The organism is Kitasatospora sp. NPDC052896 (genome assembly GCF_044547075.1).
GTDB lineage: Bacteria > Actinomycetota > Actinomycetes > Streptomycetales > Streptomycetaceae > Kitasatospora.
In genome coordinates this window covers 44,770-92,798 of sequence record NZ_JBITZU010000012.1, presented here as the reverse complement: position 1 = coordinate 92,798, position 48,029 = coordinate 44,770, and the positions used below count along the sequence as shown (strand labels likewise).

General features: G+C 73.9%; 47 protein-coding genes and 1 tRNA gene. 16 read left to right on the top strand and 32 right to left on the bottom strand.

Going from position 1 to position 48,029, the window contains the following annotated elements:
- Positions 1–205 precede the first annotated feature (205 nt).
- The gene (locus ACIGXM_RS23415; RefSeq protein WP_396563893.1) at positions 206–439 is read right to left on the bottom strand and encodes a glucose PTS transporter subunit EIIB; all 234 of its coding nucleotides are present in this window, start codon (positions 437–439) and stop codon (positions 206–208) included.
- A gap of 389 nt (positions 440–828) precedes the next feature.
- On the opposite strand from ACIGXM_RS23415, the gene ACIGXM_RS23410 reads away from it, so the two are divergent.
- Entirely contained in the window at positions 829–2,091 is a 1,263-nt protein-coding gene (locus ACIGXM_RS23410) for a PTS transporter subunit EIIC (protein WP_396563891.1), read from the top strand.
- A gap of 230 nt (positions 2,092–2,321) precedes the next feature.
- Positions 2,322–3,605: a PTS transporter subunit EIIC gene (locus ACIGXM_RS23405; RefSeq protein ID WP_396563889.1), complete on the top strand. Its 1,284-nt coding sequence runs from the start codon at positions 2,322–2,324 to the stop codon at positions 3,603–3,605.
- A gap of 87 nt (positions 3,606–3,692) precedes the next feature.
- On the opposite strand, the gene ACIGXM_RS23400 is transcribed toward ACIGXM_RS23405, so the two are convergent.
- Complete coding sequence (locus tag ACIGXM_RS23400; RefSeq protein WP_396563887.1) at positions 3,693–4,439, bottom strand: MBL fold metallo-hydrolase; 747 nt, start codon at positions 4,437–4,439, stop codon at positions 3,693–3,695.
- Between the two features lie 266 nt (positions 4,440–4,705).
- Positions 4,706–4,900, bottom strand: coding sequence for a MerR family transcriptional regulator (locus tag ACIGXM_RS23395; RefSeq protein ID WP_396563885.1), 195 nt, complete (start codon positions 4,898–4,900; stop codon positions 4,706–4,708).
- Positions 4,901–5,125: 225 nt separating this feature from the next.
- Between ACIGXM_RS23395 and ACIGXM_RS23390 the strand changes: the two genes are divergently transcribed.
- Complete coding sequence (locus ACIGXM_RS23390) at positions 5,126–5,572, top strand: type II toxin-antitoxin system PemK/MazF family toxin (protein WP_396564040.1); 447 nt, start codon at positions 5,126–5,128, stop codon at positions 5,570–5,572.
- Between the two features lie 30 nt (positions 5,573–5,602).
- Here the strand turns inward: ACIGXM_RS23390 and ACIGXM_RS23385 are convergent, their stop codons facing one another.
- From ACIGXM_RS23385 to clpS, 7 genes are all read right to left on the bottom strand, one after another.
- On the bottom strand, positions 5,603–6,571 hold the full coding sequence (locus ACIGXM_RS23385; RefSeq protein ID WP_396563883.1) for a PLP-dependent cysteine synthase family protein: 969 nt from the start codon (positions 6,569–6,571) through the stop codon (positions 5,603–5,605).
- A complete protein-coding gene (locus tag ACIGXM_RS23380) occupies positions 6,571–6,849 on the bottom strand; it encodes a MoaD/ThiS family protein (RefSeq protein ID WP_396563881.1) in 279 nt (92 codons plus the stop codon). Before ACIGXM_RS23380 ends, ACIGXM_RS23385 begins: the two co-directional genes overlap by 1 nt.
- 106 nt (positions 6,850–6,955) lie before the next feature.
- Positions 6,956–7,060, bottom strand: coding sequence for a putative leader peptide (locus tag ACIGXM_RS23375; RefSeq protein WP_396563879.1), 105 nt, complete (start codon positions 7,058–7,060; stop codon positions 6,956–6,958).
- A gap of 119 nt (positions 7,061–7,179) precedes the next feature.
- Positions 7,180–7,611: a Mov34/MPN/PAD-1 family protein gene (locus ACIGXM_RS23370; RefSeq protein ID WP_396563878.1), complete on the bottom strand. Its 432-nt coding sequence runs from the start codon at positions 7,609–7,611 to the stop codon at positions 7,180–7,182.
- Positions 7,612–7,624: 13 nt separating this feature from the next.
- Complete coding sequence (locus ACIGXM_RS23365) at positions 7,625–9,076, bottom strand: amino acid permease (protein ID WP_396563876.1); 1,452 nt, start codon at positions 9,074–9,076, stop codon at positions 7,625–7,627.
- A gap of 125 nt (positions 9,077–9,201) precedes the next feature.
- Positions 9,202–9,777: a DUF2017 domain-containing protein gene (locus ACIGXM_RS23360; RefSeq protein ID WP_396563874.1), complete on the bottom strand. Its 576-nt coding sequence runs from the start codon at positions 9,775–9,777 to the stop codon at positions 9,202–9,204.
- Between the two features lie 58 nt (positions 9,778–9,835).
- Positions 9,836–10,129 carry an ATP-dependent Clp protease adapter ClpS gene (gene clpS, locus ACIGXM_RS23355; RefSeq protein WP_396563872.1) on the bottom strand — a complete coding sequence of 98 codons (294 nt, stop codon included), beginning with the start codon at positions 10,127–10,129 and terminating at the stop codon, positions 9,836–9,838.
- A gap of 149 nt (positions 10,130–10,278) precedes the next feature.
- On the opposite strand from clpS, the gene ACIGXM_RS23350 reads away from it, so the two are divergent.
- Positions 10,279–11,631, top strand: a complete 1,353-nt coding sequence (locus ACIGXM_RS23350; protein WP_396563870.1) for a nicotinate phosphoribosyltransferase — start codon at positions 10,279–10,281, stop codon at positions 11,629–11,631.
- Positions 11,632–11,771: 140 nt separating this feature from the next.
- Complete coding sequence (locus ACIGXM_RS23345) at positions 11,772–12,362, top strand: isochorismatase family protein (RefSeq protein ID WP_396563868.1); 591 nt, start codon at positions 11,772–11,774, stop codon at positions 12,360–12,362.
- Positions 12,363–12,366: 4 nt separating this feature from the next.
- Here the strand turns inward: ACIGXM_RS23345 and ACIGXM_RS23340 are convergent, their stop codons facing one another.
- The gene (locus ACIGXM_RS23340) at positions 12,367–13,407 is read right to left on the bottom strand and encodes a hypothetical protein (RefSeq protein ID WP_396563866.1); all 1,041 of its coding nucleotides are present in this window, start codon (positions 13,405–13,407) and stop codon (positions 12,367–12,369) included.
- Positions 13,408–13,704: 297 nt separating this feature from the next.
- On the opposite strand from ACIGXM_RS23340, the gene ACIGXM_RS23335 reads away from it, so the two are divergent.
- Together ACIGXM_RS23335 and ACIGXM_RS23330 are read left to right on the top strand one after the other, a co-directional pair.
- Positions 13,705–14,169 (top strand): hypothetical protein, encoded by a 465-nt coding sequence (locus ACIGXM_RS23335; RefSeq protein ID WP_396563864.1) that lies wholly within the window; start codon positions 13,705–13,707, stop codon positions 14,167–14,169.
- A 68-nt stretch (positions 14,170–14,237) separates the two neighbouring features.
- Positions 14,238–14,555, top strand: coding sequence for a hypothetical protein (locus ACIGXM_RS23330; RefSeq protein WP_396563862.1), 318 nt, complete (start codon positions 14,238–14,240; stop codon positions 14,553–14,555).
- On the opposite strand, the gene ACIGXM_RS23325 is transcribed toward ACIGXM_RS23330, so the two are convergent.
- Together ACIGXM_RS23325 and ACIGXM_RS23320 are read right to left on the bottom strand one after the other, a co-directional pair.
- On the bottom strand, positions 14,556–14,942 hold the full coding sequence (locus ACIGXM_RS23325) for a glyoxalase (protein ID WP_396563860.1): 387 nt from the start codon (positions 14,940–14,942) through the stop codon (positions 14,556–14,558).
- Positions 14,943–14,952: 10 nt separating this feature from the next.
- Positions 14,953–15,759 carry an endonuclease V gene (locus tag ACIGXM_RS23320; protein WP_396563858.1) on the bottom strand — a complete coding sequence of 269 codons (807 nt, stop codon included), beginning with the start codon at positions 15,757–15,759 and terminating at the stop codon, positions 14,953–14,955.
- A gap of 231 nt (positions 15,760–15,990) precedes the next feature.
- Between ACIGXM_RS23320 and ACIGXM_RS23315 the strand changes: the two genes are divergently transcribed.
- On the top strand, positions 15,991–16,224 hold the full coding sequence (locus tag ACIGXM_RS23315) for a hypothetical protein (protein ID WP_396563856.1): 234 nt from the start codon (positions 15,991–15,993) through the stop codon (positions 16,222–16,224).
- Here the strand turns inward: ACIGXM_RS23315 and ACIGXM_RS23310 are convergent.
- Both ACIGXM_RS23310 and ACIGXM_RS23305 read right to left on the bottom strand, forming a co-directional pair.
- Entirely contained in the window at positions 16,213–16,878 is a 666-nt protein-coding gene (locus ACIGXM_RS23310) for an RDD family protein (protein ID WP_396563854.1), read from the bottom strand. The two genes, ACIGXM_RS23315 and ACIGXM_RS23310, sit on opposite strands and share 12 nt — an antisense overlap.
- A gap of 70 nt (positions 16,879–16,948) precedes the next feature.
- A complete protein-coding gene (locus tag ACIGXM_RS23305) occupies positions 16,949–18,061 on the bottom strand; it encodes an RDD family protein (RefSeq protein ID WP_396563852.1) in 1,113 nt (370 codons plus the stop codon).
- Between the two features lie 362 nt (positions 18,062–18,423).
- On the opposite strand from ACIGXM_RS23305, the gene ACIGXM_RS23300 reads away from it, so the two are divergent.
- The gene (locus tag ACIGXM_RS23300; RefSeq protein WP_396563850.1) at positions 18,424–18,840 is read left to right on the top strand and encodes an SsgA family sporulation/cell division regulator; all 417 of its coding nucleotides are present in this window, start codon (positions 18,424–18,426) and stop codon (positions 18,838–18,840) included.
- 16 nt (positions 18,841–18,856) lie between these two features.
- Here the strand turns inward: ACIGXM_RS23300 and ACIGXM_RS23295 are convergent, their stop codons facing one another.
- From ACIGXM_RS23295 to ACIGXM_RS23285, 3 genes are all read right to left on the bottom strand, one after another.
- Positions 18,857–20,239, bottom strand: coding sequence for a glycosyltransferase 87 family protein (locus tag ACIGXM_RS23295; RefSeq protein WP_396563848.1), 1,383 nt, complete (start codon positions 20,237–20,239; stop codon positions 18,857–18,859).
- Positions 20,240–20,322: 83 nt separating this feature from the next.
- Positions 20,323–21,792 (bottom strand): sensor histidine kinase, encoded by a 1,470-nt coding sequence (locus ACIGXM_RS23290; RefSeq protein ID WP_396564038.1) that lies wholly within the window; start codon positions 21,790–21,792, stop codon positions 20,323–20,325.
- Between the two features lie 35 nt (positions 21,793–21,827).
- A complete protein-coding gene (locus ACIGXM_RS23285; protein ID WP_396563846.1) occupies positions 21,828–22,538 on the bottom strand; it encodes a response regulator transcription factor in 711 nt (236 codons plus the stop codon).
- Between the two features lie 103 nt (positions 22,539–22,641).
- On the opposite strand from ACIGXM_RS23285, the gene ACIGXM_RS23280 reads away from it, so the two are divergent.
- The gene (locus ACIGXM_RS23280; protein ID WP_396563844.1) at positions 22,642–23,352 is read left to right on the top strand and encodes a hypothetical protein; all 711 of its coding nucleotides are present in this window, start codon (positions 22,642–22,644) and stop codon (positions 23,350–23,352) included.
- Positions 23,353–23,410: 58 nt separating this feature from the next.
- Here the strand turns inward: ACIGXM_RS23280 and hppD are convergent, their stop codons facing one another.
- Positions 23,411–24,559: a 4-hydroxyphenylpyruvate dioxygenase gene (gene hppD, locus ACIGXM_RS23275; RefSeq protein ID WP_396563842.1), complete on the bottom strand. Its 1,149-nt coding sequence runs from the start codon at positions 24,557–24,559 to the stop codon at positions 23,411–23,413.
- Between the two features lie 272 nt (positions 24,560–24,831).
- Here hppD and ACIGXM_RS23270 point away from each other — a divergent pair, with 272 nt between their 5' ends.
- Positions 24,832–25,338 (top strand): Lrp/AsnC family transcriptional regulator, encoded by a 507-nt coding sequence (locus ACIGXM_RS23270; RefSeq protein ID WP_396563840.1) that lies wholly within the window; start codon positions 24,832–24,834, stop codon positions 25,336–25,338.
- Positions 25,339–25,344: 6 nt separating this feature from the next.
- Here the strand turns inward: ACIGXM_RS23270 and ACIGXM_RS23265 are convergent, their stop codons facing one another.
- The 3 genes from ACIGXM_RS23265 to ACIGXM_RS23255 all read right to left on the bottom strand — a co-directional run bounded on the left by ACIGXM_RS23265 (position 25,345) and on the right by ACIGXM_RS23255 (position 29,069).
- Positions 25,345–26,184 (bottom strand): S16 family serine protease, encoded by an 840-nt coding sequence (locus tag ACIGXM_RS23265; RefSeq protein ID WP_396563839.1) that lies wholly within the window; start codon positions 26,182–26,184, stop codon positions 25,345–25,347.
- A 59-nt stretch (positions 26,185–26,243) separates the two neighbouring features.
- Entirely contained in the window at positions 26,244–26,894 is a 651-nt protein-coding gene (locus tag ACIGXM_RS23260; RefSeq protein WP_396563837.1) for an IclR family transcriptional regulator, read from the bottom strand.
- A gap of 339 nt (positions 26,895–27,233) precedes the next feature.
- Positions 27,234–29,069, bottom strand: coding sequence for a DEAD/DEAH box helicase (locus ACIGXM_RS23255; protein WP_396564036.1), 1,836 nt, complete (start codon positions 29,067–29,069; stop codon positions 27,234–27,236).
- A 274-nt stretch (positions 29,070–29,343) separates the two neighbouring features.
- On the opposite strand from ACIGXM_RS23255, the gene ACIGXM_RS23250 reads away from it, so the two are divergent.
- A complete protein-coding gene (locus ACIGXM_RS23250; protein WP_396563836.1) occupies positions 29,344–29,784 on the top strand; it encodes an SsgA family sporulation/cell division regulator in 441 nt (146 codons plus the stop codon).
- 39 nt (positions 29,785–29,823) lie between these two features.
- On the opposite strand, the gene ACIGXM_RS23245 is transcribed toward ACIGXM_RS23250, so the two are convergent.
- A complete protein-coding gene (locus tag ACIGXM_RS23245) occupies positions 29,824–30,468 on the bottom strand; it encodes a class F sortase (RefSeq protein ID WP_396563834.1) in 645 nt (214 codons plus the stop codon).
- Positions 30,469–30,487: 19 nt separating this feature from the next.
- On the bottom strand, positions 30,488–33,103 hold the full coding sequence (locus ACIGXM_RS23240) for a phosphatidylglycerol lysyltransferase domain-containing protein (RefSeq protein WP_396563832.1): 2,616 nt from the start codon (positions 33,101–33,103) through the stop codon (positions 30,488–30,490).
- Between the two features lie 228 nt (positions 33,104–33,331).
- Between ACIGXM_RS23240 and ACIGXM_RS23235 the strand changes: the two genes are divergently transcribed.
- Both ACIGXM_RS23235 and ACIGXM_RS23230 read left to right on the top strand, forming a co-directional pair.
- A complete protein-coding gene (locus tag ACIGXM_RS23235) occupies positions 33,332–34,597 on the top strand; it encodes a hypothetical protein (protein WP_396563830.1) in 1,266 nt (421 codons plus the stop codon).
- A gap of 209 nt (positions 34,598–34,806) precedes the next feature.
- Entirely contained in the window at positions 34,807–35,508 is a 702-nt protein-coding gene (locus tag ACIGXM_RS23230; protein ID WP_396563828.1) for a hypothetical protein, read from the top strand.
- A 19-nt stretch (positions 35,509–35,527) separates the two neighbouring features.
- On the opposite strand, the gene ACIGXM_RS23225 is transcribed toward ACIGXM_RS23230, so the two are convergent.
- Positions 35,528–36,697, bottom strand: coding sequence for a hypothetical protein (locus ACIGXM_RS23225; protein ID WP_396563826.1), 1,170 nt, complete (start codon positions 36,695–36,697; stop codon positions 35,528–35,530).
- A gap of 127 nt (positions 36,698–36,824) precedes the next feature.
- The gene (locus tag ACIGXM_RS23220; RefSeq protein ID WP_396563824.1) at positions 36,825–38,270 is read right to left on the bottom strand and encodes an MFS transporter; all 1,446 of its coding nucleotides are present in this window, start codon (positions 38,268–38,270) and stop codon (positions 36,825–36,827) included.
- A 293-nt stretch (positions 38,271–38,563) separates the two neighbouring features.
- Between ACIGXM_RS23220 and ACIGXM_RS23215 the strand changes: the two genes are divergently transcribed.
- Positions 38,564–38,635 (top strand) — tRNA-Cys (locus ACIGXM_RS23215).
- A gap of 150 nt (positions 38,636–38,785) precedes the next feature.
- Here ACIGXM_RS23215 and ACIGXM_RS23210 read toward each other — a convergent pair.
- The 6 genes from ACIGXM_RS23210 to ACIGXM_RS23185 form a co-directional block, all read right to left on the bottom strand.
- Positions 38,786–41,101: a xanthine dehydrogenase family protein molybdopterin-binding subunit gene (locus ACIGXM_RS23210; protein ID WP_396563822.1), complete on the bottom strand. Its 2,316-nt coding sequence runs from the start codon at positions 41,099–41,101 to the stop codon at positions 38,786–38,788.
- The gene (locus ACIGXM_RS23205) at positions 41,098–42,387 is read right to left on the bottom strand and encodes a 2Fe-2S iron-sulfur cluster-binding protein (protein ID WP_396563820.1); all 1,290 of its coding nucleotides are present in this window, start codon (positions 42,385–42,387) and stop codon (positions 41,098–41,100) included. Before ACIGXM_RS23205 ends, ACIGXM_RS23210 begins: the two co-directional genes overlap by 4 nt.
- Positions 42,384–43,265, bottom strand: a complete 882-nt coding sequence (locus ACIGXM_RS23200) for an FAD binding domain-containing protein (protein ID WP_396564035.1) — start codon at positions 43,263–43,265, stop codon at positions 42,384–42,386. The genes ACIGXM_RS23205 and ACIGXM_RS23200 overlap by 4 nt, the downstream gene beginning before the upstream one ends.
- A gap of 324 nt (positions 43,266–43,589) precedes the next feature.
- Complete coding sequence (locus ACIGXM_RS23195; RefSeq protein WP_396563818.1) at positions 43,590–45,224, bottom strand: beta-N-acetylhexosaminidase; 1,635 nt, start codon at positions 45,222–45,224, stop codon at positions 43,590–43,592.
- Between the two features lie 62 nt (positions 45,225–45,286).
- A complete protein-coding gene (locus tag ACIGXM_RS23190; RefSeq protein WP_396563816.1) occupies positions 45,287–45,562 on the bottom strand; it encodes a DUF3039 domain-containing protein in 276 nt (91 codons plus the stop codon).
- A gap of 41 nt (positions 45,563–45,603) precedes the next feature.
- On the bottom strand, positions 45,604–46,173 hold the full coding sequence (locus tag ACIGXM_RS23185) for a YqgE/AlgH family protein (protein WP_396563814.1): 570 nt from the start codon (positions 46,171–46,173) through the stop codon (positions 45,604–45,606).
- Positions 46,174–46,463: 290 nt separating this feature from the next.
- Here ACIGXM_RS23185 and murA point away from each other — a divergent pair, with 290 nt between their 5' ends.
- On the top strand, positions 46,464–47,804 hold the full coding sequence (murA, locus tag ACIGXM_RS23180) for a UDP-N-acetylglucosamine 1-carboxyvinyltransferase (RefSeq protein ID WP_396563812.1): 1,341 nt from the start codon (positions 46,464–46,466) through the stop codon (positions 47,802–47,804).
- Positions 47,805–48,029: the final 225 nt, after the last annotated feature.

Genomic DNA, 48,029 nt, shown 5'->3' with positions numbered 1-48,029 from the left:
GCCGCCCCCCGCCCCGGGCGTGGGGGGGGGGGGTGGGGGCCGTCGATGGGTGAAATCGCGCCGGCGCGGAGCCGGCCCGGCCGGCCCGGACGTCCCGCCCCCGGGGCCCGCGGGCGCCGGCGCCGGCGACGGCCCGCCACCGCCGCTGCGGTGACGGGCCGTCGCCGGTGTGGATCAGCCGGTGTGGGTCAGTTCACACCCACGGTCACATCATGTCCTCGATCTCGCCCGCGATCGGGTCGGCGTCGGTGCCGATGACGACCTGGATCGCGGTGCCCATCTTGACGACGCCGTGGGCGCCCGCGGCCTTCAGCGCGGCTTCGTCGATGAGGGAGGCGTCCCTGACCTCGGTCCGCAGGCGGGTGATGCAGCCCTCGACCTCTTCGATGTTGTCGATGCCGCCGAGGCCGGCGACGATCTTCTCAGCCTTGCTGGCCATGTCCTTCTCCCTCTGTCCCGGCGCACCGGCTGCTCTGCCGGAGGCCGTCCTGCCTCTGTGCCGTGTGGCGCGGTGCCGTGTGACGCGGTGCCGCGTGGCGGCGCGTGGGGGGGTGACACGGGCTCAGCCGCCCGGTCGTGCACCGGCGCGACCAGCATCGCCCGGTTCGCTCCGATCCGCCACGCTAGACCACGATTGGCGCAGTTCCACGCGCGGGCACCGGCTCCTCCTCCCAGGATGACGGTGAGTGGGATTCGGGTCCTCGTGCGCACGCGCGGCTGTCCACAGCCGGTCTACACCACTGGTCTACACCACCGCGACTGCACTCCCCAAACGCGCGGCCGGCCGCCGGTAGTTCCCCGACCGCCCCGAGAGGCAGCGGAGGCACGATGACGGGTTCGGCGGATGCCGCGCCTACGGCGCGGGGCCGTCCGGAGAAGCAGTGGTGGCAGGGCTTCTACGGCGGGCTGCAGAAGATGGGCCGCAGCCTCCAGCTGCCGGTCGCCGTGCTGCCCGCGGCCGGCATCCTCAACCGGCTCGGCCAGCCGGACGTCTTCGGGCCGGGCGGCCGGATCGCCGACTGGCCCGACGTCGCCAAGGTGCTGGCCGGGGCCGGCGGCGCGCTGCTGGACTCCTCGCTCGGGCTGCCGCTGCTGTTCTGCGTCGGGGTGGCGATCGGGATGGCCAGGAAGGCGGACGGCTCGACCGCGCTCGCCGCCGTGGCCGGCTTCCTGGTCTACTACAACGTCCTGCACCAGTTCCCGGTGCGGCCGGCCGGCACGTCCCCGAGCTACCAGAACCCCGGGGTGTTCGGCGGCATCGTGATCGGCCTGCTGGCCGCCCGCTGCTGGGTGCGGTTCCACCGGACCAAGCTGGTCGACTGGCTCGGCTTCTTCAACGGCCGCCGGCTGGTCCCGATGATCATGGCCTTCGTGGGCACCGTCTTCGCCGTGCTCTGCCTCTTCGTCTGGCCGCCGGTCGGGCGCGGGCTGACCGACTTCAGCCGGTGGCTGACCGACCTGGGCCCGACCGGCTCGGGAATCTTCGGCGTGACCAACCGGGGCCTGCTGGTGGTCGGCATGCACCAGTTCCTCAACACCTTCCTCTTCTTCCAGTACGGCAGCTACACCAAGCCGGACGGCACGGTGGTCAACGGTGACGTCAACCGGTTCCTGGCCGGCGACCCGACGGCCGGGCAGTTCACCTCCGGGTTCTTCCCGATCATGATGTTCGCGCTGCCGGCCGCCGCACTGGCCATGGCGCACTGCGCCGAGCCGGGCCGGCGCAAGGAGATCACGGGCCTGATGACCTCGGTCGCGCTGACCTCCTTCGTGACCGGGGTCACCGAGCCGGTCGAGTACTCCTTCCTCTACGTCGCGCCGGTGCTGTACGTGATCCACGCGCTGCTCACCGGCCTGTCCATGGCGGTCACCTGGGCGCTCGGCGTGCACGACGGCTTCAGCTTCTCGGCCGGCCTGATCGACTACCTGATCAACTGGAGCCTGGCCACCAAGCCCTGGCTGATCATTCCGATCGGGGCCGGTTTCGCGGCCGTCTACTACGCGCTCTTCCGGTTCCTGATCACCCGACTGGACCTGCTCACCCCGGGCCGCGAGCCGGAGGAGGTGCGGGAGGACGTCACCAAGGACTGACGGAGGAGGGGACTTAATACCCTGGTGTAGACCAATGGGCCGCGAAGATCATTAATCCACAGCAAGATTTCGATTTCATAGCACTTCCCACCCATGGGACCGCCAGGGGTTCCAACCCCCTCCCGGGCCGTGTTAGAAAACTGGTCTACACCACTAGTGGTGTAGACCAGTTCGCGCGTCGGCCCCGGAGCGCACCCCGCCCGACCCGCCCTGCCGTAAGGAACCACCCCATGAGTACGACTGCGCAGGCATCGGCGCCCGCCACGTCGCCGGGCCCGTCCCCGTTGAAGCAGCTCGGCCAGAACACCCTGCAGGGCCTGCAGAAGATGGGCCGCAGCCTCCAGCTGCCGATCGCCGTGCTGCCGGCCGCGGGCATCCTGCTCCGGCTCGGCCAGGACGACGTCTTCGGCAAGGACGGCCTCGGCTGGGACAAGGTTGCCTCGGTCTTCAGCATGGCCGGCGGATCGCTGCTGGACACCAGCTTCGGCCTGCCGCTGCTGTTCGCCATCGGCATCGCGATCGGCTTCGCGAAGAAGGCGGACGGCTCCACCGCGCTCGCCACCGTGGTCGGCTTCCTGGTCTACAGCAAGGTGCTGCAGGCCTTCCCGATCTCCCCGGCGCACGTGGCCGACGGCAAGGTGGTCGAGGCGACCTACCAGAACCCGGGCGTCCTCGGCGGCATCGTGATCGGCCTGCTCGGCGCGGTGCTCTGGCAGCGCTTCCACCGCACCAAGCTGGTCGACTGGCTCGGCTTCTTCAACGGCCGCCGGCTGGTCCCGATCATCATGGCCTTCGTCGGCACCGCGGTCGGCGTGCTCTTCGCCGAGTTCTGGGGCCCGGTCGGCAACGCCATCGGCCACCTCAACAACACCCTGATCGGCGCGGGTGCGCTCGGCGCCGGGGCGTTCGGGCTGGTCAACCGTGGCCTGCTGCCGATCGGCATGCACCAGTTCGTGAACTCCTACGCCTGGTTCCAGGCCGGTGACTACACCAAGCCGGACGGCACGGTCGTGCACGGCGACCTCACCCGCTACCTGGCCGGTGACCCGCACGCCGGCCAATTCATGTCGGGCTTCTTCCCGATCATGATGTTCGCGCTGCCCGCCGCCGCACTGGCCATCGCGCACTGCGCCAAGCCGGAGCGCCGCAAGGCCGTCACCGGCATGATGCTCTCGCTGGCGCTGACCTCCTTCGTGACCGGTGTCACCGAGCCGATCGAGTTCTCCTTCGTCTTCATCGCGCCGATCCTCTACGTCATCCACGTCGTGCTGACCGCGGTCTCGATGGCCGTGACCTGGGCGCTCGGCGTGCACCTCGGCTTCACCTTCTCGGCCGGCCTGATCGACCTGGTGCTCGGCTGGAGCCACGGCCACAACCAGTGGATGATCCTGCCGATCGGCGTGGTCTTCGCGGCGATCTACTACGTGCTCTTCCGCTTCGCGATCACCAAGTTCGACCTCAAGACCCCGGGTCGCGAGGACGACGACGAGATCGAGGACACCACCAAGGCCTGATCCAGGTCCGCACGGACGACGGGAGGCGCCGGCCCACGGGGGGTCGGCGCCTCCCGTCCGTTCGTCCGTGCCGCTGTTCGGCGCCGCTCAGACCTCGTAGACCGCGCCGGCCTTGGCCACCTCGACGGGACCGGCGTAGGCGGCCTCGGCGTCCCGCAGGTTGCGCTCCGGGTCGGTCCACGGCGGGATGTGGGTGAGCACCAGCCGCCGGACGCCCGCCGCCGCCGCGTGCTCGCCGGCCTCCCGGCCGTTCAGGTGGATGCCGCGGAAGGTCTCCTTGCCGTCCGTGAAGGCCGCCTCGCAGAGGAACAGGTCGGCGTCCCGAGCCAGCTCCACCAGCGCCGCGGACTCCCCGGTGTCGCCGGAGTAGACCAGTGAACGCCCCTCGTGCTCGATCCGGAAGGCGTACGCCTCGACCGGGTGGTTGACCAGCACGGTGGTGACCGAGAGCGGGCCGAGCCGGTAGCTGCCGGCGGTCAGCGTGCGGAAGTCGAAGACCTCGCCCATCCCCGGGTCCTCCGGCATGTCGTAGGCCCGGGCCAGCCGGCCGGGCGTGTCCGCCGGGCCGTACACCGGCAGCTGCTCGGGACGGCCGCCCTCGCGGTAGTTCCGGGCCACCCAGTAGGCACAGAGGTCGATGCAGTGGTCGGCGTGCAGGTGGCTGAGTGCGACCGCGTCCACCTCGTAGAGGCTGGTGTGGGCCTGCAGGGCGCCGAGCGCGCCGTTGCCGAGGTCCAGCACCAGGCGGTAGCCGTCGGCCTCGACCAGGTAGCTGGAGCAGGGCGATTCGGGGGACGGGAAGCTGCCCGAGCACCCCACCACAGTCAGTTTCATCCCGAGCCCCTCCGCCGGATCCCTGGGCGCGTGCGAGCCTCTCTCACCCGAGGGTCACACCCGCAAGTAGGCGCTGCGTTCGCGTGTCGAGAGTAAGGGCGGCGGGGCACTTTGCCCCCGTCCCCGTGCCGCGCTGTGGCTGGAATCACCAGAACGGGGCGGGAGGGCGGGGAAGAGCGCCGTGGGCGGGCGGAGAAGAGCGCCGTGGGAGGGCGGAGAAGAGCGCCGCGGGCGGGAGCAGGGCGGGAGAGCGCGCCCCGGCCCGCTCAACGGTGCCCCGGCCGCCGGCGGGCCCAGGCCTGGACGGTCTCCGCGTACCAGCGCGGGTGGCCCGCCTTGTCGACGAAGTCGGGCTCGGGCAGCAGGCCGTGCCGGCGGTAGTTGCGAACGGTGTCCACCTGGACGCCGATGTGGCGGGCGATCTCGGGGTAGGACCACACCTCGGCGTTGCGCGGGCTCATCTCGTGCCACCTCCGGGTCTCGGGCTCGCGAGGCACGCGGGCGGGGGCCGGACCAGGGCGGGGTTGACGGTCCGTCGGCCGGGTCCCGGTGCGCGATCAGCCTTTCCGGCGCGGCGCAGGCCGGCGGGCGCCCGACCGGGCCCGTCATGGTTCCGTGACAGACCGGCAACAGCAGACGGATTAAGTCTCAACTGTCACAGCCGGTACGGTCATCGCATGAAACACCTGGACCTCGTGTGGATCCTGGCGGCGGCCGTGGTGGCGGCGCTGGCCTGGCTGGCCGACCGGCTGCGGCGGCGGCCCGGGCGGCGGCCGGCCCCCGAGCGGCCCCGGCCGTCCGCGCCCCGACCGCGGGCGGCCGGCGGGGTCGCCGCGCGGGAGATCTGGTGGGCCGACGTCCCGTTCGAGGACGGCCCGGGCTCCAAGGACCGCCCGTGCCTGGTGCTGCGGGTGCACGGGCGGACGGCGACCGTCGTCAAGATCACCAGCAAGCACCACGCCGAGCGCCCGGGCGTGCTGGCGCTGCCACCGGGCGCGGTCGGCGACCGGCAGCAGCGGGCCAGCTGGCTGGAGACCGACGAGCTGCGCGAGGTCCCGCTCGGTGCCTTCCGGCGCCGGGTCGGGCCGCTGGACGAACGGACCTGGGCCCGCGCCCAACGCGCCCTGCGCTGACCGGCCCCAGGGCGCTGGCCCCCCGGGGACTCAGGCCCAGAGCTGGCCCTGCAGCGCCTCGACCGCGGCCTCGGTCGTCTCGGCGGTGTAGATCCCGGTGGACAGGTACTTCCAGCCGCCGTCGGCGACCACGAAGACGATGTCCGCCCGCTCCCCGGCCTGCGCCGCCCGGCGACCGACGCCGAGCGCGGCGTGCAGGATCGCGCCGGACGAGACGCCGGCGAAGATGCCCTCCTCGGCGAGGAGTTCGCGGGTGCGGCGGACCGCGTCGGCCGAGCCGACGCTGTACCGGGTGGTGAGCACCTCGGCGTCGTACAGCTCCGGCACGAAGCCCTCGTCGAGGTTGCGCAACCCGTAGACCAGGTCGTCGTAGCGCGGCTCGGCGGCGACGATCTGCACGCCCGGGACCTTCTCGCGCAGGAAACGGCCGACGCCCATCAGGGTGCCGGTGGTGCCCAGCCCGGCCACGAAGTGGGTGACCGTGGGCAGGTCGGCGAGGATCTCCGGGCCGGTGGTGGCGTAGTGCGCGCCCGCGTTGTCCGGGTTGCCGTACTGGTAGAGCATCACCCAGTCGGGGTGCTCGGCGGCCAGCTCCTTGGCCACCCGCACCGCGGTGTTGGAACCGCCCGCGGCCGGCGAGGCGATCACCTCGGCGCCCCACATCCGCAGCAGCTCGCGCCGCTCCTCGCTGGTGTTCTCCGGCATCACGCAGACCATCCGGTAGCCCTTGAGCTTGGCCGCCATGGCGAGCGAGATGCCGGTGTTGCCGCTGGTCGGCTCCAGGATGGTGCAGCCGGGGGTGAGCCGGCCGGCGGCCTCGGCCCGCTCGATCATGTGCAGCGCCGGCCGGTCCTTGATCGAGCCGGTCGGGTTGCGGTCCTCCAGCTTGGCCCAGAGGGTGACCAGCCCGTCCCCGTTGCCGGGAACGGCCGCGGAGAGCCTCGGCAACCGCACCAGGGGCGTGTTGCCGACGGCGGCGAGCGGGCTGTCGTAACGCATTACCGGGCGCCGCCGGCCACGGCCGGGAGGATGGTGACGCTGTCGCCGTCGGCCACCTCGGTGGCGACGCCGTCCAGGAAGCGGACGTCCTCGTCGTTCAGGTAGACGTTGACGAAGCGGCGCAGCTCGCCGGAGTCCAGCAGGCGCTCGGCGATGCCCGGGTGGCGGGCGTCGAGGTCGGCGAAGAGCTCCCGAAGGGTGGCGCCGTTGCCCTCGACGGCCTTGGCGCCGTCGGTGTACGTGCGGAGGATGGTCGGGATGCGGACCTCGATGGCCATGGCTGCGCTCCTGTGCAGATGTGGGTGGGGCCGCGGGGCGCGGCCGGGGCGGAGACTTCTGGGGCGTCGGTGCTGCCGCGCGCCGGCCGGGGCCGGCCTGGGCGGCTCAGGCTTCGGGACAGATCGCCGCGGCGTGCCGGCACAGGTCGATGTGCAGGCGCGCCACGAGGCGGATGCCCGGGGCCTGGGTGCTCACATCGACGGAACGCATGGGCTCATCGTATCGATTCCCGGCCCTGTTCCGTCATGTCCGTCTCGCTGACTGGATGGTTCCGTGTCGGGAAATGAGACGGCACCGGCTCGCCGCCAGCCGGCGGCGAGCCGCGCGGCTCAGGCGAGGGGGGCGCCGACGACCTCGACGTCTTCCTCTGTGATCACACCGTCCACGATGCGGAACGAACGGAACTCGAACGGGTCGCCCGGCCCGTTCCCCTCGGCCGTGGAGACCAGCACGTAGTGCGCGTTCGGTTCGGAGGCGTAGCTGACGTCGGTGCGCGAGGGGTAGGCCTCGGTCGCGGTGTGCGAGTGGTAGACGATCACCGGCTCCTCGTCCCGGTCGTCCATCTCGCGGTAGAGCTTCAGCAGGTCGGCCGAGTCGAACTCGTAGAAGGTGGGCGAGCGGGCCGCGTTGAGCATCGGAACGAACCGCTCGGGCCGCCCGCTGCCGGCCGGACCGGCGACCACGCCGCAGGCCTCGTCCGGGTGGTCGGCGCGGGCGTGGGCCACGATCGCGTCGTGCAGCTCTCGGGTGATGGTCAGCATGCGGCCAGGATAGTCAGGCCGGTGGACCGACCTTGACGTGCAGGTGGTCGTGCGGCCGGCCCTGCACCGCCTCCGGACGGATCCGCCGGAGCACCTGATAGCCGATCACCAGCAGCACCCCCCAGACCGGGAAGACGTAGAGCGAGATCCGGCTCTCCCGGTCGAAGCCGATCAGCACCAGCACCAGCACCAGGAACGCGAGCGCCGCCCAGCTGCTCCACCGCCCGGCCGGCGCCCGGAAGGTCGGCGGCGGCAGGTGGCCGCCCTGCCAGGAGGCCCGGTAGCGCAGCTGGCAGAGCAGGATGATCCCCCAGGTCCACAGGCCGCAGACGGTGGCGACCGCGGTGATGTAGTCGAAGGCCCGACCCGGGGCGATCGCGTTGAGCACCACGCCCAGGCCCATCAGCAGCGCGGAGACGGTGATCGCCGGGGCCGGGGTGCGACGCCGGTTCAGGTCCGCCACACGGCTCGGTGCCTGGCCGCGCAGCGAGAGGTCGCGCAGCATCCGACCGGTGGAGTACATCCCGGAGTTGCAGGAGGAGAGCGCGGCGGTGAGCACCACGAAGTTGATGATCCCGGCCGCCGCCGGGATGCCGACCTTGCCGAAGGCGGCCACGAACGGGCTGATCCCGGGGTGGAAGTCGGTCCACGGCACCAGCGAGAGGATCACCGCGAGCGACAGCACGTAGAAGAGCACGATCCGCAGCGGCAGGGTGTTGATCGCCCGGGGCAGGGTCCGCGCCGGGTCCTGGCTCTCGCCGGCGGTGACGCCGACCAGCTCGACGCCGAGGTAGGCGAACATGACGATCTGCAGGGTGAGCAGGGTCCTCCCGACCCCGCGCGGGAAGAAACCGCCCTGCCGCCACAGCAGGGTGACCGACGCGGTGTCACCGGCCCTGCTGAAGCCGAAGATCAGCACCCCGAGGCCGATCAGGATCATCGCGACGATCGCGGTCACCTTGACCATCGAGAACCAGAACTCGATCTCGCCGAAGAGCTTCACCGAGATCAGGTTGGCGGCGTAGAGCAGCACCAGGAAGCAGAGCGCGCTGCTCCACTGCGGGACGTCGGGGTCCCAGAACCTGACGTACACCGCGGCGGCGGTGGTCTCGGCCATCCCGGTGACCACCCAGAACAGCCAGTACGTCCAGCCGGTGACGAAGCCGGCGAACGGGCCGAGGAACTCCCGGGCGTACTCGGAGAAGCTGCCGGAGACCGGGCGGTAGGTGAGCAGTTCGCCCAGCGCCCGCATGATCACGAAGATCACCACGCCGGCCACCGCGTACGCCAGGACGAGGCTCGGGCCGGCCTGGGCGATCGCGCTGCCCGCGCCCAGGAAGAGCCCGGTGCCGATGGCGCCGCCGATCGCGATCATCTGGATCTGCCGGCTGCCCAGCCCGCGCTCGTACCCCTCCTCGTCCGGCTGGGGGTCCGTCACTTCGTCGTAGCCGGTCGGCTGGGCCATCGGCCACCGTCCTCGCGTCGCCGGGATGCAGGTCAGGCAGTCGTACCACGGCGTTACCCGGGGAGCGGTGCAGATTGGACCGCTCAGCGGACGTGCCGTCGACCGTCCCGGCGACGACCGGGGGTTCAGCCGGTCATCGCCTCCAGCAGCGACTCCTGCATCGCGCCGAGCCAGAGGTAGGCCATCACCAGCGGCTTGCGCGGGTCGCTGTCCGGCAGGTCGTAGAGGCGCTGCTCGTCCTCCTCGGTGATCTCCAGCCGGGCGCCCAGGGTGAGCCGCAGGTCGTTGAGCGCGCCGAGCCAGCGCGGGCAGTCGGCGGCGGCCGGACGGATCACCCCGCCCTCGCCGCCCAGGCCGTCCAGCGCCCGGACCACCAGCAGGGCGTCCTCCCGCTTGCGGGTGCGCAGGTCGGGCTCGGTGTAGCGGCGGAACTCGCCGGCCGCGGCCTTGGTCGTCGGATCCGCGGGGGCGCCCGGCTCGCCGTAGGCGTCGGGGAAGAGCCGGGCCAGCGCCGGGTCGGCGGGGGCCTCGGTGGGACCCTCCGCGAAGAGCGCGGCCAGCGGGTCGTCCCCCGCGCCGCCCGGGCCGGGCCCGATCAGTTCCAGCATCTGCACTTCCAGCGAGCGGAGGATCGCGGCCTCCACCTCCTCCAGCGCGATCGCCGCGCCGCCGTCGCCGGTCCCCTCGAACAACCCAGCCATCAGTCAGTAACCCGTTTCGGTAAGCGGTCTCGTGCGGTGCGTGGTGCGGTGGGGCCGGTCAGTCGTGCTGCAGGGTGGCCCAGAGGCCGTAGCCGTGCATCGCCTGGACATCGCGTTCCATCTCCTCGCGGGAGCCGCTGGAGACCACCGCCCGGCCGCGGGTGTGAACGTCCATCATCAGCTTGCGGGCCTTCTCCTTCGGGTAGCCGAAGTAGGCCTGGAAGACGTAGAGGACATAGCTCATCAGGTTCACCGGATCGTTGTGGACGATCGTCACCCACGGAGTGTCCGGGTCCACGACCGGGAGGCTCTCGGCCTCGGGGCGTTCGATCTCGGCCGGCGCGACACTCACGGCTGTCTCTCCTCGTTGGGCATGCGTCGGGGACGGTAAGGCTCCTCTGACCTCCCATGCTGCCATCCGGGGGACCGGGGAGCGATTCCGGCCCGACTTCCCGGCCAGAAATCGTCAGACTGACGTTAAGTGGTAGTAACATCATCCTCATGGACGCCACGTCACCCGCGGCGCAGTCGGCCATCCCCACTGCGCCGGCAGCCGGTTCGACCGCGCTGCTCACCGACCGTTACGAGCTGACCATGCTGCAGGCCGCCCTGCGCAGTGGAGCCGCCCACCGCCGCTCGGTCTTCGAGGTCTTCACCCGGCGGCTGCCGGACGGCCGCCGGTACGGCGTGCTGGCGGGCACCGGGCGGGTGCTGGACGCGGTGGAGAACTTCCGCTTCGACACCACCCGGCTGGACTGGCTCGCCGACCAGAAGGTGGTGGACGACGAAACCCTGCGCTGGCTGGCGGACTACCGCTTCACCGGTGACATCCACGGCTACCCCGAGGGCGAGGTCTACTTCCCCGGCTCCCCGCTGCTGACCGTCGAGGGCAGCTTCGCCGAGGCGGTGATCCTGGAGACGGTGATCCTCTCCATCCTCAACTTCGACTCCGCGATCGCCGCCGCCGCCTCCCGGATGACCGCCGCCGCCGGTGACCGTCCGTGCATCGAGATGGGCGCCCGGCGGGCGCACGAGGGCGCCGCGGTGGCCGCCGCCCGGGCCGCCTACCTGGCCGGCTTCGCCGCCACCTCGGACCTCGCCGCCGGTTTCACCCACGGCATCCCGACCACCGGTACCGCCGCGCACGCCTTCACCCTGCTGCACGACAGCGAGCGCGACGCCTTCACCGCCCAGCTGGCTTCGATGGGCACCGGCACCACCCTGCTGGTGGACACCTACGACCTGGCCGAGGCGGTGCGCACCGCCGTCGAGGTGGCCGGCCCCGAGCTGGGCGCGGTCCGGATCGACTCCGGCGACCTGACCCTGCTGGCCCACCGGGTACGCCGCCAGTTGGACGAGCTGGGCGCCCACAAGACCCGGATCATCGTCACCTCCGACCTCGACGAGTACGCGATCGCCGCGCTGGCCGCCGCCCCGGTGGACGGCTACGGGGTCGGCACCAGCCTGGTCACCGGCAGCGGCCACCCGACCTGCGCGATGGTCTACAAGCTGGTCGCCCGGGCCGGCTCGGCCGACCCGGACGCGCCGCTGGTTCCGGTGGCCAAGCGCTCGGCGGGGGCCAAGAGCAGCCTGGGCGGACGCAAGTGGGCCGCCCGGCGCCCGGACCGGGACGGGGTGGCCGAGACCGAGGTGGTCGGCACCGGGCCGGTGCCGATCGAGCTGGCGGCGCACACCCTGCACGTGCCGCTGGTGAGCGGCGGCGAGGTGGTCGGGCGCGAGCCGCTGGCCGCCGCGCGGGAACGCCACCTGCGCGCCCGGGCCACCCTGCCGCTCTCGGCCACCCAGCTCTCCAAGGGCGAGCCGGTGATCCCCACCGAGCTGGTGCTGGGCTGAACCCGCCCGGACGTCCCGGGCCGCCACGGGCCCGGGCCGTCCCTCCCCTTTCGTCCCTCCCCCGCACTCCCTAGAGTGGCCACTCTCCACTCCCTATGACTGCCGTGACTCCGAACCGACCGCCAGCGAGGAAGCAAGCCATGCACCGGGCCCTGATCGTCATCGATGTGCAGAACGACTTCTGCGAGGGCGGCAGCCTCCCCGTCGCCGGCGGGGCCGAGGTGGCGGCCGCGATCACCGAGCTGGTCGCGACCGCGGCGGACGAGTACGCGCACATCGTGGCCACTCGCGACCACCACGTCGACCCGGGCCCGCACTTCTCCGCCGAGCCCGACTTCCGGACCTCCTGGCCGCCGCACTGCGTGGCCGGCACCGAGGGCGTGGGCTTCCACCCCAACTTCGCCCCCGCCGTGATCTCCGGCGCGATCGAGGCGGTCTTCGACAAGGGCGCCCACTCCGGCGCCTACAGCGGCTTCGAGGGTTTCGACGAGAACGGGAACACGCTCGCCGGCTGGCTGCGGGCCCGCTCGGTCGACGCCGTCGACCTGGTCGGGATCGCCACCGACCACTGCGTGCGGGCCACCGCGCTGGACGCCGTGCGGGAGGGCTTCAGCACCCGGGTGCTGCTCGACCTCACCGCGGGGGTCATGCCCGAGACCACCCGGGACGCGCTGACGGAGCTGCGGGCGGCCGGCGTGGAGCTGACCGGGAGCCCGGTGCTCGGCGGCTAGCGCCTCAGCCCTCGGTCACCAGCAGCTGGACCACGTCCGTCCCGCCGGCCACGAAGGCCTGCCGCAGCTCCTCGCCGACCGCGTCCGGCTCGGCGGCCACCCGGGTGCCGGTCACGTAGACCACCCGGACCCCGAGGTACTCCATCCGGTGCTGGCCCGTGCGCACCCAGGCGGCCTCGCCCTCGCTCACGCAGCGCAGCGCGGAGTCGACCTCCACCGCGACGCCGACCTGCGGCCAGTAGAGGTCCGGGACGGCGACGAAGGTGCCGCCGCGCATCCGCAGCTCCGGGGCGGCCAGCGGGACCGGCAGCAGCCACTCGTCCACCAGCTCGCCGAGCCGGGAGAGCACCGACTGCCTTTCGGAGGCGAGCAGTTCGTCCAGCGCGGCACGGATCCTGGGCATCCCGACCAGGCCGGCCTCGCGCAGCTCGGTGATCAGCTCGCCCACCCTGCAGACCGGCCGCTCGGCGCCGGCGGGCGCGGTGACCGCCTCACCGAGCACCGAGCGCAGCAGTCGCGGGCCGAGCAGCCCGGACTCCAGCACCCCGGACTCCGTCCAGTCGCGCAGCGCGTCGGCCACCGCCCGGGCGATCGGCGCACAGGCCAGCCCGTGCACCTCGCGGGCCTCCAACTCCCTTGCGGTGCGCCGGATCCGGACCTCGCCGACGTCGCGCAGCCGGCGCTGCCGGGGAACCAGCACCTCCACCCCGGTGACCGCCGGCAGCCGGGGCACCGCCGAGAAGCCGTACAGCGCCAGCGCGGCGGCGCCGGTGATCACCGCGCCCTCCCGGCGGTCCGCCTCGCGGCCGTTCTGCTCCGCGTAGAGCAACGCCGCCCACATCCGCTGCTCGGGCGTGGGCAGACCCTCCTGGAGCAGGTAGACCCGGGGCAGCAGGCGCTGCCAGGGGCCTCCGCTGCGACAGTGTCCACTGACCACCCGGGGCGGAACTCCCCGGGCACGCAACTGGCTTGCGGTCACCACGTTCTGCTGACGGCGGGCCAGTTCCTCCAGCGAGGGAGTGGCCGAGGGGATCTGGTAGCTCATGCGACAACCCTCCCCAATCACTCGCTTGCCGCACGCGCAACCTGACGCACCGTTACACAACCGTCGTCAAACCGGGACAGCTCCGCACTAAAGTCGCCATACCCTCACCCGAACGGAGTAATGAGGAGCAAAGCACTTGCGGAAATGCTCAGCCGATTCACCGGGGAACCCGTGACATCCGTCATCCGGGACCGATGACCGCCCGCCCTGCCGGCCGTGCCCGGCCCCCTGACAGACTCGTGCTCACCGGCGGGGCACTGGGTCCGCGACCGGGGGGACGACACGGGGGGAACCACCATGAGCAGCACGTTCGACACCGTCGGGAACGACCGGGCCACCGAGCTCGAGCAGCCGGCCGCCGCGCCGATCAACCTGGACGAGATGAAGCTGCCGGCCTGGTTCTTCGGCTTCGAGGCCGTCTTCGCCTCCGCCTACGACCTGCTCAAGGCCTTCCCGGCGGTCTGGCCGGTGCTGCTGCTCCTGGTCGCGGTCAACATCACGCTCTCGCTCACCCTGCTGCGCAAGCGGATCCGGCTGGCCCGGGCGATGTGGCGCGGCAAGGAGACCCGCAAGGTCGCCATCGGTCTGGTGGCGCTGCGCCTCGGCAGTCACTTCGCGCTCGCCGCGGTCGGCCTCAACGTCACCTCCACCGTGGGGCACCTGGCCTTCGCGGTCGCGATGGGGGCGATCACCGTCGGCCTGCTGGCCCTCACCCAGCGGACCGCGCTGCGCGCGCTGGCCAAGGCCGGCACCGCGGTGTGACCCGGGCCACGCCTCCCTAACACTGCCTCCGGGTCTTTCGCGCCGCACCGATTGCCTACCATCGAGTCATGCCATATGACGAGACATTAGGTCTGAGCGCGGCGCAGTTGCGCCTGGGCCGCCTGCCGGGCTACGTCCGGCGACCGGACCCCGCCCGCCGCGCCGGCGAGCGGGGCTCGACGTACAAGAAGGGGTGGGAGGTCCGCTTCACCGCCCGCAGCGAGGCGGAGATAGCGGAGATCCGGGAGCTGGTGGTGGCCGCCGGATTCGCGCCCGCCAGACCGTTCTTCAAGGGCCAGCAGCTGATCCAGCCGGTGTACGGGATGGCCGCCGCCCAGACCTACCTGGAGGCACGCGAACTGACCGGCGCACCGCTGGCCAGCTGACTATCCGTCAGTCCTGGGTTCCAGGAACTCCAGCCGGTTGCCGAGCTTGTCGAACGCGTAGAACCGGTCGTGGCCGGGGAACTCGTCGTCCCACCGCACCGGGTGCCCGTGCCCCTCCAACCGTGCGGCCAGCTCGCGCAGCCCGCGCACCAGGATTCCCGGGTGCGCCTTGCGGGCCGGGACGAAGTCCGCCTCCACCCCGAGGTGCACCTCGAGACCGCCGCCGCGGAACCAGCAGCCGCCGCGGGCGGCCAGCACGGGCGGCTTGGGCAGCTCGGTCATGCCCAGCACCTCGCCCCAGAACTCCCGGCACTGCGGCTCGGCCCCCGGTGGGACGGCGAGTTGGACGTGGTGCAGGCCCGCGAAGAAATCGTCTCCCATGCTCATGATCGCGACTCTAGCGACCACGAGCCCCGCTGTCCGGGTGTCCGGCGACCGCGGAAGTCGGCCCGGCCGATCCCGCGGTCGCCGATCCCGCGGTCGCCGGTGCCGCGGTCGCCGACGCCGTGACCAGGGCGCGGCGGCAGAGCGAGTCGGCGCGGCGGGTGGTCTCCGGCAGCCGGTAGGCGGGGGTCAGCGCGAGCACGCAGTCGACCGCCTCGGCCAGGCCGATCCGGTGGCCGACCGAGACGAAGACCGGCTTCACCCCGGTCCGGGTGCGCAGCGCGCGGCCCACCTCGGTGCCGTCCGCCCGGTCCAGCAGCGGGGTCCAGGCGCCCCGCTCCGGGGCCGGCGGCCGGTGGTCGAAGCTGAAGGGGGTCTTGGCGACGCCCAGCGTGCGCAGGCCGGTGAGCACCCCGAGGTGGCTGGCCAGGCCGAGCCGGCGGGGGTGGGCCAGCCCGTAGCCGTCGCAGACCACCAGGTCCGGGCGGCGGCCCAGGCCGGCCAGGGCGTCGACCACCGCCGGAAGTTCCCGGAAGGCCAGCAGCCCGGGCAGGTAGGGGAAGGCGATCCGGCCGACCGCGGTGGACTCCTCGACCACCTCCAGGGTGGCCAGGTCGAGCAGCACGGCGGCCGCGGCCACCACGTCCCGTTCGTCGTCGTACGCCACGTCCACCCCCGCGACCAGCGCCGCACCGGTCGGGCCCGGGCCGGTCGGCTCGACCAGGGCCCGCAGCCGCTGCTGTTCGGCGACGGCCTCCCGCTCGGTGCGCGGCCAACCGGCCAGGTCGACAGGGCTGATCCACGGACGTCGGTCGGGCACGGCTCCCCCAGGGCGGACTCACGGCGGACGGTACGGCTGTCGCAGGCCACGGTAGCCCCGGGGCGGACTGCGCGGGGCATGAGCCCGTGCGCCCCTCCGTGCCCCGGCATATGCCCGCTTAGGCTGCACTTACCGAACGGTTCTCCGGGGTAGGAGCAGAGCGGAACCAGCCCGCTGATCCCACGCACCCCCGATCGCGACAGCCCCCCGACGCGCGAAGGACGGACCGCCATGCCGCACTCACTCGCCGCCCGGGTCTGCGCGGGCACCTGCACCGTGGTGGTCACCGCCCTGGTGCTGCTCGCGCTCTCCGGCGCCACCGGGTTCCCCGAGGTGGCGCTGCTGACCCTGCTCTCGGTGGTCGCCGGCACGCTGGTCGCCGCCCTGCCCGGCCGCCGCCGGCCACTCGCCCCCGAGCCGCGGTCGGGCGTCCCCCGGGGGGACTACGCGCGGTCAGGTCACTGAGACCACCACGGTCCTGGCGGCCTTGTCGTGCACGCACTGCCGGTACGGCTTGTCGAAGACCCCGAACAGCCCGTTCACCAGCCACCAGAGCCCGCAGCAGATCACCGCGGGGAGGGTGTAGACGGCCGCTCGGGTCCAACCGGCCGTGTTGCCGGGGCTGCTGCCGTCGGCGAGCATCGCGACCCGGACCTTCATCGCCTTCTTGCCCAACGTCTGGCCGTCCCGGGAGAGCATCAGGCCCTCGTAGACCAGGTAGAGCCCGTAGAAGACCCAGACGCCGTCGGTGTAGCCGTCGGAGTTGCGGAATCCGGTGAACGGCAGGACCACCACGAAGGCGATGACCTGGATGATCACGTAGTCGATCACCCGGGCCAGGATCCGGTTCGGCCAGCTGCCCAGCGGTGGCATCCCGGCCGGTGGTGCGCCGGCCGGCGCACCGTGGCCCGGCTGCTGCCGCGTCGAGTCGTACGGGCTGCCCGGGCGCACGTCGTACGGCGGCGGCGCGCCCGTGCCGTACGGCCCGCCACCGCCGTACGGCTCCGGCCGGGGCGGAGCGGCCTCCGACGGCGGAGGTCCCTCCGGCGGCTGCTGCTTGTCGAACGAGGGCTGGCCGCCCTCCTCCGGCTCGGGGCTTGACGGGTCATGACTGGTCATGCTGTGAGTAGATCACCCGATCTGATGTGATGTGCCGATATTTGGGCCGTTCTGCCGATGGCACGAACCCTCAGCCCGCGACCACCTTCGTCCGGGCCGCCCGGTCCGGCCAGCCGCGCCGGAGCCGGCGGTCGAAGAGCGGTGCGAGCAGACCCACCAGGGTCAGCACGGTCAGCACACCGACCAGGCCGCGGGTCAGCGCCCGGCCCAGTGCCGGGGCGCGGCGGCCGTCCGGGCCGACCACCCGCAGACCGGTCAGCCGCTTGCCGAGGGTGCGGCCGGTCCGCGCGGTCGGCAGCACCTCGTAGAGGAAGCCCGTCACCAGCAGCACCCCGAGCAGCAGCCCGAGCCGGCCGAGCACCGTGCCGTCGAGCACCCAGACCTGCACCGCACGGCCGGTCAGCCGGCTGACCGTGCGGGCCTGGTCCAGCTTGGCCTGGACGTCCGCGACCACGGCCGGCAGCAGCGGCAGCGCCACGCCGGCGGCCACGGCGGCGAAGACCGCGCCGTCCAGCGCCCGGGCCGCCAGTCGCCGACCGAGCCCGGCCACCGGCGGGGCGGCGGGCACGGGCGTCCGCCGCCGGGCCACCGGGACGGGGGAAGTCGGCGGGGGCGACTTCCGGGGCGCGGTCGGGGCCGGTGGCGCGGCCAGGACGGGCGCCGGGGCGGGAGCAGGTACGGGGGTGGGAGCAGGGGCGGGGGCAGGTGCGGGTGCGGGTGCGGGGGCAGGTGCCGGCTCCTCATCGCGCGGCGCCGCGGGCAGGGACCCCCAGGACACCCAGCGCGGCGCGTTCCCGGCCTCCAGCAGCCCCCGCTGCTCGCGCGGGTCCGCCTGCCAGGCCGACGACCCGCCGCCCTCGGTCTCCGGCCCGCGGGTGAAGACCGCGCCCGCCGCGGTCTCGTCCAGGAACACCGGTCCGGTCTCGCCCGTCTCCGGTTCCGCCTCGGCCACCGGCACCACGGGCGGGGGGATGTACCGCGCGTTCGGGCGCGGGCCCGGCCGGGTGGCGAACCGCGGCGGCTCCAGCACCTGCCCGTCCGCCGGGGCGGGCCGGCTGGTCCCGGGCACCCAGCCGGCGCCGTTCCAGTAGCGGACGAAGCCCGGCACCGACGGGTCCGGGTAGTAGCCGGGCGCGGGAACTACGGCGGTCTCCCCGCTGCCGGCCGACGGCTGGTCCGACATTCAGATCAACTCTCCTGTGGGCCTCCGGCGGGCCACACGCCACGTCGCCAGGCAGTCACAAAGGGTAGTACCTTCGCGCCCGCCCGGGCGGCACTTGCCGATTCCCGGGACAGCCGGCATCCCGGGCCGGTTGGCTGTCCGTCGACGGCTGCCCACGTCCGGCCGCCCACCCCCGCCGCCCGGCCCACGTCCACCGGCGCGCACCCCGAGCGCGCGCGCCGCCGCCCGCACGCCCCACCGCCGCCCGTGCACACCGATTCCCGTCCGGCTCCCACCCGGCCCCGAAAAGGTGTGTAAGAGCCGCCCGGCAGCGGTCTCTCCACGGGTGAAAGGCAGCCGAGCAGAGCAGAGAGGAACCGATCATGGACCGTCGGCCGAGCGTGGTCGAGCACGAGCTCGACCTCAACCTGGTGGTCTCCCCCGAGCACAGCGTGCCGGTCCCGGCCCGGCTCTCGTACGGGACGCACGACCCCTACGCCGTGCACATCACCTTCCACCTGGACACCGGCACCCCGGTGACCTGGGTGTTCTCCCGCGAGCTGCTGGTCGAGGGGACGTTCCGGCCGTGCGGGCAGGGCGACGTGCGGATCTGGCCGACCAGGGCCGGCCGGCGCAGCGTGCTCTGCCTGGCGCTCGCCTCGCCGGCCGGCGACGCGCTGCTGGAGGCGCCGCTGCCGGCCGTGGCCGGCTGGCTGGAGCAGACCCACCGGCTGGTGCCGCCCGGCGGCGAGCTGGGCGTGCTGGACCTCGACGGCTCGCTCGCCGAGCTGCTGGCGTGAGAGCGGCGGCGAGCCGTCAGCGCGGGACGGGGACGGGCCGCCCGTCCTCGACCGGCAGCCGCTGCCCGGGCAGCCGCACCAGCGGCTCGCCCGCGGCCCGCCGGCGGGCCCGGATCCGCAGCGCGGCGACGGCCAGGAAGCAGAGCCCGATCCACGGGTACATCCCGGCCGGGATCTGCTTCAGCAGGTTCATCTGCAGGTTGGTGATGCCCTTGTGCGGCACCAGCCACATCGAGAAGGAGCAGAAGCCGACCAGCGTCAGGCCCAGGATCACCCGCCAGCGCCGCCGCCGGGACATCGCCGGCCGCGAACGCTCGTACGAGGCCTCCGCCGCCAGCAGCACCAGGATCGGCACGCACCACACCCAGTGGTGGGTCCAGCTGATCGGCGAGATCAGCAGCGCGGTGACCGCGGCGCAGCAGACCCCCCAGGCCTCCGCGCGCGGCAGCCAGCGCCCGCTGCGGTGGGCCCAGGCCGCCACCGCCAGCCCGGCCACCGCGACCAGCGCGGCGGCGGCGACGGCCGGCAGGCCCGGGTTGGCGTGGTGCAGGAACCGGGCGGCGACGCCGCGCAGCGACTGGTTGTCGACGATCTCGGTCTTGCCGACCCGCGAGGAGTCGTAGAGGTACTTGGTCCAGAAGCCCCAGGTCGCGCCGGGCAGCGCGACCGCGCCCAGGGCGAAGGTGGCCAGGAAGGTGAAGCCGGCCACCAGGGCCGCCCGGACCCGTCCGGTGAGCAGCAGGTAGACCGCGAACAGGCCGGGCGTGAGCTTGATCCCGGCGGCGATCCCGATCCCGACGCCCTTCCACCGGTGGCCGTCCTGCCGGGTGAGGTCCCAGAGCACCAGGCAGAGCAGCGCGAGGTTGATCTGGCCGTAGCGCAGCGTGGTGAAGACCGGCTCCAGCCAGACGCCCAGCCCGGCCACCAGCACCACGCCCACCGGCCGGACCTCCCGGCGCGGCCAGCCGACCAGCCGGAACGACAGCAGCGCGGTCAGCCCGAGCAGCAGCACGTTGCCGGCGGTGATCGCCACCCGCAGGAAGCCCACCGGGAACCAGCTGGAGGGCAGGAAGAGCATCGCCGCGAACGGCGGGTAGGTGGCCGGCAGGTTCCACTGGGTGACGCGCAGCGCGTAGAGGTCGTGGCCGTTGGCCACCGCGGCGCCCTCGGCCCGGTAGACCATCATGTCGACCATCGAGGTTCCGATGAAGTGCCGCACCACCGCGTAGAGCAGCAGCGAGACGCCCGCCACCAGGCAGGCGATCCGCAGCTGCCGGCGGGGGGCCTCGCGGACCGCGCGGACCGCGTCCGTCACGGGTCGGCGCCAGGCCGGCTCCGCCGGGGGAACGCGGGCCGGTTCGGCCTGCGCCGTCCGCCGGTCCTGTTGCACCGTTGTCACTGCCTGCTCCGTCCGCCGGTCGGTCGACCAGCAATCGACCATACCGGAGTGCTCCTCAACCGGCCCCCGCTGCGCAGGACCGATCACCGTCCCCTACCGCCCGTCACGTCCCGCCCACGGCCGCGGCCCAGCCGGCGGGCCGGGGCCGGCGGGGCGCCGCCACCGGTGCCCAGCCGCAGCCGGACCTCCGCTCCGCCGAGCGCCTCCGAGCGGCCGAGCGCCAGGTCACCGCCGGTGGCCTCGGCGAGCTTGCGGGCGATGTCCAGGCCGAGCCCGGTCGAGCCCGGCCCGCCCTCGCCGCCGCCGCGCCGCAGCGCCGCCGCCGGGTCGGCGAATCCCGGTCCGGCGTCGCCGACCAGCACGGTCACCGCGTTCTCGGTGGCCAGCACGTCCACCGAGAACGCGGTGCCCATCGCGGTGTGCCGGAAGACGTTGCCGAGCAGCGCGTCCAGCGCGGCGGCCAGGTCGGCGCGCGGGACCGGGACCGGAGTCGGTGCCCGGGCCCCGGAGAGCTGCCAGGCCCGGTCCTCGTCCTCGGCCAGCGCGGACCAGAAGGCGACCCGGTCCCGGATCACCTCGGCGGCGTCGCAGCCCACCGCGACGGCGGGGCCCGCGGCCGGCGCCCGGCGGGCCGAGCGGATGATCTGGTCCACCTCGCGCTCCAGCTGGGAGACCGCGTGCCGGGTCGCCTCGGCGGCGTCGCCCTCGCCGAGCGAGGCGGCGTTCAGCCGCAGCACGGTGAGCGGGGTGCGCAGCCGGTGCGACAGGTCGGCGGCCAGCTCACGCTCCGCGGCCAGCAGGTGCACCACCCGGTCGGCCATCGCGTTGAACGCCGCCGCGGCCTCCCGCAGCTCGGCCGGGCTGCCCTCGGCCCGCGGCCCGTCCACCGGGAGCCGGACGGCCAGGTCGCCGGCGCCCAGCGAGCGGGCGGCGGCGGCCAGCCGGCGGGCCGAGGCGACCAGCCGGGCGCCCATCCGGTCGGCCACCAGCACCGCGATCGCCACCAGGCCGAGCGCGACCAGCGAGAGCACCAGCCAGGCGGTCCGCACGCCGCGGGTCAGGTCGCCGTCGGCGACGTACACCTCGACCACGGCGGTCCGGGTGGTGTCCACCGCCACCGGCTGCAGCAGGGCGTAGCCGCCCGGCACCCGGACGGTCAGCGAACGCCCCTCGCCGCTCGCCCGGGCGACGTCCGGGCCGGCCGCCCGCGCCTGGCCGATCACCGGTCCGGGCGCGGCCGGCCCGGCGGCCGGGGCCGGGGTGCCCGGGCCGCCCGCCGTACTCGCCACCAGCGGCCCGGCGGCCTTCGGCGCCGGCAGGTGGACCGCGATCCGCCCCCGGGCGCCCGCGTCCGTGCTGGCCACCGCCCGGGCCAGCGCGCCCTGGTCGGTGGTGATCGCCAGCGCCGGGCCGAGCGCGGCGGCCTGCCGGTCGGCCTGCATGAAGGACCGCTCGCGGGCGGTCTTCTGCACCATCAGTCCGAGCGGGATGAGGAAGGCCAGCGCCACCATGGTGGTGCCGGCCACCGCCGCCTTGACCAGTGCCCAGCGCAACGACTCGCCGCCGCGGGCCGGCTCACCGGCCGCTCTCACGGCCGCGACTCCAGGCCGGCCGGGGCCGGCGGCTCCAGCCGGACGCCGACGCCGCGCACGGTGTAGAGGTAGCGCGGGTTGGAGGCGGTCTCGCCGAGCTTGCGGCGCAGCCAGGAGAGGTGCACGTCGATGGTCTGGTCACCGCCGTAGGTCTGCCGCCAGACCTCGGCCAGGATCTCCCGGCGCGGCACCACCACGCCGGGCCGGGCGGCCAGGAAGGCCAGCAGGTCGAACTCGCGGCGGGTCAGGTCGAGCGGCCTCCCGTCCAGTTCGGCCTCCCGCCGCTGGACGTCGATCGCCAGCCCGCCGACCCGCAGCAGCGGCGTGGGAGCGACCGGGCCGGCGGCGCCGAGCCGGCGCAGCACCGCGGCCATCCGGGCCGTCAGGTGCTCCCCGGAGAACGGCTTGACCAGGTAGTCGTCCGCGCCGTCGTTGAGCAGCCGGACGATCTCGGCCTCGTCGTCCCGCGCGGTGGAGACGATCACCGGGACGTTGGTGACCCCGCGGATCATCTTCAGCGCCTCGCCGCCGTCCAGGTCGGGCAGTCCGAGGTCGAGGATCACCAGGTCGCAGCCGACCTGGGCGACCTCGCGCAGCGCCTCCAGCGCCGTGCCGACGCTGCGGACCGCGTGACCGGACTCGGCCAGGTGCCGGATCAGGGCGGAGCGTACGAGCGGGTCGTCCTCGACGACGAGCACAGTTGCCATGGCCCTGCACGCTACGGCATTCAGGATTTTCCCAGGAAGCCCGTCCCCGGCCCCCCGGGGTGCCCGCCCTGCCGCTTCGACGATGCGGCAGGATGGGTGGACGATGCGAAGCGGACTGGTTCAGACGGGCGCCTGGGCCGCGGCCACCGGCGCCGCGGTGCTGCTGTCCTGGCTGGGCGTCAGCAGCGTGCTCTCCGACTCCGCGTTCGGGCCGGCCCGGACGCTACCGCTGCCCTCCGTGGCGGTGCAGAGCCTGGGCGTCGCGGTGTCGGCGACGGCCGGTGGGCCGACCCCGGCCAAGCCGTCCTCCCCGCCCGCCCGGCGCGGTGCCGGCCCGGAGCCGGGGCGGCCGGCCGTCGGTGTCGGCCACCCCGCCGCCCCGAGCCCGCCGGCGCCCGGCCCGTCCGCCACCGGCGGCCGGCCGCCGGGCCCGACGGCGTCCCCGAGCCCGACCGTCAGTCAGTCCCCGGTCCCCGGTGCCACCGGCACCGCCGACCCGGACGATCCCGACGGCCCCGACGATCCGTTCTTCCCCGGCGATCCCGGGGACCCGGACGACCCGGGCATCCCGGACGGTCAGTCGCCCGACCCGACCGCGGTGCACAGCTACCTGGTGCCCGGCGGCCGGGTGGCCCTGGACGTGGGCACGGACTCCGCCGACCTGGTCTCGGCCGCGCCCGACGGCGGCTGGCAGATGCAGGTCTGGCACGGCGACGAGTGGCTCCGGATCGACTTCTCCCGCGGCGACGACGCCGACTCGGTCTACGTGACCTGGAACGGCCACCCGCCGGCCGTGCAGACCGTGGTCCGTTAGGACCTGCCCGGAAGGATCCGCCGGACGGGACCCGGGGCCGCGGCGTGGCGGGCAGTCGTTACAGGTTGCCGCGCCTCTCCTGCTCGCGCTCGATCGCCTCGAAGAGCGCCTTGAAGTTGCCCTTGCCGAAGCCCATCGAGCCGTGCCGCTCGATCATCTCGAAGAAGACGGTCGGCCGGTCCTGCACCGGCTTGGTGAAGATCTGCAGCAGGTAGCCGTCCTCGTCGCGGTCGGCCAGGATCTTCAGCTCGCGCAGCTCCTCGATCGGCACCCGGGTGTCGCCGACCCACTCGCCGAGCGTGTCGTAGTAGCTGTCCGGGGTGTCCAGGAACTCCACGCCCGCCGCCCGCATCTGCCGCACCGTGTGCACGATGTCGTTGGTGGCCAGCGCGATGTGCTGGACGCCCGGGCCGCCGTAGAACTCCAGGTACTCGTCGATCTGCGACTTCTTCTTGGCGATGGCCGGCTCGTTGAGCGGGAACTTCACCTTGCGGGTGCCGTCGGCGACCACCTTGGACATCAGCGCGGAGTACTCGGTGGCGATGTCGTCGCCGACGAACTCCTTCATGTTGGTGAAGCCCATGACCCGGTTGTAGAACTCGACCCACTCGTTCATCCTGCCGAGCTCGACGTTGCCCACGCAGTGGTCGATGGCCTGGAAGTTGCGCTTCTTCACCGGCTCGACGATCGGCTCGCGGGCCACGTAGCCGGGCAGGTAGGGGCCGGCGTAGCCGGAGCGGTCCACCAGGGTGTGCCGGGTCTGCCCGTAGGTGGCGATCGCGGCCAGCACCACGGTGCCGTGCTCGTCCTTCACCTCGTGCGGCGCGGCCAGGCCGGTCGCACCGTGGGCGACCGCGTACTCGTACGCGGCGTGGACGTCCGGCACCTCGATGGCGAGGTCGACCACGCCGTCACCGTGCTCGGCGACGTGCTGGTCCAGGAACCGGCCGCGCTCGCTGGTCGCCTTGACCACGGAGGTGAAGACGAACCGGGCGCCGCCCGACTCCAGGACGTACGAGGCCAGCTCGCGGGAGCCGGTCTCCGGGCCGGCGTACGCGACGCAACGCATCCCGAAGGCGGTGGAGTAGTAGTGCGCGGCCTGCTTGGCGTTGCCGACGGCGAACTCGACCGCGTCCATCCCCTTCACCGGGAAGGGATCGGCCTTGCCCGCGTGCGCGGGGACGGACTGAGCGGCGGTATCGGTCATGACGGCCTCCCTGTAGGGCGTGGGACCTCGACGCGCCCCCGGGTGTGGGGCGTTGCCCCCGCGGCTCGGTGTGGGGCCCGGCCCACGGGGTTGCTGTGGGGAGAGCGTCGGCCCGATCACCTCGTTGCGCAACTGTTCCGGATTGCTCTGGTCAAGCTGTGCCGTCCGGCCGGACAATACCGGGGCGTGCTGTACACATTGCCCAGCGATCCGCCCGGTGCACCGCCCGGCGTGCGGACCCGCGGGCGTTGCCCAGTGAGAGCGAGGCCAGGATGACCGCCCCGACACGCTCCCCCATCGACCCGCTGGACGGCCGGCTGATCGCACTGCTGGCCGAGGAGCCGCGGATCGGCGTGCTGGAGTGCTCGCGCCGGCTCCAGGTGGCCCGCGGCACCGTGCAGGCCCGGCTGGACCGGCTGCAGGCCCGCGGGGTGATCGGCGGCTTCGGGCCGGAGGTGGAGCCGGCCGCGCTGGGATACCCGGTCACCGCGTTCGCCACCCTGGAGATCTCGCAGGGGCAGGGCGCGGACGTCCGCACCCACCTGGCGGGCGTCCCCGAGGTGCTGGAGCTGCACACCATCACCGGCCAGGGCGACATGCTCTGCCGGATCGTCGCCCGGTCCAACGCCGACCTGCAACGGGTGATCGACCGGGTGGTCGGCTTCGACGGGATCGTCCGGGCGTCCACCGCGATCGCGCTGGAGAACCCGGTGCCGTACCGGGTGCTGCCGCTGGTCGCCCAGGCGGCCGCCGAGGGCGCGGTGACGGCCGAGCCCTGACGGGCCTCAGCAGCTCGGGACGGTCCCGCCGTGCTCCAGCTCCCCGAGCGCGCGCAGCGAGTCGAGCAACGTGTTCACCGGGACCAGCCGCAGCCCGGGCGGGGTGTTCACCTTGGCGTCCGAGCACTCGGCACGCGGCACCAGGAACACCGTGGCGCCGTCCCGGGCCGCCGCCCAGGTCTTCAGCGCGACCCCGCCGACCGCGCCGATGGAACCGTTGTCGTCGATGGTGCCGGTGCCCGCGATGTTGCGGCCATCGGTCAGGTCCCCGCCCTTGCCGTCGCCGACCAGCTTGTCGATGATCGCCAGGCTCATCATCTGACCGCCACTGGGCCCGCCGATGTCGCCCAGGTCCACCGAGACCTTGACCTGGTCCGGCGAGAGGTGCAGGTAGTTCAGCGCCGCCGTGGTCGCGCTGTCCTGTGCCTGGGTCATCTGCTGGGCGCTGACCTGGTTCGCCTGGGTCGCGTTGGTCTGCGGGTAGACCGCCTCCCGCGGCAGCACGGCCACCTTCGGGTTCAGCCAGGCGGCCAGCGCCTGCTCCAGGCTGATCGACACCGTCGGCCCGTCCGCCCTGATCGTCACCACCCGCAGCGCCCCGGTGGTCTGCCGCACCGGCGCCCCGGTGATGCTGAGCACCCGGGCGCCCTCGTAGCTGCCGAGCGCGTTGGCGGTGTCGCCCGGCCAGGTGCGGGTGTAGGGCAGCGCGACGGTCGTCGACACGGCGAGGAACCCGGCCAGCACGACGGCGCACAGCGCCAACGCCCGGCGCCTGGGGGTGAACACGGACGGCTTCCGGGCGGCCGGCGGCTCGGCGGCGGCTTCGGGCTTCGAGGCGACAGACACAAGGGCATCCAAACACACCGGCACACACCCGCGCCGCGCGCGGACCAGCCCGGACCTGATCAGCGCAGGGCGTCCGCCACCTCGGTGGCCGCCTCCACCACCCGCGGTCCGACCCGCTCGGGTACCAACCCGTTGAGCATCACCACGCCGACGCTGCCCTCGATCCCGCTCAGCCCGAGCAGCGCGGCGGCGGCCCCGCTGGCGCCGGACTGCTCCTCCGCGCGAGTGATCACGAACCCCTGTTCGGGCCGGCGCTGGTTGGGGAAGTTGCGGGCCTCCAGGATGGCCCGGCCGGCCGCGCTCTCGTCCAGCGGGTGGCGCAGCCCGGTCCGGTACGCGACGTGGAAGTCGGTCCAGCTCGGCTCGACCACCGCGACCGCCAGCGCCTCGCTGCCGTCCACCAGGGTCAGGTGCGCGGTCGCGCCGAGATCCTCGGCCAGGCTGCGCAGCGCGGGCAGCGCGGCCTCCCGGAGCAGCGGGTGCACCCGGTGCGCGAGCCGCAGCACGCCGAGGCCCACCCGGGCCCGGCCGCCGATGTCGCGCCGGACCAGGCCGTGCTGTTCCAGGGTGGCCAGCAGCCGGTAGACGACGGTGCGGTTGACGGCGAGCCGGGCGGCCAGCTCGGTCACCGTCAGGCCGCGCTCGGAGTCGGCGAGCAGCTTGAGCACCCGCACGCCGCGGTCAAGGGTCTGGGAGGTCTCGGCGGTCACGACACGCATTCCTTTCCGCGGCGACCATCGGCGCCGGCGGGCTGCCGGGGCCTTGGCGGAGTGTCGCGCGCAGGGGTGATGGACGCGGGAGGACCGGCTGCGTCGTCATTGGCACACGCGGCTCCTCAGCACTCCGTTCGGAGGTCGTGCCTTCGAGAGCGCGTGGGGGAAAAGTAGTAACTGATTCGCCCGGGGGGAAGTGGTTGTCCAAAATTCGGTCATGATCGGTGTCTCCGATTCGGACGAATTCCGACAATAGCCACTATTCCCACGGCGTCCGGGCGGCCGCGGCGGCGGCGGTCGTCCGGAGTTCGGACAATCGCCGCCGGGCGCCACGGCTCAACGCGCTGCCCACTCCTTGACCCGGGCGATCCGGGCCTTCAACTGGTTGGCGGTGGCCTGCGCGGTCAGCGGGCCGCCACACTCCCGGCGCAGCTCGTTGTGGATCGTCCCGTGCGGCTGGTTGGTGCGGTGGTGCCAGGCCGCGACCAGCGTGTTCAGTTCCTTGCGCAGCTCGCGCAGCTCCTGGTGGGTCACCACCGGGCGCTGGTCGGCGGGGAGTTCGAGCAGGTCGGCCTCCTCGGCCGGCCTGGTCCTGGAGCGCTGGATCTGCCGGTGCTGGCGCTTCTGCAGCAGCATGTGCACCTGGTCCGGCTCCAGCAGACCCGGGATGCCGAGGTAGTCCTCCTCCTCCTCGCTGCCCGGGTGCGCCTGCATGCCGAATTCCATGGCGTTGTAGAGCACCCGGTCGAAGACCGCGTCCGAGCCCAGCGCCTCGTAGCTGAACTCCTCGCCGCCGGCGCCGTCCGGGCCGTCGTTGGCCCGTTCGGCCTCGGCGAGCAGCCGGTCCTCCTCGTCGAAGAGGCCCTCCTCGCCCTCCTTCTTCGGGCGGTCCAGCACGTGGTCGCGCTGCAGCTCCATCTCGTTGGCGAAGCCGAGCAGCATCGGCACCGAGGGCAGGAAGACCGACGCCGTCTCGCCGCGCTTGCGGGCCCGCACGAAGCGGCCGACCGCCTGCGCGAAGAAGAGCGGGGTGGAGATCGAGGTGGCGTAGACGCCGACGGCCAGGCGCGGGACGTCGACGCCCTCGGACACCATCCGGACCGCGACCATCCAGCGGTCGTCACCGGCCGAGAAGTCGGAGATCCGCTGGGACGCCTCGGTCTCGTCGGAGAGCACCAGGGTCGCCTTGTGCCCGGTGATCTCGCGGATCTGCTTGGCGTAGGCGCGGGCGGCGGTCTGGTCGCTGGCGATCACCAGGCCGCCGGCGTCCGGGATCGCCTTGCGGACCTCGGTGAGCCGCTTGTCGGCGGCGCGCAGCACGTTCGGGATCCACTCGCCCTGCGGGGCCAGCGCGGTGCGCCAGGCCTGGGCGATCAGGTCCTTGGTCATCGGCTCGCCGAGCCGCGCCTCCAGCTCGTCGCCGGACTTGGTGCGCCAGCGCATGTTGCCGCTGTAGGAGAGGAAGATCACCGGGCGGACGACGTGGTCGGCGAGCGCGTGGCCGTAGCCGTAGGTGTAGTCGGCGACCGACTTCCGCAGCCCGTCGGTGTCCTCGGCGTACTGGACGAACGGGATCGGGTTGGTGTCCGAGCGGAACGGCGTCCCGGTCAGCGCGAGCCGCCGGGTGGCCGGCTCGAACGCCTCGAAGCAGGCCTCGCCCCAGGACTTCGAGTCACCGGCGTGGTGGATCTCGTCCATGATCACCAGGGTCTTGCGGGCCTCGGTGCGGTTGCGGTGCAGCATCGGGTTGACCCCGACGCCCGCGTAGGTCACCACGATGCCGTGGTAGTCCCGGGACAGCGGACCCGACGAGTAGGCCGGGTCCAGCCGGATGCCTATCCGGGCCGCGGCCTCGGCCCACTGCTTCTTCAGGTGCTCGGTCGGTGCGACCACGGTGACCTGCTGCACCAGGTGGTTGTGCAGCAGGTACGAGGCCAGGGTGAGGGCGAAGGTGGTCTTCCCGGCGCCGGGGGTCGCGACGGCCAGGAAGTCCCGCGGCTGCTTCTCGATGTACTTGTCCAGCGCCCCCTGCTGCCAGGCCCGCAGCTTGCCCGCGGTTCCCCACGGGGCGCGGCCGGGGAAGGCCGGGGAGAGGTGGTGGGAGCCGGCCGGGCCGGCGGTGGCGCGCACCGACGCCTGCGACTCGGCGGCATCCGAGAAGAGCGGCGACATGGCGGAAGAGGCGGCAGTACTCACGGTCTCCCAGAGGGATCGTCGCAGGTCAGGGCCGTAACATCGACCCACCCGGCAGGCGGACGGCGGTCGGACAACCCGCCTAGCCTACCGGGCCGCCCCCTCCCCCGAGGCCCGACACGGGCCGCCCGACCGCCTCGGGACGACGTGACCGGGATCACTCCCGCACCACGCACGACCGGCGTAAGAGTCCGCCCCCCGCGCGCTCTCCTCCCCCGAAAGCCCCACCGCCGTTCCCAGTCGAGGAGGCCCCGTGCCCAGCGCCGTCGTCGAGCAGGTCGTGCCCGCCAGTCTGATCCTCTCCACCCGTACCTCGGCCGAGCTGCGGGTGACGCTGCGCTACCGGGCGGCGGATCCGCTCGCGGTCCGGCTGCTCTTCCCCGCCGAGTACTCGCTGGACGAGCCGACCGGACCGGTCGGGGCGGACGGGCCGGAGGGCGTCGAGTGGGTCTTCGCCCGCCAGCTGCTGGCGGCCGGACTGGAGCTGCCGTCCGGGCTCGGCGACGTACGGCTCCGACCCTCGCACGGGCGGCACGTCCTGATCGAGTTGCACGCCCCCGAGGGGGTGGCGCTGCTCCGGTTCGGCGCGCTGGAACTGCGGCGCTTCCTGTGGCGCAGCCACCTGGCCGTCCCCGAGGGCCGGGAGCACCGGCACCTCGACCCCGACCGCGCCCTCGCGGAACTGCTGCGCTGAGGACTCCTCCGCCGGGGGGCGAGCGCGGGTGCGCTCCCGCTACGCCCGCCGACTGCCGGTCAGGTGGGCGTAGACCACCACGTTGCCCCGGTAGCCCTCGCCCTCGGTGTAGCCGCCGCCGCAGGTGATCAGGCGCAGCTCGGGGTCGCGGGCCTGCCCGAAGACCTGCCGGTCGGGGAAGGCGGTCTTGGGGTACACCTCGATGGCGTCCGCGAGGAAGTACGCGGTGCTGCCGTCCCGCCGGGCCACGTCGATCCGGTCGCCGCGGTGCAGGGCGCCCAGCCCGTAGAAGACGGCCGGTCCGCTCGCGATGTCCACGTGTCCGACCAGCAGCGCGGTACCGGTCTGCCCGGGTGTCACGCCGTCCCGGTACCAGCCGGCCAGGTTGCGCTGGTCGTCCGGCGGGGTGGCCAGGTGCCCCCCGGTGTCCAGGCCGACGCCGGTCACCGGGGCGTCCACGTCGAGTGCCGGGATCCGGACCCGGGTCGGGGCGGAGGCCTTCATCGGGATGCCGGTCAGCGCGTGCCGGGACGGCCCGGCGCCCAGGGCCTCGGCGACGGACGGGGTGGGCGGCAGGCCGCCCGTGCTGCCGTCGTGCACCAGCCAGGCGCCCAGCACCAGCGCCGCGGCCAGCGCCGGTGTGCCCAGCCGGCGACCGCTCTGCCCGCTCACGCGCACTCCCATCGGTTCGGCCCGACCCCCATCAGCCCCGCTGACCAGCCAAGCCCTCCCCCGCGCCGACCGCACCGGCTGCGCGGCCGGACGGGTGAGGCCGGGTACCGGGCAGCCGCGGCCTGGTCAGGAACCCCTCCGCGAGCCCGTTGGCGACCGCGACGCCCAGCAGCTCGGACGACTTGTCGTAGAGCAGGAACCGCGGCTGCCACTCCGGCTGGTACTTGGCGTTGGCCCGGTACAGCGACTCCAGCTGCCACCACCGGGAGAGGAACCGCAGCACGGTCCGCGACAGCCGCAGCACCGGCCCGGCCCCCAGCTTGGCGCCGGCCTCGAAGACGTACCGGAACATCGCGAAGTTGAGCGAGATCCGGGTCACCTGGATCCTCCCGGCCGCCGCCGCCAGCAGCAGCTCGGTGATCATGAACTCGACGAGCCCGTTGTCCGACTCGCGGTCCCGCCGCATCAGGTCGAGCGAGAGGCCGTGCGCGCCCCACGGGACGAAGCTGAGCAGCGCGCAGGTGCGCTCGTGCTCGTCACGGCACTCGACCAGCAGGCAGTCGCCGTCCGCCGGGTCGCCGAGCCGGCCCAGCGCCATGCTGAAGCCGCGCTCGGTCCGCCCGTGCCGCCAGGCGTCGGCGAGGTGGCGCAGCCGGGCCAGCTCCTCCGCCGGCACGTCCCGGTGCCGGCGGATCAGGACGTGGTAGCCGGCCCGGCCGACCCGGCCACGGGTCTGCCGCAGGGTCCGCATGCTGCGGCCGTGCAGGCTGAACCCCTCGGTCTCCACGATGGCCTCGTCGCCGAACTCCAGCGCCTTCAGCCCGGTGCGCCGGTACGCGGTGCCGGCCTGCTCGCCGGCGCCGGTGACGGCCGGGATCCAGGCGTTGGCCCGCGCGGTGGCCCGCCAGGCCTCGATCGCCTGCGGCCAGGCCTCCGGGTCGCCGATCGGGTCGCCGGAGGCGAGCGCGACGCCGTTGACCACCCGGTAGAGCACCGCGGCCTTGCCGGAGGGCGACCAGCAGACCGACTTGTCGCGGCGCAGCGCGAAGTAGCCGAGCGAGTCGCGCCCGCCGTGCCGCTCCAGCAGCGCCCGCAGCCGCTGCTCGTCCGCCGGCCCGAGGTGCACCCGGCCGCGCGGTGAGCGGAAGAAGACCCGCAGCACGAGCAGGAAGAGCGCCGCCCCCAGCACGTTGATGCTCAGGTCGGCCCAGCGGTCCACGGTGACCGGCGGCACCTCCTCGCCGAAGCCGGAGACGGTGAACAGCCGCAGCAGCGCGTACCGGAAGCACTCGCCCCAACCGACCTGCGGCGCGGTGGCGGTGACGTGGATCAGCAGTGCGCCGATCGAGGCGACCAGCGCCCCGCCGAGCAGCAGCACGGCGATCCCCAGCAGGATGTTGCCGCGCTCGCCACGGGCGTGGAAGGCCGGGCGGCTCGCCAGCAGGAAGGCCAGCACCAGCGCGGTGAGGACGGCGGAGACCCAGTTGAACGGGTGCCGCCGGTCCGCCGGCAGGGTGACCAGGGCGAGCAGGAAGAGCGCCGCGTAGGCCGCGACCACCAGGGTGGCCACGATCCAGGCCGCCCGCTTGCGCCGGCGCAGCATCACCGCCAGCAGCGCGGCGAAGAGCGCCGCGGTGAACCCGGCGGTGACCAGCACCGGGGTGAAGAACTGCCCGCTGTTGATCCGGTCCACCCGCTGCCGGAACGGCGCGACCAGCCCGGCCACCAGGTTGACCAGCGCGGCGATCCGCAGGTACCACTCGGCCGCGGTCGCGCAGCGCAGCCGCCAGCCCGGCAGCGCACGGGCGCGCTCCCGCGCCTCGGCCGGCGCCGCGACCGGCTCCGGGGCCCGCTCCTCGACCCGCGCCCCGGCCGGCACCGCCACCGGCCCGGTCCCCGCCGGCACGACCACGTCCGGAGCCCCGGCCAGCAGGTTGTAGGCGGCGGCCTTGGCCACCATCAGCCGCTGGTGCACCCGGGCCTCCCGCCGTTCGGCCCGGGCCAGCCGCTTGGGACGGCTGCGGTAGCGCCAGCGCGCCCACGGGCTCTGCGGCCGGGCCAGCCGGATCGCCCCGACCACCGCGAGCGGCGCCACCATCACGCCGAGCAGGCCGGTCCACAGCTTGCCCTTGAGCAGACTGATCGTCACCAGGATCAGCAGCAGAGCCGCGCCGACCAGCTGACCGACCGACGGCCGTCCGGTCAGGCCGCCCAGCGGCGGCGCCCCGACCAGCAGCAGTCCGATCATCGCCACCGCGAGGATCACCGCGTCCACCGACTTGCGGCCCTGCTCACTCCAGTAGACGTCCTCCAGGTGCAGCACCAGCGCGAACTCGTCCAGCACCAGGCCGCAGCCGACCCCGAAGGCGACCGCCAGCACGTCGCGCGGCACCCCGGCCTCGCTGCGCACGGTGAACGCGCCGACGCCGGCGACCAGCATCAGCGCCTGTCCGAAGACGACGTGGTGGATGTGCAGGCCGCCGGGCGTCACGTTGCCCGGCCACCACGGGGTCCCGCGCCGGATCATCCGCACGCTGAACCGGATGAAGAGGAAGGACGCGATCAGGCCGAGCAGCAGGAGCAGGAGCGGTTCCCGCCCCGAGGCCACGATCCGGTCCTGGAAGCTGACCCGCAGCGACTCCGCCATCGGTCCCGTCCCCTCCCGCCACGGCCCCGGGCCACGGCCATCGCTCCATCTGACGCCTGCTCACCAGGGTGCGCGACCCGACGCGCGAGCGGCCTGCGCCGGACGGTTGATCCGGACGATCCCTCCCCCTCACCTGTTGGCTCTCGTGCCATGCTGTGGGACAAATCAGTCATAACGGATAATCAGCAGACAATCGGTCAACAGGAATATCAGGAAGGTCGAGGGATCATGGATGCTCTCTCCCGCCGGACTCTGCTGGCGGCCGGTGCCGCCGGCGCCGCCACGGTCGCCACCGGGTGCGCGCGCCCCGGCACCCCCGCCAGGTCCGACGCCATCGACCCGGCCTCGGTTCCGCACCACGCCCACGGCGGCGCCTCGGCCGCGCCGCCCGGCGCCGTCCCCGTCAAACCCGAGACCACCCTGATCGGCGACGGCTCGACCTCCGACACCGGCCCGCAACCCAACCAACCGGTCCCCGAGCCACTCGAACCGGGCCAACAACCGCCCCAGTTCGTCGTCTTCTCCTGGGACGGCGCGGGCGAGCTGGACAACAGGCTGTTCTCCCGGTTCCGCAAGCTCGCCAAGGACCACAACGCCGGGATGACCTTCTTCCTCAGCGGGCTCTACGTGCTGCCCGAGTCGAAGAAGGACCTCTACCACCCGCCGCAGCACCCGGTCGGCGCCTCCGAGATCGGCTACCTGACCGACCAGCACATCCTGGACACCCTCACCCAGGTCCGCGCCGCCTGGCTGGACGGCCACGAGATCGGCACCCACTTCAACGGCCACTTCTGCGGTCCCACCGGGGTCGGCCAGTGGTCGCCCGAGGAGTGGGACAGCGAGATCGAACAGGCCATCAGCTTCGTCACGCACTGGAAGAGCAACGGCGGTTTCACCGACCAGCCAGCACTGCCGTTCGACTACACCAAGGAGCTGATCGGCGGCCGCACCCCGTGCCTGGAGGGCCAGCGCAACCTGCTGCCCACCGCGGTGGCGCGCGGCTGGAAGTACGACGCCAGCGGCTCGGGCGGGGTCCAGGTCTGGCCGCAGAAGATCCAGGGCGGCGCGCTCTGGGACTTCCCGCTGCAGTCCATCCCGTTCCCCGGGCACACCTTCCAGGTGCTCTCGATGGACTACAACATCATGTTCAACCAGTCCGGCGAGAACACCAAGGCCGATCCCGCCAAGTACGCGGCCTTCCAGCTCCAGGCCCGGGACTCCTACCTGGCCGGCTTCGAGCGCGCCTACCGGAGCAACCGGGCGCCGATGTACATCGGCAACCACTTCGAGGAGTGGAACGGCGGGATCTACATGAACGCCGTGGAGGAGGTGCTCAAGACCATCGCCGACAAGCCGGACGTCCGCCTGGTCTCGTTCCGCCAGCTGATCGCCTGGCTGGAGGCGCAGGACCCGGCGGTGCTGCGCAAGCTGCAGAGCCTGGGCCCCGGCGAGACCCCGGCGGCCGGCTGGTCGAAGTTCCTCGCCGGCCACTAGGGCCTGGACTCCCCACCCGCGCGCACCGGGCGATTAACCCGATCGGCGTCACTCCGAGCGGCGGGCCATCACCCCAGGTGGACCAGGGTTTTCCGGCCCGTCCGGCGCCCGCTCGGCATGCGGCCCGGCCGCCCACCACGTACCCCTGGAGCAGCAGGACGCGGTTCGTCCACGGGGACACCCCGTGACCGAGTCCCGGGAGGACCAGCATGCGCGCTCGTCACTTCGTCGCCGGGGGCATCCTCACCGTGGCCGCAGCCCTCGGTGCGGCCGGCCCCGCAACGGCGGCCGGCCCGGTCGTCGTCCAACCCGACTCGCTCGCCCCGGGCGGCCGGATCGCGCTCCTCGACGGCGGCAGGAGCCAGGCCGCCGGCGCCTTGACGTTCCGCGACAGCGGCAACGGCGACGGCAAGAACCCCAACGGCGTTGGCAACGGCAACGACGACGGCAGGGGCTACACCGGCAGCGGCGAGTACTCCAAAGGCGGCGGCAACGGCAACAACGGCGGTGGCATCGGCATCGGCGGCGGCAACAACGGCAACAACGGCGGTGGCATCGGCATCGGCGGCGGCATCGGCATCGGCAACGGCAACGGCGGTGGCGTCAACGGCGGCGGCAACAACGGCAACAACGGCAAGGGCTACACCGGCAGCGGCGAGTACTCCAAAGGTGGCGGCAACGGCAACGGCGGCGTCAACGGCAACGGCAACAACGGCGGCGGCAACAACGGCAAGGGCTACACCGGCAGCGGCGAGTACTCCAAGGGCGGCGGCCCGAGCGGCGCGAGCCACGCCGGGGTCGGCGGCAGCACCGGCCCCGACGTCCGGGAGACCGTCGCCGGCGCCTCCCTGATGATCACCGCCGCCGCGGCCACCGCCCTGCGGCTGCGCCGCCGCCGCGCCGACTCCTGACCCGCCACCCGGGCACCCTTCAGGTCCCGGCCCGGTCGCACACGACCTCCGCGCTGTGCGGGATCGCGCCACTGCGGTCGTACGGATCGGCCACCGGCCGCTTCGACGCCGCGGTGGGCGCCGGGTCGGAGGGGAAGGCCGGCCGCAGCAGGCCGGCCTCGGCGTCGCAGGCGGAGTTGGCGATGGTGAAGTCCCAGGCGGCGACGTCCAGTCCGGCCGAGCCGGCCGGATCCCCGCCGTCCGCCGGGAACGCGACGGTGATCACCCGCCGCACCACGGTCCGCGCCACCTCGGCCGGTGGTGCGGCCGAGGCCGTCGCCGCCGGCCGGCTGACGGCGTACGCGAAGGTGTAGTCGGCGGTCACCAGCAGGCCGCCCAGCTGGTCGTCGGTCACCTCCATCCGCCCGCTGACCCGCACCCCGCCCGGTACCGGCGCGGCCACCGCCGGGTCGAAGCGGGTGAACACCTCGTCCCCGCCGCCGTCGGCGTGGTCCACCAGGTGCCGGGTCAGCTGCTGGTACAGCGGCGAGTCCGGCCGCAGCATGCCGAGCGCGACGGTCGGCGGGCCGCCCGCCAGGGTGGCCGGGTCCAGGTTCGCGGCGGCCAGGAAGTCGCGCACCCGCGCGGTCGCCGCCCCGACCTGGTCGGCCGTCAGTCCCCCCACCGCCGTGGCGGGCGGCGGCGTCAGGCCCGCCCGTCCCTCCGGCCAGCTCTCGGCCGGCGAGCCGGCGAACGGACTGGCGAGGGTGGCGGTCACCGGCGCGGCGGTCACCGCCGGTCCCGTGGACACGCCCGGCGAGGCCGGCGGCACGGCCGAGGCCGGGTGGCCGGCGGCCGTGCTCCGGCTGCCCCTGCCGTCCGGCGCCCCGCCGAGCGGAGCGCCGGTGGCCAGCGCCCCCAGTACCAGGGTGGCGGTGGCGGTGGCCACCAGCAGGTCGCGGACCCGGGCCAGCCGCCCGGACGCGGGGCGCGGACCCGGTGTCGCCACCGTCCGGCCCGCGGGCCCCGGGCCGCGGTGGTCCCGGGCCGCCAGCGTCCGGGCCCGGGCGGAGGGCTCCACCAGCGGGGCGGTCCGCACCGACTCGGCGGTGAAGGCCGCCCGGAAGCGCTCCCACTCGGCGTCACCGGCAGGCGGCCGGACGGGCCGCGGCTCGTCCGGACCACCGGGCGGTGAGGTTGGTATGGACATCGGCCCTCCTCCGCCGACTCGACAGAACCGCCCTTCCGGCCAGGACCGGAGGGCAGGCGCCAGATGTACCGCCGGACGGGCGATCTGTCCATCAGTCGCGCGTCGCATTTCCGCGCGAACACCGTGGTCAGCCGGTGGCCCGCGGCCGGACCCGGCCCGCCAGCACCGCCCCCACCAGCGCGACGCAGGCCATCACGCCGAAGATCACCGCGAACGCGCCCCGGGCCCCGGCCCCCGCACCGCCGGTCGCCACGGCGGGGACCGCGCCGCCGCCCAGCGCCGAGAACAGCACCCCGGCCAGCCCGACCAGCAGCACGTTGCCGAGCGCGTCGGACATCTGCAACGAGGCCGAGTTGACGCCGGCCGCCTCGGGCGGCGAGAGCTTCATCATCAGCACGCTGATGCTGGCGATGGACAGGCCCATGCCCATCCCGCCGACCGCCCAGGCCGCCGCGGCGGTCCAGGTCGGCGCCGCCGGGAGCAGCACCAGCGCCGCGCCCGCGATGGCCGCCGCGGTGCAGCCGAAGCCGAGTCGGATCAGCGCCTCGCGACGCCGCTCGGCCGCCGGCCGGCCCTGCAACCAGGAGCCGAGCGACCAGGAGAGGCCGCCGCTGGTGAGGGTCAGGCCGGCCAGGGTCGGCGAGAGGTGCCGCTGCACCACCATCATCAGCGGGATGAACGCCTCGGCGGCGAAGAACGCCCCGGCCGCCACCCCGCGCAGCAGGATCAGCGTGGGCAGCCCGCGCGCCGCGCGCAGCGTGCCGGCGGGGAGCAGTCGCCGTACGGCGGGGAAGAGCAGCCCGGCCCCGGCCAGCGCGGGCAGCAGCCCGAGCAGGTCCAGCCTCTGGCCGGCGTACTGCAACAGCCCGGCACCCAGCGCGGCCATCGCGGCCAGCCCGATCCGCCGCCCGTCCAGCGCGCCGCCGGGGCCGGCCGGCTGGGCCCGCTCGGCCCGGCGCAACGCCGGGCCCATCACCGCCAGCGGGAGCACGATCAGCATCGGCACGGAGAGGAAGACCCAACGCCAGCCGAGGTGCTGGGTCACCGCGCCGGAGAGCACCGGGCCGACGATCGACGGCAGCACCCAGGCCGCCGAGAAGGCCGCGAAGACGGACGGCCGCAGCCGCTCCGGGAACGCCCGGCCGACCACCACGTACAGCGCGACGATCACCAGCCCGCCGCCCAGCCCCTGCACCGCCCGACCCGCGACGAAGATCCACATCCCGGCGGCGGTACCGGCCACCACCAGCCCGGCGCCGAACACCCCGATCCCCGCGAGGAGCGGCAGCAGCGGCCCGCGCCGGTCGCACCACTCGCCGGAGAGCACCATCGCGAACAGCGTGCTGGTGAAGTAGCCGGAGAAGGCGAAGGCGTACAGGCCAAGACCGTGCAGCTGACGGGCCGCCACCGGCATCGCGGTGTTCACCGCGGTGGCCTCGAAGGCGAGCAGCAGGACCACCGAGACGATCCCCAGGGTCAGCGCCCGGTAGGGCGCGCTGAGCACCCCTCCCCCGTCCTCGGCGGCTGTCAGCGGGTCGGCAGGGTCGGCCGAGGTGGCGGAGGCTGTGGTCATGACTGCCATGGTAAGTGCCGTCGGCTGGGTTCACTCCTGACCGAAAGCCTCGGAGCGCTCCGCCCTTGGTCGTAGGACCCCCCGCCGGATTTCATCCGCCCGTCACAATTCAATGTTGACGGCGACCGGGCCGGACCGGCACCATGAATTCCGTGAACGCGGCCGGAAGGGCCGCCGAATTCCGCAGCGGAGAGGAGCGCCCGGCCGTGATCCGCAAGCCCGCCGCCACCTCCTGTTGTCCCGCCCGTCCCGCTCACCGCGCCAACTGACCGAGGGCCCACCGCCCTCCGCCCGGCCGTGTGCCCGAGTGGTTCAGGGGACCGCCTGCAAAGCGGTTTACACGGGTTCGATTCCCGTCATGGCCTCCGCACGACGTACCCGGCACGACCGGGCGGCGAGAAATCCGCCGGCCGGCGTTCCGGCATTTCCGGAATCATTCTCGACGGCGCTCCCGGAAAGCGGCACTTCCGGAAAAGGGCCCGCCGAGAATGTCGGCGGGCCCTTTCCGGTGACCGTCAGGCGATCGCCGCGTCCTCCGGGGGGATCGGGAGGCGGCCGACCGGGAGCCCGGTGGCGGCGCGGACGGCGGCGGCGACCGCGGCCGGGGCGACCACGGCCGGGACCGCGCTGACCGCCTTCGCGCCGAAGCTGGCGACCACGTCGCGCTCCTCCAGCAGCGCGGCGATCCGCACCTCGGGGGTGTCCAGCGCGGTGGGCAACCGGTAGCCGGTGAGCGAGGGGTTGGCCGGCCGCCCGCCCACCATCCGCAGGTCCTCCAGCAGCGCCAGGCCGACGCCCTGCGCCACCCCCGCCTCGATCCGGTCCTCGATCTGGCCCGGGTTCAGCGCCCGGCCGACGTCCTGCGCGACCGTCACGTCGACCACCCGCACCGCGCCCAGCTCGATGTCCACGTCCACCACCGCGCGCATCGCGCAGAAGGCGATCGAGACGAAGGCGTCACCCTGGCCCGCCTCGTCCAGCGGCTCGGTCGGGTGCGGGCGGCACTGCGCGGTGGCCCACAGCTCCTTGCCCTCCAGCGCCTCGGTCACCGGCATGCCGAGCACCCCGTCGTAGGAGGTGATCTTCCCGTCGGTGATCGACAGCAGCTCGACGGACATCCCGAAGTCGGCCGCGATCGGCTGCAGCAGCTGGTGGCGGACCATCAGCGCGGCCCGCTCGACCGCGCCGCCGGAGACCCAGGTGTGCCGGCCGCGGGCGGCCGGACCGGCGATCGACTGGTCGCTGTCCACCGGCGCGACGTAGACCTCGGTCACCCCGAGTACCGACTGGACGATCTGCCGGGCCAGCGTGGCGAAGCCCTGACCGGCGTCGACGGCCGCGCAGATCACCGTGGCGTGGTCGCCACTCACCCGGACGGTCGCGGTGGAGACCTCGTCCGCGCCCTCCGCTCCGAGCATGTGCACCATGCCGACCGCGTACCCGATGCCGCGTCGCACCGCCGCCGGTTCACCGGCCCCGCCCGGCCCGCCGGGCAGCAGCCAGTCGGCGTCCGGCTCGTCCACCGGCAGCGAGGGCAGCGGTTCGGCGGCCACCGCGTCGAGCAGCGCGGCCACCGGCGCCGGGCAGGTGACGGCCTGCCCGGTGGGCATCGGGTCGCCGGTCGCCATCACGTTGCGGCGGCGGATCTCCAGCGGGTCCAGGCCGAGCCGGGCGGCCAGCTGGTCGAGCTGCGACTCGTGCGCGAAGCAGGACTGCAGCGCACCCTCGCCACGCATCCGGCCGGCCGGCGGGTTGTTGGTGCGCACCGCCCAGGCGTCCACGAAGACGTTCGGGCAGACGTACGGGCCGACCGAGAACGCGGTGGCGGCGGCCAGCGCCTGGGCCGAGACGTCCGCGTAGGCGCCGCCGTCCAGCAGGATCTGCGCCTCCACCTTCACCAGCTTGCCCTGGGCGTCCGCGTGGTGGCGGTACCTCAGCAGCGCCGGGTGCCGGCTGGTGTGCGCCTGGAAGGACTCCTCACGGGTGAGCGTCATCTTCACCGGACGGCCGGTGCGCAGCGCCAGCAGGGCCAGCGTGACCTGGAACGAGAGGTCCTCGCGGTCCGTGGTCGCGCCGGGCACGCCGGTCACCACCAGCCGCACCCGGTCCGGCTCCAGGCCCAGGCAGGCGGCGGTGCGGTCGCGGTCGCCGTGCGGGTCGGTCGAGGAGAGGTGCAGCTCGACGCCGCCGTCCGGGCGCGGCACGGCCAGCCCGGCCTCGGCGCCGATCGGGGCCGGGTCCTGCCGGCCGACCTGGTAGAGGCCCTCGACGACCACCTCGCCGACCGCCTCCGGGTCGCCGGTGCGCAGCGGGAGGTGGCGGAAGAGGTTGCCGTCCGGGTGCAGCGGCGGCGCGGTGAAGGCCTGCTCGGGGTCGGTGAGCGCGTCCAGCACCTCGTACTCGACGACGATCGAGGCGGCGGCCAGCCGGGCGGTGTCCGGGTGGTCGGCGGCCACCGCGGCCACCGGCTCGCCGTGGTGGCGCACCACGTCGGCGGCCAGCACCGGCCGGTCGCCGGCGGGCGGGCCGCCCGGGACGCCGTCCCGGGCGGGCGGCAGGTCGGCGGCGGTGACCACGGCGTGCACACCGGGGAGGGCCAGCGCGGCCGAGGTGTCGATGCCGACGATCCGGGCGTGCGGGTGCGGGGAGCGCAGCACCGCGCCCCAGAGCAGGCCCTCGGCCCACAGGTCGGCCGCGTACGGGTAGATGCCGAGTGCCTTGGGCAGCGCGTCGGTGCGCAGCGGCGAACCGCCGAGGCCGAAGGTCTGCGGCTCGGGCGCGTCCGGTTCGGCGGGGGCCGGGGCGAGGGCGCTGTCCGTGGGGGAGGTCATGCGTGGTCGTCCTCGGGAAGCGGGGCGCCTCCGGCCGACGGCTGGGGGAGGAGGCCGGGGGCGAGACTGGGGTCGAGCGACACGGTGGGCGACCCGGTCTCGTAGACGGTCCCGTCGTAGGGGGCGGCCGGGATCCCGTGCGCGGGCGTGCCGTCGTAGAGCGGGCCGGGGTAACTCGGCGCGGGGTAGCCCTGGTCGGGGTACGGGTCGCCCTGGTAGACCGGGCCGTTGACCGCCGACGGGTCGAACGGTGTCCCGTGCGCGGGGGTCTGTTGGTACACCGTGCCGTGCCCGGCGGCCGGGTCGTACGGCGTGCCGTGCGGCGGCGTCGGTTCGTACAGCGCGTCGTGCGCCGGGGTCTCGTACGACCCGCCGGGTGCGGTGTTGTCGTGCGCCGGCACGGGCTCGTAGCTCGTGCCCGCGTCGTACACCGTGCCCGGGCCGTAGGCGGTCGGGTCGTAGCCCGGGTAGCCCTGCACCGGGATCGCCCCGACGCCGGTGCCGGCCGCGGTCGGCTGCGGCGCGTACTCGGCCGCCGGCTCGGGGAGCTCCGCGCTGATCCAGCCGCTCTCGTCGTCGAAGACCGGCCGCGCGGCGGTCGCGCCGGCCGGCGGCCAGTCCTCCTGGTAGACCGGCAGGTCGGCCGGCTCGGCCGCGGGCTCCGCCTGCTCGGTGGGCTCGGCGACCGCCTCCGCGGCGTCCTCCGTCGCCTCCACCGCCGTCTCCTCGGCCTCCAGCAGCGCCGCGCCACGCGCCTGAGCCACCGTCTGGACGGCCGCCAGCGCGCTGCGGTACCCGGTGCAGCGGCAGAGGTTGCCGCACAGCGCCTGCCGGGCCTCCACCTCGCTCGGCCGGTGGTTGCGCTGCAGCAGGTCGTGCACCGCCATCGCCATCCCGGGCGTGCAGTAACCGCACTGCACGGCGCCCGAGTCGGCCAGCGCCTGCTGGACGTCGCTCGCCGCGCCGCCCGCCGACAGCCCCTCGACCGTGCTGATCTCGCTGTCCGCCGCCAGCGCGGCCGGGACCAGGCAGCCGGCCACCAGCTGCCCGTCCACCTGCACCGAGCAGGCGCCGCACTCGCCCTGCTCGCACCCGTTCTTGGCACCGGCCAGCCCGAGCCGCTCGCGCAGCACGTAGAGCAGGCTCTCGCCGATCCACGCGTCGGTGACCGACCGTTCGAAGCCGTTGACGCGCAGCGTGTACGAGGCGCACGGGCGCCCCTCGCCGGGCAGCGGTGGGGGGTTCAGCGGGTCGGACGCGATCCCGGGCGTCAGGTCAGCCGTCACTTCAAAGCCCTTCCCAGTGCCCGACGGGCCAGCACCGACACGGTACGCCGCAGCCGCACCGCGGCCGCGGTCGGCCCCTCGATCAGCAGCCCCGACGAGGGGTCGGCGCCGTAGCCGTCGGGGACGCAGGCGGTGGCCACGTACTCGCCGAAGGCCGCCGCCGCGGCCGGGTCGACCACCGGCACGCCCTCCTCGCCGCGGGCCGACCAGTCGATGCAGCCGGCCACCCAGGCCTCGGCCTCCAGCGGCCGCAGCGGCACCGGCGCGACGGCACCGACCGCGCAGCGCACCGCGCGCCGGGCCGGGTCGAGCACCAGCGCGACCGAGGCGGTGGCCCGGGCCGGGCCGCTGCGCCCGGTCGCCTTGAGGAAGACCTGCGGGGCGTGCAGCAGCGGCACCCGGACCCAGGTGAGCAGTTCGCCGGGGCGCATCGGGTCGTGGCCGGTGAGCAGGTGGCTGACCGGCACCTCGCGGCTGCCGCCCGGGCGGGCCAGGGTGACCGAGGCCTCCAGCGCGGCCAGCACCGGCAGGGTGTCGCCGGTCGGCGCGGCGGTGGCGATGTTGCCGCCGAGGGTGCCGACGTTGCGGGTCTGCGGCGGTCCGGCGGTGCGCGCGGCGTCGGCGAGGGCGGGGATCAGCGCGGCGAAGTCGGGCCGGTCCATCCGGGCCAGCGTGAGGCCGGCACCGAGCACCGCGGTGCCGCCGTCCTCGTAGCGCCAGCCGCGCAGTTCGGTGATCCGGCCGAGGCCGATCAGCGCGGCCGGGCGCAGCCGGCCGGCGTTGACGGCTTCCATCAGGTCGGTACCGCCGGCCACCGGTACCGCGGTGGGACTGGTGCCGAGTGCCTCGACGGCCTCGTCGAGGGAGGTCGGCAGCATGATCGTGCGGTTCACCAGGATCCCACCGTGCTCCACTCGCTCGGGCTGCGCTCGATCAGCCGTACAGTACGGCCGCCGCGAGGGCCGGCCGGTTCGTCCCGCACCGCGCTCTGCGGTACCGCCCGTAGAGTACGGGGCCGCGCTGCCGAACTGAAGCAGCCCACCGGGTCGGGCAACTCTGGCACATCGCAGGCGATGATCACCCCCGGGGTGGCGGACCATCTGGCCCCATACCGGGCAAATCAGGCACGAATGGGATCAGATGTTCATCTGTTAGTGACGCCGGACCGGGCGGAAAAGGTTCCCAGACGATCCGTCACCCGGTCAGCCGGCCGGCGGCGCACCCTCGATCGGGCGACCGGCCACCCCTGGTCGACGCTGCCACGGGTGCGGCCCGCCGGGCGGACGGTACGCCACCCCGAGCGCGTCCAACCGGGCGTAGTGCGCGCGCATCCGGCGCTCGAAGCCCGGCCAGTCGCGGGCGGCGGGATCGCTCGGCAGCCGTGACCAGGCCACCTCGGCGAAGGCCGCGAGCCGCGGGAAGGCCCGGTAGTCGAGGTCCCGGGCATCGGTGGCGAACTCGCTCCACAGGTTGGCCTGAGTGCCGATCACCCGACGGGCGGCGGCCGTCGACTCCGGCGGGCGGCCCAGCTCCGGCGGGACCGGCTCGAACCGGTAGACGTCCTCCAGGGTCCGCACGTACCCGACCGGAACGGGTTCGTCCGGGCCGTCCGCCTGCCGGTGGTCGAGGTAGACGTGCTGCTCCGGGCAGATCACCACGTCGTGCCCGGCCCGCGCGGCGGCCACCCCGCCGGCGTACCCCCGCCAGGACGAAACCGCCGCACCCGGGGCGGGCCCGCCCTGCAGGATCTCGTCCCAGCCGATCAGCCGGCGGCCGCGGTCGGCCAGCCAGCGGTCGAAGTGCCGGAGGAACCAGGACTGCAGGCCGTCCTCGTCCGCCAGTCCGAGCTCCGCGATCCGGGCCCGCGCCGCCGGACTGGCCCGCCACTGGTCCTTCGGGCACTCGTCGCCGCCGAGGTGGACGAACTCGGACGGGAAGACCTCCAGCAGCTCCTCCAGCACGCCCTCGTAGAAGGCCAGCGTGGCGTCCGAGGCGTTCAGCACGTTGGGGCTGACACCCCAGTCGGTCCACACCCCGAGCGCCGCGGTGTCCACCACGTCGGTGTTGCCCAGCTCCGGGTAGGCCGCGATGGCCGCCTGGGCATGGCCCGGCAGGTCGATCTCGGGGACCACGGTGATGCCCAGGCCGGCCGCGTACCCGACGACCTCGCGCAGGTCGTCCTGGGTGTAGTGGCCGCCGTGCGGCCGGTCGTCGCGCCGCCCGCCGGAACGGAAGCCGACCATCGAGCGCTCCCGCCAGCCGCCCACCCCGGTGAGCCGCGGGTAGCGCCGGACCTCGAAGCGCCAGCCCTGGTCGTCGGTGAGGTGCAGGTGCAGCACGTTGAGCTTGTGCGCGGCCAGCAGGTCCAGGTAGCGCAGCAGGCCGTCCTTGGGCAGGAAGTGCCGGGCGACGTCCAGCAGCACCCCGCGCCAGCCGAACCGCGGGGCGTCCGCGATCTCGCAGGCGGGCAGCGTCCAGCCGCCGTCCCGGCGCAGCGGGGCCCGCCGGAACGCCTCCGGCCCGAGCAGCTGGCGGACGGTCTGGGCGGCCCAGAGGGCGCCGGCCGCTCCCCCGGCGGCGAGCAGGGCCCGTCCGGCGCCGACCGTGATCCGGTACTCCTCGGCGGCGAGGGCGGCGTCCAGCCGCAGCGCCAGGTCGGCCCGGCCGGGCGCGGCGGCGGGGGCCAGCGGCAGCCCGGTCGCGGCGCCCAGCGTCGAGCGCAGCCAGCGTTCGGCGTCCCCGGTGCCCGGGCCGCCGGCGAGCGTGGTCACCGGACCCAGCCGCAGGCCCGCCTCAGCCGGGAACCGGACGTCCGCCGGGGCGGGGATGAGGTCCATGCGGCCCATCCTGCCCCGCGAACCACCGATTGGTACAGACCACTGTCAGCACCAGGCGGCGGTTACTTCTTGTCGCCGCCGCCGTCAGCCGGCTCGATGCCCTCGAAGATCTCCTTGCACATGGGGCAGACGGGGTACTTCTTCGGGTCGCGCCCGGGCACCCAGACCTTGCCGCAGAGCGCGACCACCGGGGAGCCGGAGAGCGCGCTCTCCATGATCTTGTCCTTCTGGACGTAGTGCGCGAAGCGCTCGTGGTCACCGTCCCCGTGGGAGACCTGGGGGACGGGCTCGACCAGCGTGCCGGTGCCGAGTCCGCGCTCGGGCTCAAGAGTGCTCATGAGGGCCAAGTCTATGGGGGCGCGGAGCGGAACGTGGCGTCTCAGTTGAGCAGCGGGTCCTCGGGGTAGGTCGCGAGCATCGCCAGCGGCCCGCGCTGGCGGCGCAGCACCGAGCGCCACAGCCGCTCGGGATCGGGGCAGGAGATGTCCCCCGGTTCGACGTCCACCAGGTACCAGGCGCCCTCGGCGATCTCCGCCTCCAGCTGGCCCGGGGTCCAGCCGGAGTACCCGGCGAAGACCCGCAGCGCGCCCAGCTCGCCGGCCAGCACCTGCGGCGGCGCCTCCAGGTCGACCAGCCCGATCGCCCCGTGCACCCGGCGCCAGCCCAGCGGGTCGGCCGGCCCCGGCTCCCCCGGCACCACGGCCACCGCCAGGGCGGAGTCCAGCCCGACCGGACCGCCCTGGAAGACCACCGGCGGGGCACCCGCCAGGTCCGCCCAGCCGTCCAGCACGTCCGAGACCTCGACCGGGGTCGGTCGGTTCAGCACGACGCCCAGCGCGCCCTGGACGTCGTGGTCCAGCAGCAGCACCACCGACCGGGCGAAGTTCGGGTCGGTGAGCACGGGGGTCGCCACGAGCAGGCGGCCGGTGTGTGAGGAGGCCGCGGTCATGTCTCACATGATCCCGCAGCCGCGTGCCGGGCGGGAAGCCCAACACGAAAGCCACCCGGCCCGGGCAGCAAACCTCCTCCCCGCGGCCGCTCACCCGTTCGGCGCACAGCGGGCCGAGCTTCCACCCGGAGAGAGCATGATCACCATGTGATCGCACGGGAACCGCCGAACCGCCTACTACCATCTATCCGAAGTGGCGCCCGTGCGGCCCGCGCCACAGTCGTCACGGCTGTCCCAACGAACCGTGCTGCCTGCCTCTCCCGGCTGCGAACCCCTGGATTGCGAGAACGATGACCGACGACGTCCTGCTGGTCCACGGCGGAAACCCGCTGGAAGGCGAGATCCGCGTCCGCGGTGCCAAGAACCTGGTGCCCAAGGCGATGGTGGCCGCCCTGCTCGGCCAGGGCCCCAGCAGACTGCGCAACGTCCCGGACATCCGTGACGTCAAGGTGGTGCGCGGCCTGCTCCAGCTGCACGGGGTGACCGTGCGCAGCGGCGAGGAGGAGGGCGAGCTGATCCTCGACCCCTCGCACGTGGAGAGCGCCAACGTCGCCGACATCGACGCGCACGCCGGCTCCTCGCGGATCCCGATCCTGTTCTGCGGCCCGCTGCTGCACCGGCTCGGCCACGCCTTCATCCCGGGCCTGGGCGGCTGCGACATCGGTGGCCGGCCGGTCGACTTCCACTTCGAGGTGCTGCGCCAGTTCGGCGCCACCATCGAGAAGCACCCGCAGGGCACCTACCTGGTCGCCCCGCAGCGGCTGCGCGGCACCAAGATCGAGCTGCCCTACCCCTCGGTCGGCGCGACCGAGCAGGTGCTGCTCACCGCCGTGCTCGCCGAGGGCGTCACCGAGCTGCGCAACGCCGCCATCGAGCCGGAGATCGTCGACCTGATCTGCGTGCTGCAGAAGATGGGCGCGATCATCTCGATGGGCACCGACCGGACCATCCTGATCACCGGCGTGGACGAGCTGGGCGGCTACACCCACCGCGCGCTGCCGGACCGGCTGGAGGCCGCCTCCTGGGCCTGCGCCGCGCTGGCCACCAAGGGCGACATCTACGTCCGCGGCGCCCGCCAGCTGGAGATGATGACCTTCCTCAACACCTTCCGGAAGGTCGGTGGCGCCTTCGCGGTGGACGACGAGGGCATCCGGTTCTGGCACCCGGGCGGCGAGCTGAGCGCCATCGCGCTGGAGACCGACGTGCACCCCGGCTTCCAGACCGACTGGCAGCAGCCGCTGGTGGTCGCGCTGACCCAGGCCACCGGCCTGTCCATCGTGCACGAGACGGTCTACGAGTCGCGGCTCGGCTTCACCTCCGCGCTCAACCAGATGGGTGCGCACATCCAGCTGTACCGCGAGTGCCTGGGCGCCACCCCGTGCCGCTTCGGCCGGCGCAACTTCCTGCACTCCGCGGTCGTCTCCGGCCCGTCCAAGCTGCTCGGCGGCGAGCTGGTCATCCCCGACCTGCGCGGCGGCTTCTCCTACCTGATCGCGGCGCTGGCCGCCGAGGGCACCTCCACCGTGCACGGCATCTCGCTGATCGAGCGCGGCTACGAGAACTTCATGAGCAAGCTGCGCGAGCTCGGCGCGCACGTCGAGCTGCCCTCCGAGGAGCTCGCCGAGCTCTGAGGCCCGCGACACGCGAAACGGCGCCCACACCGGTCCTGAACCGGTGCGGGCGCCGTTCTTCGTCGGCCGGTCAGCTGACAGGCCGGCACTCGACCGACTCGCGGCGGGAACACGACAGAGCGGGGGGGGGGGGGGGGGGGGGCCCCCCCCCCCCGCGCGGGGGGGGGGGGGGGGGGGGGGGGGGGTGGGGGGTGGGGGGGGGGGGGTGGGGGGGGGGGTGGCGGC

Coding starts and splice junctions, on each gene's coding strand:
- ACIGXM_RS23415 (WP_396563893.1), bottom strand. CDS start 439: ATGGCCAGCAAGGCTGAGAAGATCGTCGCCGGCCTCGGCGGCATCGAC.
- ACIGXM_RS23410 (WP_396563891.1), top strand. CDS start 829: ATGACGGGTTCGGCGGATGCCGCGCCTACGGCGCGGGGCCGTCCGGAG.
- ACIGXM_RS23405 (WP_396563889.1), top strand. CDS start 2,322: ATGAGTACGACTGCGCAGGCATCGGCGCCCGCCACGTCGCCGGGCCCG.
- ACIGXM_RS23400 (WP_396563887.1), bottom strand. CDS start 4,439: ATGAAACTGACTGTGGTGGGGTGCTCGGGCAGCTTCCCGTCCCCCGAA.
- ACIGXM_RS23395 (WP_396563885.1), bottom strand. CDS start 4,900: ATGAGCCCGCGCAACGCCGAGGTGTGGTCCTACCCCGAGATCGCCCGC.
- ACIGXM_RS23385 (WP_396563883.1), bottom strand. CDS start 6,571: ATGCGTTACGACAGCCCGCTCGCCGCCGTCGGCAACACGCCCCTGGTG.
- ACIGXM_RS23380 (WP_396563881.1), bottom strand. CDS start 6,849: ATGGCCATCGAGGTCCGCATCCCGACCATCCTCCGCACGTACACCGAC.
- ACIGXM_RS23375 (WP_396563879.1), bottom strand. CDS start 7,060: ATGCGTTCCGTCGATGTGAGCACCCAGGCCCCGGGCATCCGCCTCGTG.
- ACIGXM_RS23370 (WP_396563878.1), bottom strand. CDS start 7,611: ATGCTGACCATCACCCGAGAGCTGCACGACGCGATCGTGGCCCACGCC.
- ACIGXM_RS23365 (WP_396563876.1), bottom strand. CDS start 9,076: ATGGCCCAGCCGACCGGCTACGACGAAGTGACGGACCCCCAGCCGGAC.
- ACIGXM_RS23360 (WP_396563874.1), bottom strand. CDS start 9,777: ATGGCTGGGTTGTTCGAGGGGACCGGCGACGGCGGCGCGGCGATCGCG.
- ACIGXM_RS23350 (WP_396563870.1), top strand. CDS start 10,279: ATGGACGCCACGTCACCCGCGGCGCAGTCGGCCATCCCCACTGCGCCG.
- ACIGXM_RS23345 (WP_396563868.1), top strand. CDS start 11,772: ATGCACCGGGCCCTGATCGTCATCGATGTGCAGAACGACTTCTGCGAG.
- ACIGXM_RS23340 (WP_396563866.1), bottom strand. CDS start 13,407: ATGAGCTACCAGATCCCCTCGGCCACTCCCTCGCTGGAGGAACTGGCC.
- ACIGXM_RS23335 (WP_396563864.1), top strand. CDS start 13,705: ATGAGCAGCACGTTCGACACCGTCGGGAACGACCGGGCCACCGAGCTC.
- ACIGXM_RS23330 (WP_396563862.1), top strand. CDS start 14,238: ATGCCATATGACGAGACATTAGGTCTGAGCGCGGCGCAGTTGCGCCTG.
- ACIGXM_RS23325 (WP_396563860.1), bottom strand. CDS start 14,942: ATGAGCATGGGAGACGATTTCTTCGCGGGCCTGCACCACGTCCAACTC.
- ACIGXM_RS23315 (WP_396563856.1), top strand. CDS start 15,991: ATGCCGCACTCACTCGCCGCCCGGGTCTGCGCGGGCACCTGCACCGTG.
- ACIGXM_RS23310 (WP_396563854.1), bottom strand. CDS start 16,878: ATGACCAGTCATGACCCGTCAAGCCCCGAGCCGGAGGAGGGCGGCCAG.
- ACIGXM_RS23305 (WP_396563852.1), bottom strand. CDS start 18,061: ATGTCGGACCAGCCGTCGGCCGGCAGCGGGGAGACCGCCGTAGTTCCC.
- ACIGXM_RS23300 (WP_396563850.1), top strand. CDS start 18,424: ATGGACCGTCGGCCGAGCGTGGTCGAGCACGAGCTCGACCTCAACCTG.
- ACIGXM_RS23285 (WP_396563846.1), bottom strand. CDS start 22,538: ATGGCAACTGTGCTCGTCGTCGAGGACGACCCGCTCGTACGCTCCGCC.
- ACIGXM_RS23280 (WP_396563844.1), top strand. CDS start 22,642: ATGCGAAGCGGACTGGTTCAGACGGGCGCCTGGGCCGCGGCCACCGGC.
- hppD (WP_396563842.1), bottom strand. CDS start 24,559: ATGACCGATACCGCCGCTCAGTCCGTCCCCGCGCACGCGGGCAAGGCC.
- ACIGXM_RS23270 (WP_396563840.1), top strand. CDS start 24,832: ATGACCGCCCCGACACGCTCCCCCATCGACCCGCTGGACGGCCGGCTG.
- ACIGXM_RS23255 (WP_396564036.1), bottom strand. CDS start 29,069: ATGTCGCCGCTCTTCTCGGATGCCGCCGAGTCGCAGGCGTCGGTGCGC.
- ACIGXM_RS23245 (WP_396563834.1), bottom strand. CDS start 30,468: ATGGGAGTGCGCGTGAGCGGGCAGAGCGGTCGCCGGCTGGGCACACCG.
- ACIGXM_RS23240 (WP_396563832.1), bottom strand. CDS start 33,103: ATGGCGGAGTCGCTGCGGGTCAGCTTCCAGGACCGGATCGTGGCCTCG.
- ACIGXM_RS23235 (WP_396563830.1), top strand. CDS start 33,332: ATGGATGCTCTCTCCCGCCGGACTCTGCTGGCGGCCGGTGCCGCCGGC.
- ACIGXM_RS23230 (WP_396563828.1), top strand. CDS start 34,807: ATGCGCGCTCGTCACTTCGTCGCCGGGGGCATCCTCACCGTGGCCGCA.
- ACIGXM_RS23225 (WP_396563826.1), bottom strand. CDS start 36,697: ATGTCCATACCAACCTCACCGCCCGGTGGTCCGGACGAGCCGCGGCCC.
- ACIGXM_RS23220 (WP_396563824.1), bottom strand. CDS start 38,270: ATGACCACAGCCTCCGCCACCTCGGCCGACCCTGCCGACCCGCTGACA.
- ACIGXM_RS23210 (WP_396563822.1), bottom strand. CDS start 41,101: ATGACCTCCCCCACGGACAGCGCCCTCGCCCCGGCCCCCGCCGAACCG.
- ACIGXM_RS23200 (WP_396564035.1), bottom strand. CDS start 43,265: ATGCTGCCGACCTCCCTCGACGAGGCCGTCGAGGCACTCGGCACCAGT.
- ACIGXM_RS23195 (WP_396563818.1), bottom strand. CDS start 45,224: ATGGACCTCATCCCCGCCCCGGCGGACGTCCGGTTCCCGGCTGAGGCG.
- ACIGXM_RS23190 (WP_396563816.1), bottom strand. CDS start 45,562: ATGAGCACTCTTGAGCCCGAGCGCGGACTCGGCACCGGCACGCTGGTC.
- ACIGXM_RS23185 (WP_396563814.1), bottom strand. CDS start 46,173: ATGACCGCGGCCTCCTCACACACCGGCCGCCTGCTCGTGGCGACCCCC.
- murA (WP_396563812.1), top strand. CDS start 46,464: ATGACCGACGACGTCCTGCTGGTCCACGGCGGAAACCCGCTGGAAGGC.